The organism is Streptomyces sp. BE20 (assembly GCF_036322525.1).
GTDB lineage: Bacteria > Actinomycetota > Actinomycetes > Streptomycetales > Streptomycetaceae > Kitasatospora.
Window position 1 is genome coordinate 1 of sequence record NZ_JAQYWW010000508.1, and the last position, 50,291, is coordinate 50,291.

At 73.8% G+C, this 50,291-nt stretch carries 44 protein-coding genes, 1 pseudogene and 1 riboswitch; of the genes and pseudogenes, 22 read left to right on the plus strand and 23 right to left on the minus strand.

The annotated features are described in order from the left end of the window. The coding region (locus PUR61_RS07790; RefSeq protein WP_329877069.1) for an ABC transporter permease at positions 1-330 on the plus strand (330 nt) is incomplete at its 5' end. 232 nt (positions 331-562) lie between these two features. On the opposite strand, the gene PUR61_RS07795 is transcribed toward PUR61_RS07790, so the two are convergent. Beyond that, a complete protein-coding gene (locus PUR61_RS07795; protein WP_329877071.1) occupies positions 563-2,023 on the minus strand; it encodes an NCS2 family permease in 1,461 nt (486 codons plus the stop codon). A 246-nt stretch (positions 2,024-2,269) separates the two neighbouring features. Here PUR61_RS07795 and PUR61_RS07800 point away from each other — a divergent pair, with 246 nt between their 5' ends. Genes PUR61_RS07800 through PUR61_RS07810 form a run of 3 tightly spaced genes read left to right on the plus strand, consistent with a single transcriptional unit; the run spans position 2,270 to position 5,450 of the window. Then, a complete protein-coding gene (locus PUR61_RS07800; RefSeq protein WP_329877073.1) occupies positions 2,270-2,572 on the plus strand; it encodes a DUF2530 domain-containing protein in 303 nt (100 codons plus the stop codon). 52 nt (positions 2,573-2,624) lie between these two features. Next, entirely contained in the window at positions 2,625-5,174 is a 2,550-nt protein-coding gene (locus PUR61_RS07805) for an HAD-IC family P-type ATPase (protein WP_329877075.1), read from the plus strand. Positions 5,175-5,213: 39 nt separating this feature from the next. Continuing rightward, a complete protein-coding gene (locus PUR61_RS07810) occupies positions 5,214-5,450 on the plus strand; it encodes a hypothetical protein (RefSeq protein WP_329877077.1) in 237 nt (78 codons plus the stop codon). Positions 5,451-5,549: 99 nt separating this feature from the next. Here the strand turns inward: PUR61_RS07810 and PUR61_RS07815 are convergent, their stop codons facing one another. Continuing rightward, positions 5,550-8,837, minus strand: a complete 3,288-nt coding sequence (locus tag PUR61_RS07815; RefSeq protein ID WP_329877079.1) for a sacsin N-terminal ATP-binding-like domain-containing protein — start codon at positions 8,835-8,837, stop codon at positions 5,550-5,552. A gap of 287 nt (positions 8,838-9,124) precedes the next feature. Further along, positions 9,125-10,006, minus strand: a complete 882-nt coding sequence (locus PUR61_RS07820; protein ID WP_329877171.1) for a DUF3027 domain-containing protein — start codon at positions 10,004-10,006, stop codon at positions 9,125-9,127. 710 nt (positions 10,007-10,716) lie between these two features. Here PUR61_RS07820 and PUR61_RS07825 point away from each other — a divergent pair. The 4 genes from PUR61_RS07825 (at position 10,717) to PUR61_RS07840 (ending at position 14,488) form a co-directional block, all read left to right on the plus strand. Continuing rightward, positions 10,717-12,093 carry an MFS transporter gene (locus PUR61_RS07825; RefSeq protein WP_329948976.1) on the plus strand — a complete coding sequence of 459 codons (1,377 nt, stop codon included), beginning with the start codon at positions 10,717-10,719 and terminating at the stop codon, positions 12,091-12,093. Positions 12,094-12,233: 140 nt separating this feature from the next. Beyond that, entirely contained in the window at positions 12,234-12,767 is a 534-nt protein-coding gene (locus tag PUR61_RS07830; RefSeq protein ID WP_329877081.1) for a hypothetical protein, read from the plus strand. Between the two features lie 10 nt (positions 12,768-12,777). Beyond that, positions 12,778-13,650, plus strand: coding sequence for a futalosine hydrolase (locus tag PUR61_RS07835; RefSeq protein WP_329877083.1), 873 nt, complete (start codon positions 12,778-12,780; stop codon positions 13,648-13,650). Beyond that, positions 13,643-14,488 (plus strand): 1,4-dihydroxy-6-naphthoate synthase, encoded by an 846-nt coding sequence (locus PUR61_RS07840; protein ID WP_329877085.1) that lies wholly within the window; start codon positions 13,643-13,645, stop codon positions 14,486-14,488. The genes PUR61_RS07835 and PUR61_RS07840 overlap by 8 nt, the downstream gene beginning before the upstream one ends. A gap of 100 nt (positions 14,489-14,588) precedes the next feature. On the opposite strand, the gene PUR61_RS07845 is transcribed toward PUR61_RS07840, so the two are convergent. Beyond that, complete coding sequence (locus tag PUR61_RS07845) at positions 14,589-14,972, minus strand: cold-shock protein (protein ID WP_030300727.1); 384 nt, start codon at positions 14,970-14,972, stop codon at positions 14,589-14,591. A gap of 470 nt (positions 14,973-15,442) precedes the next feature. Here PUR61_RS07845 and PUR61_RS07850 point away from each other — a divergent pair, with 470 nt between their 5' ends. After that, complete coding sequence (locus tag PUR61_RS07850; protein ID WP_329877088.1) at positions 15,443-15,679, plus strand: hypothetical protein; 237 nt, start codon at positions 15,443-15,445, stop codon at positions 15,677-15,679. A gap of 37 nt (positions 15,680-15,716) precedes the next feature. Here PUR61_RS07850 and PUR61_RS07855 read toward each other — a convergent pair whose 3' ends face one another. Beyond that, the gene (locus tag PUR61_RS07855) at positions 15,717-16,346 is read right to left on the minus strand and encodes an HAD family hydrolase (protein WP_329877090.1); all 630 of its coding nucleotides are present in this window, start codon (positions 16,344-16,346) and stop codon (positions 15,717-15,719) included. A gap of 114 nt (positions 16,347-16,460) precedes the next feature. Here PUR61_RS07855 and PUR61_RS07860 point away from each other — a divergent pair, with 114 nt between their 5' ends. From PUR61_RS07860 to PUR61_RS07875, 4 genes are all read left to right on the plus strand, one after another. After that, positions 16,461-17,489 (plus strand): FecCD family ABC transporter permease, encoded by a 1,029-nt coding sequence (locus PUR61_RS07860; RefSeq protein ID WP_329877092.1) that lies wholly within the window; start codon positions 16,461-16,463, stop codon positions 17,487-17,489. Beyond that, positions 17,486-18,532: a FecCD family ABC transporter permease gene (locus PUR61_RS07865; protein WP_329877094.1), complete on the plus strand. Its 1,047-nt coding sequence runs from the start codon at positions 17,486-17,488 to the stop codon at positions 18,530-18,532. The genes PUR61_RS07860 and PUR61_RS07865 overlap by 4 nt, the downstream gene beginning before the upstream one ends. Beyond that, the gene (locus PUR61_RS07870; RefSeq protein ID WP_329877096.1) at positions 18,532-19,413 is read left to right on the plus strand and encodes an ABC transporter ATP-binding protein; all 882 of its coding nucleotides are present in this window, start codon (positions 18,532-18,534) and stop codon (positions 19,411-19,413) included. Before PUR61_RS07865 ends, PUR61_RS07870 begins: the two co-directional genes overlap by 1 nt. Before the next feature lie 72 nt (positions 19,414-19,485). Further along, positions 19,486-20,472 (plus strand): iron-siderophore ABC transporter substrate-binding protein, encoded by a 987-nt coding sequence (locus PUR61_RS07875; protein WP_329877098.1) that lies wholly within the window; start codon positions 19,486-19,488, stop codon positions 20,470-20,472. Between the two features lie 106 nt (positions 20,473-20,578). Here PUR61_RS07875 and PUR61_RS07880 read toward each other — a convergent pair whose 3' ends face one another. Next, complete coding sequence (locus PUR61_RS07880) at positions 20,579-21,307, minus strand: hypothetical protein (RefSeq protein WP_329877100.1); 729 nt, start codon at positions 21,305-21,307, stop codon at positions 20,579-20,581. Positions 21,308-21,846: 539 nt separating this feature from the next. Between PUR61_RS07880 and PUR61_RS07885 the strand changes: the two genes are divergently transcribed. Beyond that, positions 21,847-24,351, plus strand: coding sequence for a helicase C-terminal domain-containing protein (locus tag PUR61_RS07885; RefSeq protein WP_329877103.1), 2,505 nt, complete (start codon positions 21,847-21,849; stop codon positions 24,349-24,351). A 138-nt stretch (positions 24,352-24,489) separates the two neighbouring features. Here PUR61_RS07885 and PUR61_RS07890 read toward each other — a convergent pair whose 3' ends face one another. After that, entirely contained in the window at positions 24,490-24,756 is a 267-nt protein-coding gene (locus PUR61_RS07890) for a hypothetical protein (RefSeq protein WP_329877105.1), read from the minus strand. 136 nt (positions 24,757-24,892) lie between these two features. Here PUR61_RS07890 and PUR61_RS07895 point away from each other — a divergent pair, with 136 nt between their 5' ends. Together PUR61_RS07895 and PUR61_RS07900 are read left to right on the plus strand one after the other, a co-directional pair. Further along, complete coding sequence (locus PUR61_RS07895) at positions 24,893-25,297, plus strand: hypothetical protein (RefSeq protein ID WP_329877107.1); 405 nt, start codon at positions 24,893-24,895, stop codon at positions 25,295-25,297. Positions 25,298-25,379: 82 nt separating this feature from the next. Continuing rightward, on the plus strand, positions 25,380-27,017 hold the full coding sequence (locus PUR61_RS07900; RefSeq protein WP_329877109.1) for a DNA repair helicase XPB: 1,638 nt from the start codon (positions 25,380-25,382) through the stop codon (positions 27,015-27,017). On the opposite strand, the gene PUR61_RS45205 is transcribed toward PUR61_RS07900, so the two are convergent. The 3 genes from PUR61_RS45205 to PUR61_RS07910 form a co-directional block, all read right to left on the minus strand. Next, entirely contained in the window at positions 26,984-27,505 is a 522-nt protein-coding gene (locus PUR61_RS45205; protein ID WP_443035134.1) for an RloB family protein, read from the minus strand. The two genes, PUR61_RS07900 and PUR61_RS45205, sit on opposite strands and share 34 nt — an antisense overlap. Continuing rightward, positions 27,453-28,817 carry an AAA family ATPase gene (locus PUR61_RS07905; protein ID WP_329877111.1) on the minus strand — a complete coding sequence of 455 codons (1,365 nt, stop codon included), beginning with the start codon at positions 28,815-28,817 and terminating at the stop codon, positions 27,453-27,455. Before PUR61_RS07905 ends, PUR61_RS45205 begins: the two co-directional genes overlap by 53 nt. A 97-nt stretch (positions 28,818-28,914) precedes the next feature. Further along, complete coding sequence (locus PUR61_RS07910) at positions 28,915-29,100, minus strand: hypothetical protein (RefSeq protein ID WP_329877113.1); 186 nt, start codon at positions 29,098-29,100, stop codon at positions 28,915-28,917. A 289-nt stretch (positions 29,101-29,389) separates the two neighbouring features. Between PUR61_RS07910 and PUR61_RS07915 the strand changes: the two genes are divergently transcribed. Continuing rightward, positions 29,390-31,441 carry a HelD family protein gene (locus tag PUR61_RS07915; protein WP_329877115.1) on the plus strand — a complete coding sequence of 684 codons (2,052 nt, stop codon included), beginning with the start codon at positions 29,390-29,392 and terminating at the stop codon, positions 31,439-31,441. A gap of 144 nt (positions 31,442-31,585) precedes the next feature. On the opposite strand, the gene PUR61_RS07920 is transcribed toward PUR61_RS07915, so the two are convergent. The 3 genes from PUR61_RS07920 to PUR61_RS07930 all read right to left on the minus strand — a co-directional run bounded on the left by PUR61_RS07920 (position 31,586) and on the right by PUR61_RS07930 (position 33,914). Continuing rightward, positions 31,586-32,272, minus strand: coding sequence for a copper homeostasis protein CutC (locus PUR61_RS07920; protein ID WP_329877117.1), 687 nt, complete (start codon positions 32,270-32,272; stop codon positions 31,586-31,588). A 287-nt stretch (positions 32,273-32,559) separates the two neighbouring features. Further along, positions 32,560-33,528 (minus strand): hypothetical protein, encoded by a 969-nt coding sequence (locus tag PUR61_RS07925; RefSeq protein WP_329877119.1) that lies wholly within the window; start codon positions 33,526-33,528, stop codon positions 32,560-32,562. Continuing rightward, positions 33,525-33,914, minus strand: a complete 390-nt coding sequence (locus tag PUR61_RS07930) for a PadR family transcriptional regulator (protein ID WP_329877121.1) — start codon at positions 33,912-33,914, stop codon at positions 33,525-33,527. The genes PUR61_RS07925 and PUR61_RS07930 overlap by 4 nt, the downstream gene beginning before the upstream one ends. Before the next feature lie 83 nt (positions 33,915-33,997). Between PUR61_RS07930 and PUR61_RS07935 the strand changes: the two genes are divergently transcribed. Then, complete coding sequence (locus tag PUR61_RS07935) at positions 33,998-34,642, plus strand: HD domain-containing protein (RefSeq protein WP_329877123.1); 645 nt, start codon at positions 33,998-34,000, stop codon at positions 34,640-34,642. Positions 34,643-34,793: 151 nt separating this feature from the next. On the opposite strand, the gene PUR61_RS07940 is transcribed toward PUR61_RS07935, so the two are convergent. The 7 genes from PUR61_RS07940 to thrC form a co-directional block, all read right to left on the minus strand. Continuing rightward, positions 34,794-37,535 carry an ABC transporter permease gene (locus tag PUR61_RS07940; protein ID WP_329877125.1) on the minus strand — a complete coding sequence of 914 codons (2,742 nt, stop codon included), beginning with the start codon at positions 37,533-37,535 and terminating at the stop codon, positions 34,794-34,796. Further along, entirely contained in the window at positions 37,532-38,284 is a 753-nt protein-coding gene (locus PUR61_RS07945; RefSeq protein WP_329877127.1) for an ABC transporter ATP-binding protein, read from the minus strand. Before PUR61_RS07945 ends, PUR61_RS07940 begins: the two co-directional genes overlap by 4 nt. Positions 38,285-38,595: 311 nt before the next feature. Then, on the minus strand, positions 38,596-38,955 hold the full coding sequence (locus PUR61_RS07950; protein ID WP_329877129.1) for a hypothetical protein: 360 nt from the start codon (positions 38,953-38,955) through the stop codon (positions 38,596-38,598). Positions 38,956-39,126: 171 nt separating this feature from the next. Beyond that, positions 39,127-40,746 (minus strand): chaperonin GroEL, encoded by a 1,620-nt coding sequence (gene groL / locus PUR61_RS07955; RefSeq protein WP_329877131.1) that lies wholly within the window; start codon positions 40,744-40,746, stop codon positions 39,127-39,129. A gap of 381 nt (positions 40,747-41,127) precedes the next feature. After that, a complete protein-coding gene (locus PUR61_RS07960; protein WP_030289665.1) occupies positions 41,128-41,331 on the minus strand; it encodes a cold-shock protein in 204 nt (67 codons plus the stop codon). A gap of 563 nt (positions 41,332-41,894) precedes the next feature. Continuing rightward, complete coding sequence (locus PUR61_RS07965) at positions 41,895-42,173, minus strand: ubiquitin-like small modifier protein 1 (RefSeq protein WP_329877155.1); 279 nt, start codon at positions 42,171-42,173, stop codon at positions 41,895-41,897. Between the two features lie 79 nt (positions 42,174-42,252). Further along, complete coding sequence (gene thrC, locus PUR61_RS07970; protein ID WP_329877157.1) at positions 42,253-43,533, minus strand: threonine synthase; 1,281 nt, start codon at positions 43,531-43,533, stop codon at positions 42,253-42,255. Positions 43,534-43,550: 17 nt separating this feature from the next. Next, positions 43,551-43,685, minus strand: a riboswitch (SAM riboswitch). Between the two features lie 149 nt (positions 43,686-43,834). Here thrC and PUR61_RS07975 point away from each other — a divergent pair. Together PUR61_RS07975 and PUR61_RS07980 are read left to right on the plus strand one after the other, a co-directional pair. Next, complete coding sequence (locus PUR61_RS07975) at positions 43,835-44,842, plus strand: glucosyl-3-phosphoglycerate synthase (protein ID WP_329877159.1); 1,008 nt, start codon at positions 43,835-43,837, stop codon at positions 44,840-44,842. 38 nt (positions 44,843-44,880) lie between these two features. Continuing rightward, positions 44,881-46,350, plus strand: coding sequence for an alpha,alpha-trehalose-phosphate synthase (UDP-forming) (locus PUR61_RS07980; protein ID WP_329877161.1), 1,470 nt, complete (start codon positions 44,881-44,883; stop codon positions 46,348-46,350). On the opposite strand, the gene otsB is transcribed toward PUR61_RS07980, so the two are convergent. From otsB to PUR61_RS07995, 3 genes are all read right to left on the minus strand, one after another. Continuing rightward, complete coding sequence (gene otsB, locus PUR61_RS07985) at positions 46,334-47,176, minus strand: trehalose-phosphatase (protein ID WP_329877163.1); 843 nt, start codon at positions 47,174-47,176, stop codon at positions 46,334-46,336. The two genes, PUR61_RS07980 and otsB, sit on opposite strands and share 17 nt — an antisense overlap. Positions 47,177-47,261: 85 nt before the next feature. After that, positions 47,262-47,495, minus strand: coding sequence for a DUF3263 domain-containing protein (locus PUR61_RS07990; RefSeq protein ID WP_327679814.1), 234 nt, complete (start codon positions 47,493-47,495; stop codon positions 47,262-47,264). 10 nt (positions 47,496-47,505) lie between these two features. Further along, complete coding sequence (locus tag PUR61_RS07995; RefSeq protein ID WP_329877167.1) at positions 47,506-48,747, minus strand: extracellular solute-binding protein; 1,242 nt, start codon at positions 48,745-48,747, stop codon at positions 47,506-47,508. 367 nt (positions 48,748-49,114) lie between these two features. On the opposite strand from PUR61_RS07995, the gene PUR61_RS08000 reads away from it, so the two are divergent. After that, positions 49,115-50,062 carry an ROK family protein gene (locus PUR61_RS08000; protein ID WP_329877169.1) on the plus strand — a complete coding sequence of 316 codons (948 nt, stop codon included), beginning with the start codon at positions 49,115-49,117 and terminating at the stop codon, positions 50,060-50,062. After that, a pseudogene (locus tag PUR61_RS08005) lies at positions 50,059-50,291 on the plus strand (N-acetylglucosamine-6-phosphate deacetylase); the annotation flags it as partial. The gene PUR61_RS08000 and the pseudogene PUR61_RS08005, both read left to right, overlap by 4 nt.

Below are 50,291 nucleotides of genomic sequence, written 5' to 3' on the forward strand. Positions count from 1 at the left end.
CTGCTCGTGCTCTTCGCCCTGGCGTTCACCTGGATCGCCGTCGGCATGGGTCTGATCAGCCCGAACGCCGAGGCCGCCAGCAACAACGCACTGCCGATGATCCTGCTGCCGCTCCTCTCCAGCGCCTTCGTCCCGATCCACTCCATGCCCGGCTGGTTCCAGCCGATCGCCGAGTACCAGCCCTTCACACCCGCCATCGAGACCCTGCGCGGACTGCTGCTCGGCAGCGAGATCGGCCACAACGGGTGGCTCGCCGTCGCCTGGTGCCTGGGCCTCGCGGCGCTCGGCTACCGCTGGTCGACCTCGACGTTCAACCGCGACCCGAAGTAGCCGCCATGGCGGCACCCACCACCACCCGCCACTCGCCCCGCCCCGGGGCGGCGTACCCCGACACCCCGTCGGCCTACGCCGCCCCGTCCGCGTTCCCGGCCGGACGGAGCGGGCAGCCACCGCCCCGCACGACGAATGCCGGCCTTCGAGACGAGTCCCGAAGGCCGGCATCGGAAGCCGGGGCCCGGAGGCCGCACGCCGCGCACGGTGTCCGCCGCAGCGTGCGGATCCGTCAGAGCAGGCCGAGGGCCGGCATCAGGTAGTAGAAGGCGAAGACGGCGGAGACCGCGTACATCGCGACCGGGACCTCGCGGCCACGCCCGGCGGCGAGGCGCAGGATGCAGAAGGTGATGAAGCCGAAGCCGATGCCGTTGGTGATGGAGTAGGTGAACGGCATCATCACGATGGTCAGGAACGCCGGGATCGCGATGGTGTAGTCGGCCCAGTCGATGTCCTTGATCGAGTTGGCCAGGATCAGGAAGCCGACGGCGACCAGGGCGGGGGTGGCGGCCTGGGCGGGGACCATGGTGGCGAGCGGGGTGAGGAACAGGGCCACCACGAAGAGGCCGCCCGTGACGATCGAGGCGAAGCCGGTGCGGGCGCCCTCGCCGACGCCGGCGGTCGACTCGACGAAGCAGGTGTTGGCCGAGGAGGAGGTCGCGCCGCCCGCGGCGGTGGCGATGCCGTCGATCATCAGGACCTTGTTGATGCCCGGCAGGTCGCCCTTCTCGTCCAGCAGGTGGGCCTCGTCGGCGACGCCGAGGATGGTGCCCATCGCGTCGAAGAAGCAGGACATCAGCACGGTGAAGACGAAGAGGACGCCGGTGAGGACGCCGACCTTCTCGAAGCCGCCGAAGAGGCTGACCTCACCGACCAGGCCGAAGTCGGGGGCGGCGACCGGGTTGCCGGGCCAGGCCGGGACGGTCAGGCCCCAGTTGAGGGCCGGGATGTCGGCGATCTTGTCGATGACGACCGCGAGGCCGGTCATGACCGCGATCGAGACCAGGATCGCGCCGGGCACCTTGCGGACGATCAGCACCAGGGTGAGCAGCAGACCGAGCACGAAGATCAGGACGGGCCAGCCGAGCAGGTGGCCGCCGGTGCCGAGCTGGAGCGGGACGGTGGTGTGGGCGGCGTCCGGGATGCGGCTGACGAAGCCGGAGTCGACCAGGCCGACAAGGCTGATGAAGAGGCCGATGCCGATCGCGATGGCCTTGCGGAGGCCGAGCGGGACGGCGTTCATCACGCGCTCGCGCAGGCCGGTGGCGACCAGCAGCATGATCGCGAAGCCGGCCAGCACCACCATGCCCATCGCGTCGGGCCAGGTCATCTTGGGTGCGAGCTGGAGGGCGACGATGGTGTTGACACCGAGGCCGGCGGCGAGGCCGATCGGGACGTTGCCGATGACGCCCATCAGCAGCGTGGTGAGGCCCGCGGTGAGCGCGGTGGCGGTGACCAGCTGGGCGCTGTCCAGGTGGGCGCCGTTCATGTCCGTGGCGCTGGCCAGGATGATCGGGTTGAGCACCAGGATGTACGCCATGGTGAAGAAGGTGGCGATGCCACCGCGGATCTCGCGCGGCAGGGTGGAGCCGCGCTCGCTGATCCGGAAGTAACGGTCCATCGCGCCGGACGGGGGCTTCGGCGCGTCGGAGGTGGGCTCGGGCGACTCGGCGGTCGGCTGGGCCACGGGCATGCTGCATCCTCTGGTGGGGGCTGAGGAGAGGGGGACCCACCCGGAGCGACGGTGGCCGGGCGGCCCGGTGGGACGGGCACGAAGCAAGGTGTTCTGAGCATGCCGCGGCCGACCGGGGACACAAGTATGAGTTCCCTGTTCGCTCGTACGCCATCTTCGCGCGTAGAACGAAGGGGTTTCCGGAAAGAAAGAGACAGCTGCGGCACGGAATCGGACAAGCGCCCGCCGCACCGTACCCTAGAGCCCATGCCGAAGACGCCGTTGCACCCCTCGCCCCCGTCGCTGGAGGCCAACGACGTCGCCATCGTCGGCGGCGGCACGGTGGTGTGGTTCGTCGCCTTCCTGGTGCTGCTGCCCTTCTGGGGCACCCTCTCCGACCACGGACACGGCAACTGGCCCTGGATCTGCCTGGCCGGCAGCGGCCTCGGCCTGATCGGCCTCTGGTACTGCCGCGCCCGCCGGGACGCCATCGCCCGCAGCCGGGCCGCCGAGGCCCGGGCGCAGGCCCCGAACGGGAACGGCACGGACCCGGCCACCCGGTCGGACTGAATAGTCCTTTAGTAGCACGCATCGGACATAAGGCACCCGTAGAGTCGGTGCCATGACGCAGCCTGCCCAGCCTGCCGAGGACCGGCCCACCGAGGAGAAGCCCGAAGGCGCGCACCCGCTCGGGCTGCTGCCCGGCAGGCGCGGCGGCCTGACCGCCGCCGAGGTGGCCGAGCGGGTCGCCCGCGGCGAGGTCAACGACGTCCCGGTCCGCTCCAGCCGCTCGGCCAAGGAGATCGTCCGGGCCAACGTCTTCACCCGGTTCAACGCGATCATCGGCGTGATGTTCGGGATCATCCTGATCGTCGGCCCCCTCCAGGACGGCCTCTTCGGCCTGGTCATCGTCGCCAACACGGCGATCGGCATCATCCAGGAGCTGCGTGCCAAGAAGACCCTGGACAGCCTCGCGCTGATCGGCGAGGCCAAACCCCAGGTCCGCCGGGACGGCACCGTCCAGCAGCTCGCGGTCGGCGAGATCGTGCTGGACGACACCGTGCTGCTCGGCATCGGCGACAAGGTGATCGTCGACGGCGAGGTCACCGAGGCGGACGGCCTGGAGATCGACGAGTCCCTGCTCACCGGCGAACCGGACCCGGTCCTCAAGCAGCCCGGCGACCAGGTGATGTCCGGCAGCTTCGTGGTGGCCGGTGCCGGCGCGTTCACCGCCACCAAGGTCGGCCGCGAGGCGTACGCCGCACAGCTGGCCGAGGAGGCGAGCCGGTTCACCCTGGTGAAGTCGGAGCTGCGCAGCGGCATCGACAGCATCCTGCGGTTCATCACCTGGCTGCTGGTGCCCACCGCGATCGGCCTGATCATCAGCCAGCTCGCGGTGGAGGGCCGGGACTGGAAGGAAGCGGTCCGCCGGATGGTCGCCGGGATCGTGCCGATGGTGCCCGAGGGACTGGTGCTGCTGACCTCGGTGGCCTTCGCGATCGGAGTGGTCCGGCTGGGCCGCAAGCAGTGCCTGGTGCAGGAGCTGCCGGCGATCGAGGGGCTGGCCCGGGTGGACACCGTCTGCCTGGACAAGACCGGCACCCTCACCGAGGGCGGCATGGACGTCGTCGACCTGCGCCTGATCGAGACCGGTCCCGACGGGAGCGACCCGGACCGGGAAGGCCGGGGCCCGGTCGGGCGGACCATCACGGGCACCGGGGACGGCCAGGACGGCCCCGAGGCCCGGGACGGTCTGGACGACCGCGGCACCGTCAAGGAGATCGTCAAGCAGGCGCTGGGCATGATGGCCGGCGCCGACGCCCGCCCCAACCCGTCGATGCGCGCCGTGATCGACGCCTACGGCGACGGCAGCGGCGAGCGGAGCGGCGGCTGGCGGGTCATCGAGGCGATGCCCTTCTCCTCCGCCCGCAAGTGGAGCGGCGTGCAGTTGCTGGAGCCGCAGGGCGGCGAGGCCACCTGGCTGCTCGGCGCACCGGACGTGCTGCTGCCGGCCGGCCACCCGACGCTCGCCGAGGTGGACGAGCTGGGCGCCCAGGGCCTGCGGGTGCTGCTGCTCGGGCGCACGCCCACCCCGCTCGACGCCCCCGACCCGGCCGCCGGCCTCCGGCCGCTCGCCCTGGTGGTGCTCCAGCAGCGGCTGCGCGACGACGCCGCCGACACCCTGCGCTACTTCGAGAGCCAGCGCGTCCAGGCCAAGGTGATCTCGGGCGACGCCGCCGTCTCGGTCGGCGCGGTCGCCGCCCACCTCGGGCTGCCCGGCGCCGACCACCCCTTGGACGCGCGCACCCTGCCCACCGACCCGGAGGCGTTCGCCGACGCCGCCGAGCGGACCACCGTCTTCGGCCGGGTCAGCCCGCAGCAGAAGCGCGAGCTGGTCGGCGCCCTGCAGTCGCGAGGCCACACCGTGGCGATGACCGGCGACGGTGTCAACGACGTGCTGGCGCTCAAGGACGCGGACATCGGCGTGGCGATGGGCACCGGCAGCGACGCCACCAAGGCGGTCGCGCAGATCGTGCTGCTCGACGACTCGTTCGCGACCATGCCCTCGGTGGTCGCCGAGGGCCGGCGGGTGATCGGGAACATCGAACGGGTCGCCGGGCTCTTCCTGGTGAAGACGGTCTACTCGGTGCTGCTCGCCCTGCTGGTGATCTTCACCCATTCGCCGTACCCGTTCCTGCCCAGGCACTCGACCGTGCTCTCCACGCTCACCATCGGCGTGCCGGCCTTCTTCCTGGCACTGGCGCCCAACAACGAGCGGGCCCGGACCGGCTTCGTCCGGCGGGTGCTCCGGCTGGCGATCCCCGGCGGCATCATCGCCGGTACAGCCACCTTCACCGCGTACGCACTGGCCCGTGCGGACCATGCGACCGACCTCGAATCGGACACCAGCGTCGCCACCCTGACGCTCTTCCTGGTCGCCATCTGGGTGCTGGCGATCGTGGCCCGGCCGTACAACTGGTGGCGACTGCTGCTGATCGGGACGATGGGCGGGGCGTTCGCCCTGGTCCTGACCGTGCCGTGGCTCTCCGACTTCTTCCAGCTCTCGCTGTCCGGCACCCGGGACCCGTGGATCGGCGTCGGGATCGCGCTGATCGCCGGAATTCTGCTGGAAGTGACCTGGCGCATCATGCGACGCAGGACGGATGATTGACCGCACTGGACGGATCGAGCCCGAACCGGGGGGTTCCGCATGGCGCGCAGGGGTGGGGAGTTGGAGGCGTTCACCGCCTTCCTGGGCGGCCTGCTGGCGACCGGTCTGCTGGCCCTGGCGCTGGTGGGGGCCGGCACGCTCGCCGGTGTCGACGCCGGACCGCGGCTGGTGAAGGTGGCGACGGCCCTGCTCGGCGCGGTCTGGGTGGTCGTGACGCTGGGGATCTACCTGCGACTGATCGCGCGCGGCCGGACCCGCTCCGGCACCCGCTCCTGAAACGCCTGAACGGGTGCGGGAACAGCTGCGGGACCGGACACCGGAACGGGCCCGGGCAGCGACCCGGGCGCCGGAGCAGGCCCGACCGGGCCGCCCCGCTCAGCCCTCGAAGTCCCGGGCCGCGGAGAGCTCGTAGGCCCGGTCAGGCTCGCTGAGCGCGGCCAGTACCTCGAACCGCCGGTGCCACTGGCCCACCGACCAGGCGAGCCCTGCGGCCAGCCCTTCCGGAGTGGCGGCGTGCAGCAGACCGGGCACCGGCGGGACCTCGAACTCGTCGTCCTCGTCGGCCTCTTCGGCCGACTCCGGGTCGTACGGCGCCTCGGGTGCGTCCGCCCCGGTGTCCCAGCGCCAGTCGACGGCGGCCTCGCCGCCGTCCGGGCCGACCACCAGCAGCTCCTCGTGCTCCTCGTAGGCGACCGGACAGCCGGGCAGCAACTCCCGCACCACGGCCGGCACCCGGTGCAGCGCACCCTCGGAGAGCACCCGCCCGCCGGCCACCTCGCTGGCCAGCGAGACGTGCAGCCGCTCGGCGAGGTCGGCCGCCAGCGCCGGAGCCACCGGCAACAACGCGTGGTCGTGCAGGAGTTGAACCAGGTCGGGGGCGTCCGCGACGACCGCGTCGGCAGCGTCCACGATCACCGTCCGCGACGGGCGGCGGCCGGTGGAGCGGTCCAGCGGCGGCAACGCCCGCACCACGTCGAGCGGTTCGATCCGCTCGACCGGCACGCGGGCCAACGCACTGTGGATGCCGTGCAGTTGGCGGTGCCCGACCTCGGCCTCCGGGTCGGCGAGCCGGTCCAGCACCTCGTCCGGCCCGTGCGGCTCGGCCAGCAGCGCCGTCAGCGTCGTGCGGACGCCCAGCGCGTGCAGGAACTGTTCGTCGAGCGCGGTCCGCGCCTCGTCGTAGAGGCCGCGGAGCAGCGGGTCGGCGCCTGCCGCGCGCAGCCCGGCCGGCTCCCGGCCGTCCAGCACCGGGTGGTCACGCAGCCACCAGGCGGTGTACGGCGGCAGGTCGGCGTACGAGCCGTCGGGCAGCAGGGTGCGGACGGGGGTGACCACGGCGTCCCGGTACGGCGGCCGGGCGAGCGCGGCCAGCGCCTGCGGCCACGCGTCGTCCTCCACCAGATCGAGGTCACGGACGGCCAGCAGCTCGGCGGCGACCGGTGGGAGGCCCGTCGGGTTGCCCGCGTCGGCGTTCAGGACCTCCAGCACGTCCTCGGCCCACTCGGCGAGGCCGTCCGGCGCCTCGTCGATCAGGCCGGTGGGGTGACCGCCGGCCGCGCGGTCGGCGGGCGCGGTCGGGTCGAGCCGCTCCAGGTCGTCCGGGTCGAGCACCACGTCCTCGGCGCGGACCAGCACGAAGTCGGCCAGCACACCGACGGCGGTGAGCACCTCGGGGCCCCAGCGCTCCAGCAGGTCGTCGTCCACCCAGCCGGCGTCGTCCTCCCGGGCCAGGGCGGCGAACGGGCTGTCCGGGAGCACGAGTTCGCCCGCACGGGCCGGCTCGCCCTCGTCGTCGAGCAGCGCGAGGCGGCCCAGCCAGGGGTGCTCGCCCACCGCCGGGGCGGCCGCCTTGACCAGAGCCAGGACGGCATCGGCGAGGTCCGCGGCGGCGTCCGGGTCGTCCTCGGCCACCTCGTAGGAACGCGCGACGGCCGCCCGCACCTCGGGGGTGTCCAGGACCCCGGCCGGGGTGGCGGCGCCGGCCCCGAGCTTGGCCAGCAGCGGGTGCGCGGCCTCGGAGTGGGCGAGCCGGAGGTCGAGCACGGCCAGCGCGCCGGCCAGCGACTCGGGATAGCCGGGGAACGCCGCCCAGTCGGCGTCGTCGGAGGGCAGCAGGACGCGGCGCGGGCCGGTGACGGTCCGTCCGTCGGCGAGCGGGACGGGCAGCGCGCCGAGCGCCTCCGGGTCGGCCCCGCCGAGCGCCGCGTAGAGGTTCCGCCACCAGGCCGGCTCGCGGTCCAGGCCGCCGAGCTGGTCGACCACCTCGGCGAGCGGCACCCGGCGCACGTTCAGCACCCGCAGTTCGGTCCGGCGCTCCAGGCCGGCCGGCAGCAGGCCGGGGAAGATCGGCGCCAGCGCCTCGACCACCGAGCCGTCCGCGCCTTCCAGCAGCGTCGCGTCGCGGGGGCGCAGCGCGGGCGTCCCCTGCGCGACCGGCGCCGGGTGGGGCAGGAACGGCGTGCCGGGCAGCCGGGAGAGAATCGCGGCGCGCAGCGCGTTGTCCAGCGCTCCCTGGCCGAGCGGCCCGGGGACGAGCCCGAGCGAGCCGAGGTCGCCGCCCCGGGAGCGCAGCAGGTCGGCGTAGCAGTCGGCGGCGCGCTCGGTGAGGAAGTCGGCGAGCGGGCCCGGGGCGACGTGCCGGCGGGTGGAGTCCAGCGGGTAGGAGGCGATCAGCAGCGCGGGCAGGCCGAGCGGCTCGTCGCTGGGCGTGGGCGCGTGCAGCACCGGGTCGACCCCGGGCGCCTGCGGGGTGCCCTCGGGGTCGACCGGAACGGCCCAGGTCACCGTCCAGTACGGGCGGGAGCGCTCCTCGGTGGGACGGTCGGCGAGCAGGGCCGCGTCCAGGGAGCCGGAGGCGCCGGCGGTCTGCCAGACGGTCCGTCGCAGCCTGCCGCCCGCGTCGTCGGTGACGGTCACCTCGGTGACGCCGTCCGGACGCGGCTCGGCGGCGCTGCGGGTGAGGACACGGGTGCTGTCCGGGGTCTCCACGACGATCTCGGAGAGGCCCGCGAGGGTCAGCAGCAGGGCGTCGTCGACGGCGGCCAGCAGACGACGGGTGAGGTCCTCGGCGGCCGCGTCGCGCAGCGGCAGGACGACCACCGTGTCGTAGCCGTCGGGCGCCGGGCCTTCGGCCGCGAACGGCAGCCGCAGCAAAGGCACATGACCGTCCCTCCGGCGCAGCTCCTCGGTGAGTGCGGGCTGGGCCTCGGCCAGCGAGCGGGCCTCGCCGAGCGACCAGCGCACTCCGCCGGCCGCGCCGAGCACGGCGGGTTCGTCGGTGACGGCGAGGACGGCGGCGAAGCCGACGCCGAACCGGCCGACGGTGGGCCGGCCCCCGGCCTCGGAGTCGCGCTTGGAGGAGGCACGCAGGGTGGAGAGCGACTCGACGGCGGCGGCGTCCAGCGGCGCGCCGGTGTTGGCGGCGGCCAGCACGCCGTCCGCCAGGGTGAGCCTCAGCCGGCCGGGGGCGCCGCCCGCGCGGGCCGCGGCGTCGGCGGCGTTCTGCGCCAACTCGACCACCAGCCGGTCGCGGTAGCCGCCGAGCGCGAGCTCCTCCTCGGCGTTGGCGTCCTCCCGGAACCGGGCCGGGGAGGCGGCCCAGGCGTCCAGCACACGGCGGCGCAGACCGGCGCTGCCGAAGTGGTCCGCGAGGTGCTCGTCCATTCCGCTGCCGATGATCCGAGGTTCCACTGGACCTGCCGCCTTCCGCCGCCCTGTACTTCGTACGGGGCATTGTCCCCCGCCCGGGGACCCCCGGCCGACCGGGGTGGGTGCGCACCGGTGCCGTGGCGCGGTCCGGGCCGATCAGGAGGGGTGCGACGGCGTCCGGCGGTGCGGGGCGGTCCGACGCCGGGAGCGTGTCCGCCGGCACGGAGGCGTCCGGACGGGCCCGTACGACGGCGTCCGGCCCCGCCCGGGTGGGCGGGGCCGGACGCGGAAAGCCGTCGGGCTCAGGAGTGGCCGAGCTCCTCGGCCGGGGCGTCGGGCTCCACGGAGCCGGAGGTGCGGTCGGGGTGCAACTGCATCGGCTCGACGACCAGCTCGTCCAGGATCAACTCGGACGGCGCCGGCGGGGCCGGGATGACCGCCGCCTCGGAGTGGCCGCCGCAGCCGTACGCGAAGGAGACGATCTGGCCGTCGGCCGGACCGAACTCGTTGCCGCAGGCGCCGAACGCCTGGCCGAGCGTGCCACCGATCGGGATCAGGAAGCCGCAGCTGACGCAGGAGGCCGGGGCCGACTGCGCCATCGGGGTCTGCGAGCCGTGCGCCTTCTCCCAGCGGTCGGCCGCCAGGTGCAGACCGAGCCGGGAGAGCACCCGGCTGCGGCCCAGGCCGAGCTCGTCGGCGACGGCGCCGATCTGGGCGCGGGCCGGGGCGGGCTCGACGTGCGGGTCGCTGACCACCACGTCCTCCTGGGCGACCTGGGCCACCACGGAGTTCGGCGCGGGCTCGTCCTCACCGGTCCAGCCCGGTTCGAGGCGCAGGTCGTCGGCGTCGGTGGGGAGCAGGTCGCCGGGTCCCATGTCACCCGGACGCAGCCGCTCGCTCCACGGCACCCACTGCGGGGCGAGGATCGCGTCGGAGCCGGGCAGCAGCACGACCTCGTCCAGCGTCACGTTCTTGGCCCGCGGGGCGCGCGCCACGGTGACCGCCCAGTGCCAGCCGCGGTAGGCCGCGTCGAGGCACTCGAAGGTGTGGGTGACGACACGGTCGGCCTCCGCCTGGACGCCGAGGTGCGCTCCCACGGTTTCCGTGCCGACCGCCTCTTCCGCAGCCTGGCGGGCGAGTTCGACGGCCTCGGCACAGAGCCGATCAGGGGTACGGCTTCGCATCGCAGCACTCACGGCGTCGATTCTCTCCCAGTTCTTCTGTCACCCACGGCGTGTTGCCTGTCCGTCGCGGCTCGGTGTCCCTCGTCCATTCTGCGCGACCGCGGCCCGCCTCGGATACCGGCCGCGCCGCTCGCCGGGTCCGACGGGCGCCGGCCGATCGCTCGGGCGGACCCTGGGCAGGCTACCCGTCGGTCGGCCACCCGGCACAGTCCGGGGCCGTCCCTGTGCCGGGACGGCGGTGCGCGAAAGCGCCGGAGAGCGGTACCCGCCGTGCTCACGGACCGTGCCCGGCCGCGCCGCGCGGAGCGGAATCTCGCGTTGCCTTCCCGATTCTGGGGCAGGATGGCCTTGTGGCGGACGAAAAACCGTCGCAGCACGTACTGCGCCCCTCGCAGGCCGGCAGCCCCGACGAGGCGAACGCCGTGCCGCGACAGCAACCCCCGGTCCACGGTGCGGGCGAACCGCAACCGGTGGACTCCTTCACGACGCCCGCTCCCGCGTCCGGCCCCGTCGCCTCGCCCGCCGACTCACACCCCGACGCCGCCGACGTACCCGGGGACCTCACGGACACCGGGACGTCCGGGGCGGCCGTGGATCTCCGGAAGACGGCCGGCACCCCCGAGGTCGAACAGCAGACCGGACAGGAGACCGGACAGGCCGGACCGGGAGAGGAACCGGACGGGGAGGACGGGGAGCGGCGCCGCAACTTCCTGGTCCGCACCGCCTCCGCCGCCGGCTCCCGCACCGGCAAGATGGTGCACGGCACCGGCCGCCGGATCCGTCGGGCCACCTCCGCCGAGGGCGCCGGCGAGTCGGGCCTGGCCAAACTGATCGAGCTGCACGCGCTGAACTCCTTCGGCGACATGCTGATCACCGTCGCGCTGGCCTCCACCATCTTCTTCTCCGTCCCGACCGGTGAGGCCCGCGGCCGGGTGGGGCTCTACCTGCTGATCACGATGGCCCCGTTCGCCCTGCTCGCCCCGGTGATCGGCCCGCTGCTGGACCGTCTGCCGCACGGCCGACGGGCTGCCATGGCGATGTCGATGCTGGCCCGGGCGGTGCTCGCCTGGACGATGGCCGGCGTGGTGACCGGCGGCGGACTGGCGCTCTACCCGGAGGCCCTGGGCGTGCTGGTCGCGTCCAAGGCGTACGGCGTGGTGCGCAGCGTGGTGGTGCCCCGGCTGCTGCCGAGCCGGCTGTCGCTGGTGAAGGCGAACTCCCGGGTCACCCTGGCCGGGCTGCTGGCCACCATGGTGGCGGCGGGGGTGGGCGGCCTGCTGCACCTGATCGGGCCGGGCTGGCCGCTGCGCGGGGCGTTCCTGGTGTTCGTGGCGGGCACCCTGATGGCCTTCCACCTGCCGCACAAGGTGGACTCGGCCAAGGGCGAGCAGCGGGCCGTCCTGCACGCCGAGGAGCACGGGCCGGGGCACCACGGCGTGCTGCACGGCAAGGCGGACGAGCCGGCGCCCGCCGACCAGCGGCCCAAGGCGTCGCTGCGCACCGTCGGACCGTCGGTGATCCTGGCGCTGCGCGCGATGTCGGCGCTGCGCTGGCTGGTGGGGTTCCTGGTGATGTTCCTGGCGTTCCTGCTCCGCGAGGAGCCGATCGGCAGTCTCCAGCCGACCCTGGCGCTCGGGATCGTGGCGCTGGCCGCCGGAACGGGCAACGCGCTGGGTTCGGTGCTCGGCGCCATGCTGCGCACCCGCGGCCCGGAGGTGACGGTCACCGCGATGCTGCTGCTGGCCGGCTGCGCCACGGCGGCGGCCGCGCTCTGGTACGGCGCGGTGACGGTGGTGCTGGTCGCCGGGGCCTCCGGGGTGGCGGCGTCGCTGGGCAAGCTGTCGCTGGACGCCCTGATCCAGCGGGACGTCCCCGAGTCGGTGCGGACCTCCGCCTTCGCCCGGTCGGAGACGCTGCTGCAGATGTCCTGGGTGGTCGGCGGCGCGGTCGGCATCCTGCTGCCGCTGAACGGGGCGCTGGGGCTCTCGGTGGCGGCGGCGGTGGTCGGCGCGGTGCTGCTCTGGACGGTCCGCTCGCTCTTCCGGGTGGGGTTGCGACACCGCTCGACCGCGCCCCGGGTGGCGTGAGGCACCCCGGCGCGCCCCGGGGTGACGCGGCACACGCGGGCCCCTCGGGTGCCGTGGGCGCCCCCGCACCGGCCGAGGCACAACACGCGGTTGCCGACCCCCGCGTAGCGTGATCGGGAAAGCCCGGTAGCCTCTGACGCATGAGCCTCAGCACCCGTGTCATCGCCGCCCTCGGCGCCGTCGTCGTGATCGGCGCCGGCACGGTCGGCGGGTCCATCGCGTTCGCGTCCGGCCAGCACGAGATCAGCGACCACCGCGTGACCCTGACGGTCGGCAACTCCTCGTTCGCGGCGGACCCGTTCTGCTTCAACGACGGCAGCCCGCTGACCGACCTGCAGCAGGAGGAGTGCCAGGACAAGGCCGCCAAGGCCCTGGAGAGCGGCACGCTTCCCAAGTCGGACGTGGTCGTCAGCGACCGGATCGGCGTCGGTGTGAGCCCGGAGGTGGCCGACCGCGGCTGGTGGGCCAACACCAACGGCGGCCAGCAGGGCTCCGGCGGCCGGTTCATCCTGGCCTCGGCGGCCAAGGACACCACCTACTCGGGCTCGGTCCCCGCCAGCAAGGCGCTCAACGCCTCGGGCAAGACCCTGATCACCGTGGTGGAGACCGACCCGGACCAGCCCGAATCGATCTACGGCGTCTGGTACTTCCAGCTGAACACCCAGGACAGCTGACGGCCGTCCGGTGACGGCACGACTTCCCGACGAGCAGTCGGGCCCCGCGCGGGCCCGGCTGCTCGTCGTCGTCGCGGTGGCCCCCGAAGCCGAGGCCGTGCTGCGCGGTCTGACCGCGGCCGGCGCCTGCGCGGCCCCCTCCGCTCCCGCGACGGCTCAAGCGACCGCTCACGCGACCGCTCACGCATCCGCGGGTCCGGCGGCTCCCGCAGCCCCCGACGTGCGGTGGCCCGGCGGCGCGCCGGACCGGGTCGAGCACCCGTCGGGCGTGACGGTCGACGTGCTGGCCGGCGGGGTCGGCCCCGCCGCCGCCGCCGCGGCCGCGGCCACCGCCCTCACCGCCGCCCGTTACGACCTGGTGGTCTCCGCCGGGATCGCCGGCGGTTTCGCCCCGCAGGCGCCGGTCGGTGCGACCGTGATCGCCGAGCACATCGTCGCCGCCGACCTGGGCGCGGAGACCCCCGAGGGCTTCGCCGACGTCACCGAGCTGGGCTTCGGAACCGTCCGGCACACCCCCGCCCCGGCCGCCGTGGCACTCGCGGCCGAGGCGCTGACCGCCGTCGTCGGCCCCGTCCTCACCGGCACCGTGCTGACCGTGTCCACGGTGACCGGCAGCGCCGGGCGGGCCGCCGAGCTGGCCGCCCGCCACCCGCGGGTGGCGGCCGAGGCGATGGAGGGGTTCGGGGTCGCCGAGGCGGCGGCCCGGCACGGGGTGCCGGTGTTCGAGCTGCGCACCGTCTCCAACCCCGTGGGCCCCCGCGACCGGGCGGCCTGGCGGATCGGCGACGCGCTGGCCGCGCTGGAGCGCGCCTTCGCCGCGCTCCCCTACCCCGAACTGCTGACATCCTGCCGGAACGCGTCGAAGGAGGCCGGCCGTGGCTGAACGGCTGAGCATCGCCTACTCGCCCTGCCCCAACGACACCTTCGTCTTCCACGCCTGGGCGCACGGCCGCGTCCCGGGCGCGGACGTCCCCGAGGTCACCTTCGCGGACATCGACGTCACCAACGGCCTGGCCGAACGCGGCGAACTGGACGTCCTCAAGGTCAGCTACGCGGCGCTGCCCTGGGTGCTGGACGAGTACACGCTGCTGCCCTGCGGCGGCGCGCTCGGGCGCGGCTGCGGCCCGCTGGTGCTGACCCGCCCGGACAGCGGCGACGACCTGAGCGGGAAGACGGTCGCGGTGCCCTCCGAGCGGTCCACCGCCTACCTGCTGTTCCGGCTCTGGGCCGCCACGGCGGTGCCGGGCGGCCTGGGCGAGGTCGTCGTCCTGCCGTTCCACGAGATCATGCCCGCCGTCCGGGACGGCCGGGTGGACGCCGGGCTGGTCATCCACGAGGCCCGGTTCACGTACCGGGACTACGGCCTGCACTGCCTCGCCGACATGGGCGAGGCCTGGGAGCGGGAGACCGGCCTGCCGATCCCGCTCGGCGCGATCATCGCCAGGCGTTCGCTGGGCTCCGAGCGGCTGCGGGCGCTCACCGAGGCGATCCGCGCCTCCGTCCGGCAGGCCTGGGACGACCCGGCCGCCAGCCGGGAGTACGTGCTGGCGCACGCCCAGGAGATGGACCCGGCCGTCGCCGACCAGCACATCGCGCTGTACGTGAACGAGTTCACCGCGGAGCTGGGCGAGGAGGGTCACGCCGCCGTGCGCGCGCTGCTCACCCGGGCCGCAGCCGAAGGGCTGGTGCCCCCGCTCGGCCCGGGTGCGCTGGACTTCTAGGGCGACGCCCGGAGCTCCCCCGACACTCCGCACGGCCGGGCCCCGCACTCCCCGGGGCCCGCGTTCTCCGGGCCCCGGGGAGTCCGGGGCCCGGGACGCCCTACACGTCGAACTGTTCCGCCACCCCGCGCAGCAGCACCGCCAGCTTCTGCCCGGCCGGCTTGGCCGGGTAGCGGCCGTGCTGGAGACCGGGCAGCACCGCGTCCATCATCGTGATGAGGTCCTGGACGAGCGCCGCCATGTCGTCGGGGCTCTTCCGCTGGGCGGCGGCCACCGACGGCAGCGCGTCCAGCAGCTGGACCTGCATCGCCTGGTCGCCGCGGTGACCGGCGACCACGCCGAACTCGACCCGCTGGCCCGGCTTCAGCGACGTGATACCGGCGGGCAGCGCCTTGGTGTGGACGAAGACGTCGCCGCCGTCGTCGCGCGACAGGAAGCCGAAGCCCTTCGTCTCGTTGAACCACTTGACCTGGCCGGTGGGCATCTCGAACAGTCCTCGATATGGGTGTGAGGGATCCTCGGCCCTGGCCGGGGATCACGGGGTGGTGGGTGGGCGGACCGACCTTGGGGGGACGCGCCGACGAGGCGCGTACGGTCAGCACGCTGTAGAGAGCAGACTAACGGTCCGTCACTGTCTCATCCGCGTTCCGCGAAAGATCCGTACGGAGCTCCGGCGACCGCGGGCGACCGGGTACCGGCATGGCCGGGGCGCGGCTCGGCGCTTTCCACAGGCTCACACCCCCGGTCCAAGAGAGCGGGGCGCACGGGTGCGCCCCTCGGCACAGCCTGCATACCCCCGCCCAACAGGGATCAAAACTCCCAGCGCCCGGAAAACTGCGCAACGTGACGGGACCGCCGGTCCGCGGAACGACCCCGCAGGCCGGCGCCGGGGCGACGGCCTGCGGGCCTCTGCGAGACTGGGGCGACAGCCGACCCCGCAGAGGAGCAAGCCCAGTGAGCAGCCAGAGCGCCGACCGCGGCGATGCCTACGTCAAGGCCGGAGCGATCGTCTTCGGGCTCGGGGCGCTCGCCACCCTGGTGACCTTCGTCCCGCTCTTCCTCGATCTGACGCCGCTGCCGTCGGCCGCGTACTGGCTGAGCATGCTGATGCCGCTGGGTTTCCTGCTCGCCCTGAGCGGGCTGCTGCTCTCCGCGCGGGACCAGCGCCGGCGGGCGCGCGCCGGGGCCTGACGACCCCGGGCGGGCGCGCCCCGGCGGTGGTCCGCCGTCAGCGCCCCGCGAGGTGCCCGGCCAGCCACGCCGGGAACTCGGTGAGGTCGGCCAGCACCACGTCCGCGCCCGCCGCCAGCAGCTCCGCCGCGCTGTACGGACCGGTGGCCACGCCGACCGCGACCGCGTCCGCGTGCCGGGCGCCCCGGATGTCGCCGAGGTGGTCGCCGACGTAGACGCCGGCGCCGTGCTCGCGCAGCGCGTCGCCCTTGGTCTCCGCCCAGAGGTCCCCGACCAGCGCGTCCGCGTGCAGACCGGCGTGGTCGAGGTGGAGCCGGGCGTTCGGCTCGTACTTGCCGGTGATCACGGCGACCCGGCCGCCGTACGAGCGGACCGCGTCGACGGCGGCGTGTGCGCCGGGCAGCGCGACGGTCGGGGCGAAGGCGTGGTCCCGGTAGAGCGTGCGGTACCGGTCCGCGACCGCGTCCAGGCCCTCCTCCGGGAACCAGTTGCGGAGCTCGTCCAGGAGCGGCGGCCCGAGCCGGGTGACCACCAGGTCGGCGTCGATGTAGGTGTCGGTCTCGGCGGAGAGCGCCAGGTAGGTGGCCCGGATGCCGGGCCGGGTGTCCAGCAGCGTCATATCGAGGTCGAAACCGACGGTGAGCGGGGCGTCCGGGGTCGCAGGCATGCCGCCAGGCTATCCAACCCTCCGGAGCGGGCCCTGAGAGCCGTCGGACCGGACGATTTGCCCCGGCTTCTCCGTGGAACTTAGGTTTGCCTGAGCTATCGGCGAGAGAGAGCCATGACCGACACCACCGCGCCCGGCAAGCAGCGACTGCTGCGCCGCCGAATACTCTGGCTCGCCGCCGCACTGACCGTGCTGGTCGCCGCGGCGCTGCTGAGCCTCGCGGTCGGCAGCCGCACCATCCCCTTCGGCGAGACCGTCGACGCCCTGCTGCACGGCGGGGACACCACCAACGCCGTCGTCGTCCGCGAGCTGCGGGTGCCGCGGACGGTGGTCGGCCTCGCGGTCGGCGCGGCGCTCGGTCTGGCCGGCGCCGTCATGCAGGGCATCACCCGCAACCCCATCGCCGACCCGGGCATCCTCGGCGTCAGCCAGGGCGCGGCGGCCGGTGTCGTGGTGGCGATCTCGGCGTTCGGGATCTCCACGCTCACCGGGTACGTCTGGTTCGGCTTCGCCGGCGCGGTGGTCGCCACCGTCCTCGTGTACGGGCTGGCGGGCCGCGGCCGGGGCGGGGCGACCCCGATCAAGCTGGCGCTGGCCGGCTCCGCGATGTCCGCGTTCATCGCCTCGCTCAACACGCTCGTCCTCACCACCGACGCGGCCGCGATGGACCAGTTCCGGTTCTGGCACGTCGGCTCGCTGTCCGGCCGCACCTCCGACGTGGCCTGGCAGCTGCTGCCGTTCCTGCTGGTCGGCACGGTGCTGGTGTTCTCGGTGGCGCGCGGGCTGGACGCGCTGGCGCTCGGCGACGACACCGCCAAGGGGCTCGGCGCCAGGACCGGGACGGTCCGGGCCGTCGGCGCGCTCGGCGCGACCGTGCTGACCGGTTCGGCGGTCGCCGCGGCCGGCCCGATCGCCTTCGTCGGCCTGGCCGTGCCGCACGCCGCCCGGGCGGTCGCCGGCGCCGACCACCGCTGGGTGCTCACCTTCTCCGCCGTGCTCGGCCCGGCGCTGCTGCTGCTCGCCGACGCGTTCGGCCGGGTCCTCTTCCCGCCGTCCGAGGTGCCGGCCGGGGTGATGACCGCGCTGGTCGGGGTGCCGGTGCTGGTCGTGCTGGTCCGGCGGCGGAAGGTGGTCGCGGCATGAGCGCCGTCTCCCTGCCCGGCTACACCGTGCTGCGCGCCGGGCGGGCCTCGTTCCTCCTGCACCGGCGCTCGGCCGCCGCCGTCCTGGGCCTGCTGCTGGTGCTGGCCGCCACCGTCGTCGCCTCGCTCTGCCTGGGCGAGTCCACCGTCGCGCCGGGCGAGGTGGTGAAGGTGGTGCTGGGGCGGCCCAGCCCGCACGAGCTGGTGGTCGGCGAGTTCCGGCTGCCCCGGGTGGTGGTGGGCCTGCTGGTCGGCACTGCCCTCGGCCTGGCCGGCGCGCTCGTCCAGACCGTCGCCCGCAACCCGCTGGCCAGCCCCGACGTGGTCGGCGTCTCCTGGGGCGCGACGGCGACGGTGGTCGGCCTGATGGCGTACGGCGTGGTCGGCTCCGCCGGCGAGGTGCCGTACGCGGCGGTGGGCGGCGGACTGGCCGCCGGCCTGCTGGTGTACCTGCTGGCCTGGCGGCGGGGGCTGCACGCGCAGCGTTTCGTCCTGATCGGCATCGGCATCTCGGTCGCGCTCTCCTCCCTCACCTCCGTCTTCCTCACCAAGGGCGACGGCTTCCAGGCGCAGGCCGCCAAGGTGTGGATGACCGGCAGCCTCAACGGCTCCGGCTACGACCAGGCGGGCCCGCTCGGCTGGGTGCTGCTCGCCGCCCTGCCGGCGGCGCTCTGGGCGGCACGGGCGCAGCGGTCGATCTCCTTCGACGACGCCACCGCCGTCGGGCTGGGCCTGCGGCTGGACCGGATCCGGCTCGGCATGGCGCTGCTCGGCATCGTGCTCGCCTCCTGCGCGGCGGGAGCGGCCGGCCCGGTGGACTTCGTCGCGCTGATGGCCCCGCAGATCGCGCTGCGGCTGGCCCGCTCGGCGCAGATCCCGCTGTTCTGCTCGGCGCTGACCGGTGCGCTGGTCGTCGTGCTGGCCGACCTGGTGGCGCGGCGGTTGCTGGCGCCCACCGAACTGCCGGTCGGCGTGGTGACCGGGCTGGTCGGCGCGCCGTACCTGATGTGGTTGCTGATCCGTTCCCGTCGTGGAGGTTCCTGATGTCCGCTGACGCGGTGTCCGCCGAGCCCGGCTCCGGTCCGTCCGGCTCCTGCCCGTCCGGCTCCGACCTGCCGGAGTCGTTCCACCGGCTCGAAGCGCGGGGCCTGACCCTCGCCTACGAGACCCGCACCGTCGCCGAGGGGCTCGACCTGCGGATCCCGGACGGGAAGGTCACGGTGATCGTCGGACCGAACGCCTGCGGCAAGTCCACCCTGCTGCGCGCGCTCGGCCGGCTGCTGAAGCCGACCCGCGGCGCGGTGCTGCTGGACGGCGAGGAGCTGGCGCGCGTCCCCACCAAGAGGATCGCCCGGCGGATCGGGCTGCTCCCGCAGTCGCCGACCGCACCCGAGGGCATCGCCGTGGCCGACCTGGTCTCGCGCGGTCGCCAGCCGCACCAGAGCTGGTGGCAGCAGTGGTCGGCGGAGGACGAGACCGCCGTCACCGAGGCACTGGAGCGGACCTCCACCGCCGACCTGTCCGAGCGCGGCGTGGACGAGCTGTCGGGCGGGCAGCGCCAGCGGGTCTGGATCGCGATGGCCCTCGCCCAGGGCACCGACATCCTGCTGCTGGACGAGCCGACCACCTTCCTGGACATCGCGCACCAGGTGGAGGTGCTGGACCTGGTCCGCCGGCTGAACGTGGAGCGTGGGCGGACGGTCGTCGCCGTACTGCACGACCTCAACCAGGCCGCCCGGTACGCGGACCACCTGGTCGCCATGCGGGACGGGCGGATCGTCGCCCAGGGACCGCCGGCGGAGGTGGTGACGGCGGAGCTGGTGCGCGAGGTGTTCGGGCTGGACTCCGTCGTCGTGCCGGACCCCGTGACGGGGACCCCGCTGGTGGTGCCGGGCGCGCCGTGGACGGCCACGAAGGACGCATAGCGCTGGTTTACCATCCAATTCGGACATAATCGACGGGTTGCCGCCCCGTCCCGATCCGTCCGAGGACCGCCGATGCCTCCGATCACTCGCCGCGCCCTGCTCACCGCACTCGGCGGGCTCGGTGGCGCCGCCCTCTGCGGCTGCACCACGCGGCACCCCTCGCCGCCACCCGTCGACGGCACCGCCATCGCCGAGTCGGCCACTCCCGCGCCGGTGCCGGACGTCGTCGTGACCACCGCCACGGGGCCGGTGACCGTGCCGGGCGCACCACTGCGGGTCGTCACCCTGGACACCGCCGAGCTGGACTCCGCGCTCACCCTCGGCATCACCCCGGTCGGCTCGGCCCGGCCCGCGGCGGACCCGTCCTTCCCCGACTACTGGCCCGCGTCCCGGCTCGCCCCGATCGCCGCCGTCGGCGCCACCGGCGACCCTGACCTCGCCGCGATCCGAGCGCTGCGGCCGGACCTCATCCTCTCCAACCAGAGCCGGGACGGCGGCCGGTACGAAGCGCTGCGGGCGATCGCCCCGACCGTCCTCACCCAGACCACCGGTGCGCCCTGGAAGGCCAACGTCCAGACCCACGCCCAGGCGCTGAGCCGGCAGGACGCGGCCGCGGCGTTCGCGGCCTCCTACCAGCGGCACGTCAACCAGGTGGTGACGGCACTGGGGAACGCCAGGACGGGCGGCCGGAAGGTCAGCCTGGTCCGCTTCGTCGAGGGCGGGGGCATCCGGCTGTACGGGAAGCAGAGCTTCCCCGGGTCGGTCCTGACCGACGCCCAGGTGGGGCGGCCGGACGCGCAGAACGTCGACCAGGGCGACATGGAGATCCCGGCGGACCAACTCGCCAAGGCCGACGGCGACCTGCTGCTGTACGCGACCTACGGCGACCCGGACCGTGCCGGGACGACGGCCGCGCTGGCGAGCCCGGCCTGGCAGGCGCTCGGCGCGGTCCGGGCCCACCGCGCGTTCCCGGTCGACGACCAGCTCTGGTTCCAGGGCATCGGCTACACCGGCGCCAACTACGTCCTGACCGAGCTGCAGCACTTCCTGGGCGCCTGAGGCCGGGCGCCTGAGGCCGGGCGTCCGAGGGAGCGGCGAGCCGGAGCGGTCGGCCGCCCGGCCCCTCACCAGGCGCCCACGGCCGGTTGCCACGGCCGGGAGGGCCCTACTGGCCGGGTGCGGCCGTGCGGCGGCGCCGTACGGACATCGCCAGCAGGAAGACGGCGGACAGCACCGCCGCCAGCCGCAGCACGCCGGGGGCGGCGCTCCACACGGCGTCGGTGGCCTGCCGGCCCGGCTCCAGACCGGTGCCCCACCGCCCCTGGGCCCGGCCCCAGAACCAGAGGGAGCTGCCGCTGACCGTCATCAGCGGGATGCCGAAGACGGCCAGCTTGCGGGCGAAGTCGCCCAACTGGCGGGACAGGTAGCCGAGCGCCCAGCCCACCAGCATGGCGATCAGCTGACCGGTGACGGCGCCACCCACCAGGACGGCGGCGGCGAGCAGCAGCAGCGGTGCGGGACGGCGGCCGGCCGTCGCACCGGCCTTCGGCGGCGGCGCCGGGTCCCCGGCGGCGGGCACGGGCTCGCGGCCCTTCGCCTTGCCCTTCCGCGCCTTGCCGGCCTTCCCCTTGCCCTTCTCCGCCCCGGCCTTCCCGGGTCCGGGGTCAACCGGCGGCCCGGTCCCCCCGCCCGCGGGGGCGGCGTCCGGGGCGTCCGCCGCGGCGTCGTCCTGCGCGGTCCGCTGTTCGGGGATCGGCTTGTCGGACGCCGCCGGACCCGCCGGCCCCTCCCCGAAGTCGATCGACACGTAGTCCCAGTCGCCCGTGCTCATCGCCCGGTACGGGGCAGGGAGCGCGTCGGGGTCGCCGGGCGCCCCCTCCACCTGCTTCGCCACCCACGGCGAGTCCCCACCGAAGGAGGACGGGGACGGGGCCGGAACCGACGGCCGCGCGGCGGACGGGCTGGGCGGGGTGGGCGGACCGGAAGCCGCGGACGGCGCGGACGGAGGCGCGGAAGGCGGGGCGGCGGGGCGGGGCGGCGTCGAGGGGCGCGGAGGCGCGTCGGGCGCCGCCTCCTGGGCGTACACGCTGTCGCCGTCCCCACCTCCGGCCGGGCCCGCCGTACCCCCCGAGCCCGGCGGCTCGCTCCAGGGCCCCTGCTTGCGCCACCACTCGCCGTCCGACATCCCCACCACACCCCGCCTTGCCCGAACCCGTACCGGAACCCGTCCCCGTCCCCGTTGCCCGTGACGGTACCCACCCGCCGTCCCACCACGCGAGCCGGACCGCACGTCCTCCCGCGCCGGACCGCGCCGGACCGCGCGGCACGACACCGAACCACCCGCGTCCGCACCCGAACGGCACCGGAACCGGCCCCCACCACCCGCTCTCCGCCCATCCCCCACCCAGCCCCGGCGCGACTAACCTAGGTCGAATGACCACACAGCAGGGCTCCCAACGCCAGGCCAAGTCCGCCGCCGGCCCCCGCACCCTCGCGGAGGAACTCCGTACCCGGCCCGACGACGACCTCGCCACCCTGCTCCGGTCCCGCCCCGACCTGCTCAACCCCGTGCCCGGCGACCTCACCCAGCTCGCCGCCCGGCTCTCCTCCCGCGCCTCCGCCCTGCGCGCCCTGGAGCGGCTGGACCGGTTCACCCTGCAAGTCGCCGAGGCCCTCGCCGCCCTCCCGGACGGCGCCACCCCGACCGCCGTCCGCACCCTGCTCGCCGGACCGGCGAAGGTGAAGCCGCACCCCGGCGCCACCCCGCTGACCGCCGGCGACCGCTCGGCCGTCGCCGCCGAGCTGCCCCGCGCGCTCGCCACCCTGCGCGACCGCGCCCTGCTCTGGGGCCCGGACAACGGCCTGCGCCTGGTCATCGCCGCCCGTGAGGCGCTCGCGCCGACCGCCGCCAACCCGGGGCGCACCGGCCTCGGTCCGACCTTCGCCGAGGCGAGCACCGGCATGTCCCCGGCCAGGCTCCAGCAGCTGCTCGCCTCCGCCGGACAGCCCGCGACGGCCGACCCGGTCTCCGCCGTCGCCGGGTTCACCGCGCTGCTCACCGACCGCACCCGCTGCGACGACCTGCTCGCCACCGCCCCCGAACCGGCGCTGCGGCTGCTGGAACGACTGGTCTGGGGCCCGCCCACCGGCACCGTCCCGGACGCCACCCGCCCGGTCACCGCCGCGGACGCGCAGAGCCCGGTGGAGTGGCTGCTCGCCCGCGGCCTGCTGCTTCCCACCAGCCCGGGCAGCGTCGTCCTGCCCCGCGAACTCGCCCTCCACCTGCGCGGCGGCCGCTCGCACCGCACCGTCGAACCGCTCCAGCCCGAACCGTCACCCGCCGCTCCACCCCGCGATCCACAGGCTGTGGACAACGCCGCCGCCGGACAGGCCCACACCGCCGTCCGGACCGTCGAGGAACTGCTCGACCACTGGGGCCTCACCCCGCCGCCGACCCTGCGGGCCGGCGGCCTCGGCGTCCGCGACCTCAAGCGCACCGCGCAGACCCTGGAGACCACCGAGCAGCTCGCCTCCTTCTGGATCGAACTCGCCCACACCGCCGGGCTGCTGGCCCCGGACGGCGAGGCCGACGAGCGCTGGGCACCCACCCCCGCCTACGACGACTGGCTCCACCTCGGCACCGCCGCACGCTGGACCGTCCTCGCCCGGGCCTGGCTCACCGCCACCCGCGTCCCCGCCCTCGCCGGCACCGCCGACAGCAAGGGCAAGCCGCGCGCCGCCCTCGGACCGGAGCTGGACCGCGCCCTCGCCCCGTCCGTCCGCCGCGCCGCCCTCGCCCTGCTCGCCGAACTGCCGCCCGGCACCCCGGCCACCGCCGACGAGCTGCTGCCCACCCTGCGGTGGCAGCGCCCGCTGCGCGGCGGACCGACCGCCCCCGACGGCCGCGACCTGCGCGACGACCTCGCCACCTGGACCCTCGCCGAGGCCGAACTCCTCGGCATCACCGGCCGTGGCGCCCTCGCCGCCCCCGCCCGTGCGCTGCTCACCGCCGAGGCCGACCCCGCCGGGGTGCTGGCCCCGCTTCTGCCCCGGCCGCTGGACCACGTCATCCTCCAGCCCGACCTCACCGCGGTCGCCCCCGGGCCGCTGCTCACCCCGCTCGCCCACGCGCTCGCGCTCTGCGCCGACATCGAGTCCAAGGGCGGCGCCACCGTCTACCGCTTCACCCCCACGTCGGTCCGCCGCGCGCTCGACGCCGGTCGCAGCGCCGCCGACCTGCGGGCCTTCCTGGAGCAGCACTCCCGGACACCCGTCCCGCAGCCGCTCGGCTACCTGATCGACGACGTCGCCCGCCGGCACGGCATCCTGCGGGTCGGCGCCGCCTCCTCGTACCTGCGCTGCGACGACCCCGCGCTGCTCAACGAGGTGCTCGCCGACCGCCGCTCCGTCGACCTGCGCCTGCGGCTGCTCGCCCCCACCGTGCTGGCCTCGCAGGCGCCGCCCGACGCCCTCCTCGCCGCGCTGCGCACCATGGGCTACGCGCCGGCCGCCGAGTCCGCCGAGGGCGACGTGCTGATCACCCGCCCCGACAGCCACCGCACCCCGCCCCGGACGGCTCCCGTGCCCGTCCCGGACGGCCCGCCCACACCGGACGACACGCTGCTCGCCGCCGCGATCAAGGCGATCCGGGCCGGCGACCGCGCCGCGACCGCCGCCCGCCGCGAACCGGCCGCCACCGACGGCCGCCAACTCCCGCGCACGGCCGCGGCCGAGACGCTCGCCTCGCTCCAGACGGCGGTCCTGCTCGGCGAACGGATGTGGATCGGCTACCTCAACGCCGAGGGCCTCGCCAGCCAGCGGATCATCGACCCGGTCAAGGTCGAAGGCGGCTTCGTCACCGCCTTCGACCACCACGACGGCGAGCTGCGCACCTTCGCGCTGCACCGGATCACCGGCGTGGCCGAACTCGACGAGTAGCCACCGGCCCGGCGGCGAGCCGGTGCCGGTCCGGACCGCACCCGGCCCGGACCACCTGCACCCGGCTCGGACCGGAGGAAGGACGGCCGGCGGAGGGACGGCCGGAGGAAGGACGGCCGGCAGAAGGACGGTGCGCGGTCAGTGCGCCTGCTGCTGCGCCGCCTGCTCTCCCTGCTTCTCCTTCATCGCCTTGTCCGCCATGGCGGCGAGGTCACCCTGCCCGATCGGCATCACGGAGTTGGCACCGGCCAGGTCCGCGAGCAGGAACGCGGGCGCCGCGAGCGGACCGCCCGGCCCCTCGCCGATGCCCGCCAGGGCGTGCGCGGAGGTGGCCGAGGAGGCGGTGGCGGCGAAGGCCGTACCGGCCAGGGCGAGAGCGGTGAGGACGCGCTTCGACGTGTTCATACCCGAATCAACGAGCCGCCCCGGCCCGGGTCACCCCCGGCCCCGCTCCCGCTCCTCCCCCGCCCCGCCGCGCCGCATTTGACGCGCACCGTCCGGCGGCGTAGTCCGGAGGAGGGGGACGACGGAAGGAGCCATCATGCTCGGCGATCCGATCGGCGAAACGAAGGGCCAGGACATCGGTCGACGCGTCCTCGCCGCCGAGGAAGGACACGTCGTCGTCGAGGTCTCGTTCGAGGGCAGCGGCGACTACTACGGCACTCCGGTCAAGGGGTTCGGCACCTACGAGTCCGAGCTGCGCGCCGACGGCACGCTCCGCGGCGAGGGCCAGGGGGTCGACATGACCTCCGACGGCCAGACGATCAGCTGGCACGGCATCGGCATCGGCCACTTCACCGAGGGCGGCGGCACCAGCTGGCGCGGATCGCTCTTCTTCTCCACCGCGTCACCGCAGTTCGAGCGCCTCAACGGCATCGTGGGGCTCTTCGAGTACGAGGTCGCCCCGGACGGGAAGTCCACCGGCACGTACCACGAATGGAAGTAGCCTCCCGACCACGCGGCCGGATGAGCGACACTGGAGGGTCTGCGTCCCTGCAGACCTGTCAGCCAGTGGAGGGCTTCCCCGCGTGAACGACGGACCACTCATCGTCCAGAGCGACAAAACTCTTCTCCTGGAGATCGACCACCCGAAGGCCGCCGACTGCCGGCGCGCCGTCGCGCCGTTCGCCGAGCTGGAGCGTGCGCCCGAGCACGTGCACACCTACCGCATCACCCCGCTCGGGCTGTGGAACGCGCGTGCCGCCGGCCACGACGCCGAACAGGTGGTCGACGCCCTGGTCAAGTACTCCCGCTACCCGGTGCCGCACGCGCTGCTGGTCGACGTGGCCGACACCATGGCCCGGTACGGGCGGCTCCGGCTCAGCAAGCACCCCACCCACGGCCTGGTGCTCACCAGCACCGACCGCCCGGTGCTGGAGGAGGTGCTGCGTTCCAAGAAGATCGCCCCGCTGGTCGGTGCCCGGGTCGACCCCGACACCGTCGTCGTCCACCCCTCCGAGCGCGGCCAGATCAAGCAGATGCTGCTCAAGCTCGGCTGGCCCGCCGAGGACCACGCCGGCTACGTCGACGGGGAGGCCCACCCCATCGAGCTGGACGAGAACGGCTGGCAGCTGCGCCCCTACCAGGCCCAGGCCGTCGAGGGCTTCTGGCACGGCGGATCGGGCGTCGTCGTGCTGCCCTGCGGCGCCGGGAAGACCCTGGTCGGCGCCGCGGCGATGGCGTACGCCAAGTCGACCACGCTGATCCTGGTCACCAACACCGTCTCGGCCCGCCAGTGGAAGCACGAACTGGTCAAGCGGACCTCGCTCACCGAGGACGAGATCGGAGAGTACAGCGGCACCAGGAAGGAGATCCGCCCGGTCACCATCGCCACCTACCAGGTGATGACCACCAAGCGGAAGGGCGTCTACGCCCACCTCGAACTCTTCGACGCCCGCAACTGGGGCCTGGTCGTCTACGACGAGGTCCACCTGCTGCCGGCGCCGGTCTTCAAGTTCACCGCCGACCTCCAGGCCCGCCGCAGGCTCGGCCTGACCGCCACCCTGGTCCGCGAGGACGGCCGCGAGGGCGACGTCTTCTCGCTCATCGGGCCCAAGCGCTTCGACGCACCGTGGAAGGAGATCGAGGCGCAGGGCTACATCGCGCCGGCCGACTGCTGCGAGGTCCGGGTCACCCTGACCGACTCCGAGCGGCTCGCCTACGCCACCGCCGAACCCGAGGAGCGCTACCGCTTCTGCGCGACCACCGCGACCAAGCGCCGCGTGGTGGAGGCGCTGGTCAAGAAGCACGAGAAGGACCAGACGCTGATCATCGGGCAGTACATCGACCAGCTCGACGAGCTCGGCGAGACCCTGGACGCCCCCGTGATCAAGGGCGAGACCAGCAACGCCCAGCGCGAGAAGCTGTTCGACGCGTTCCGCAACAAGGAGATCAGCGTCCTGGTCGTCTCCAAGGTCGCCAACTTCTCCATCGACCTGCCCGAGGCGACCGTCGCCATCCAGGTGTCCGGCACGTTCGGCTCCCGCCAGGAGGAGGCCCAGCGCCTCGGCCGCGTCCTGCGGCCGAAGGCCGACGGCCACTCGGCCCACTTCTACTCCGTGGTCGCCCGCGACACCGTCGACCAGGACTTCGCGGCCCACCGCCAGCGGTTCCTGGCCGAGCAGGGCTACGCCTACCGCATCATCGACGCGGACGACGTGCTGTGACCGGTCATGGCCGGTAGTCCAGGGCGTCCAGCAGACCACCCACCGAGGTGCACGGATTGCTGACGCACCAGCACTCGATCTGCCCGTCCGGCTGCTCGTGCCGGGCGTGCAGATCGAGTGCCGCGGCGCGGGCCTTGACGGTCAGGCCCCTGACGTCGTCGAAGGCGAACTCCTTCCTCTTGGGGTCGTACCCCTTGAGGACCTTCGCCAGTTCCCTGGCTGCCTGGTGGCTCTAGTGCGCACCACACCTCGTCGAACGACTCGTCCGCACGGGCGGCGTGGGCGATCGCGGAGTTGACGAGCGACCACGGCTCACCGTGCGTGTTGCCGATCTTCAACGAGATCGGCTTGCTCCGAAGGTCCTTGACGAGGCCGCGGAGGTAGATCTTCTCCGTGACCTCCCCCTCGCAGTAGACCAGGAAACGGCGCTCCTGCTCACGCGTGTTCGCGTTCTGCTTCTTCGTCCCGAGCGGCTTGCCCCGCCTCATCGACCCCACGCTTCGCCCCGATCCCCACCAGAAGCTCTTCGTCGAAGAAAGGTAGCGCACCGTAACGACCTGCGAGGTAGCGCTTCTCAAGATTCTCGACGCCGTCCCTGACCCTGAAGTCGACCAGTGCGGTCAGCTCCGTGGCCCCCGTACGGGCGTCCTTGGTCGCCAGGTAGACCTGGTCCCGGTGCAGATTCGCCTCGCTGTGCGGGGCGAGCAGTGTCGCGTCATGCGTGTTGAAGAGGAGTTGGGCACCGCCTGTGTTCAACTCCCGGTTCTGGAAGAGCGCCACCAGGCGGGCAGCGAGATGCGGATGCAGCCGTGCGTCCAACTCGTCGACGACGAGGAGTGATCCGTCCTGCAGCGCGCCGACCACCGGTCCGAGCAGTCCGGCCCAGGTGCGCGTGCCGTTCGACTCGTCGTGGAGATCGAGAGTCACGGGCCCGCCCTCCGCCGCGTGGACGAAGCCGATCTGGGGGGCCGGCTTCACGTCGAACGCCTCGTCCTCCGGAATCTCGGGAACCAGGACGCGCATGGCCGACCTCACCTGACGCACACGTTCGTCGTCCCACTCCTCCTCGGTGATCGAAAGATCGGTGATACCGAGGTCCGCGAACTGGAGCAGGCCCCTGAGCCTGTCGCGATATTCCTCCGATTTGTCCCACAACCTGCGCGTCTCCTGGATCCTCGCGCCGAAGTTCGCGTCGAGTGCAACCCTGAGCCCGCGGTGAAACCAGCGGTGGATTCGCCGCAGAATGTCATGGTTGTTTCCCGCCCCCGCCGACAGGTAGAGGCTGTTCGGCCGCACGACGTCCTCGATCAGCCGCCTGCGCCCCCGGAAGCTCGGCCCGTACGCGTAGCTCGACGTCCCGTCGTCGGCCACCGAACGCTCGAAGAGACGGCGCGGTCGCCCCTCCGGAAAGCTCCTGAGCCACTCCTCGCGCACCTGCCGGTCGTCCAGCTCGAAGCCGTACTCGAAGTGGACGCCGTCGAGCACGATGTCCACGGCGAACGCGGACGGCGCCGCCCGGCCCCCTGCGGTGAGCAGGAACGGGACACGCGACGTGCCACCGTCCGGCAGCCACCGGGCGTGCGATTCGAGGACCGCATGACGCATGTAGACGAGCGCCCGCAGCGCATTGGACTTGCCTGACGCGTTGGCCCCGAGAATGGCGAGCGCCGGGAGCACGCGGACACCCGCCGAAGACGCCTCGGTCACCGCGATGTCGTCATGCTCGTCGGTGGCGACCAGGCTCAGCTCCTGCTCCTCCAGGAGCGACGCGTGGTTGGCCACCCGGAACCGCATCAGCATCGTTGGCCCTCCTCATCCATTCGATGGGGAGACTACCCAAATCAAACTGCCGAAATCTGCAAAGTTCCGCGAATTCAGGCTTCTGATTGCACTCTGATCAGTACTTGACGCCGTCGCGCCCGAGGAGGACCACGCGCGCGGCGGTGTCGAGGGCGATGCCGACGTTGCGGACGGCGGTGGTCAGGGGGCTGCGGCGGCGGCCGGGGGTGCCGGTCGCGGTGGCGCCGGCGGGGGCGGACTGCTGGGACGGCACTCGGGGCGCCGTGATGTGTACGGTGCTCATGGTTCAACGGTAGGTTCCGGACACGCCGGGCACATCACCCCAAAGGCCGTATCCGGCAGGACGGAGGTCGTCCTCCGGGAGTACGGAGGCCCCGAGGGATCCAGGAGCTGGAACCCGGAGGCGGACCGGACTAGGATCGTCCGTCTGCCCCCTCCCGAACCGTGGTACCTGCTGTAGTCGCGCAGGCAGCCGGGGGAGGCGCCGTCCGTTCGGCAACCGGTCGGCCGTACTCACCGTGAGCTCCTACGATCCGCTGCGCCCGCCCGCGGGGCAGCCGGAAAGGTTCGCTGTGCCCGCCACCCCCACCACCGACCCCCTGCAGCGCGAACGCGACCACCTGGCGTCCTCCCGCGCCGCGCTGCGCGCGATGCGCGAGGACGTCGAGTCGCTGGACATCAGCGACGTGACCGGCACCTGGGTCACCGCCGTCGTGCTCCGGAACCAGATCGAGGCCCGGATCGCCTCCCTGGCCGACCTCTCGCACACCCCGCTCTTCTTCGGCCGCCTCGACTACCTCCACGCGATCAGCGAGGAGCTGTCCGAGGGCTCCGGCGGCGAGAGCTTCTACATCGGCCGCCGGCACGTGCACGACGCCGGCGGCGACCCCATGGTGATCGACTGGCGCGCGCCGGTCTCCCAGCCGTTCTACCGGGCCAGCCGGACCGACCCGCTGGACGTCGAGCGGCGCCGCCGGTTCGGCTACACCGGCGGCGAACTGACCGCGTACGAGGACGAGCACCTCACCGACCCGGCGGAGCACGACACCTCCTCCGCGCTGCTGGCCGCCGAGATCGAGAAGCCCCGCGTCGGCCCGATGCGCGACATCGTGGCCACCATCCAGCCGGAGCAGGACGAGATCGTCCGCGCCGACGTCTCCGGCACCCTCTGCGTCCAGGGCGCGCCCGGCACCGGGAAGACCGCCGTCGGCCTGCACCGGGTGGCGTACCTGCTGTACGCGCACCGCGAGCGGCTCGCGCGGACCGGCACGCTGGTGATCGGTCCGAACAACGCCTTCCTCTCCTACATCGAGCAGGTGCTGCCCGCGCTCGGCGAGGTGGACGTCGCCCAGGCGACCGTGCAGCAGCTGGTCGGACACGTCGAGGTACGGGGCGAGGACTCCGCCGAGGCGGCCCGGCTGAAGGGCGACGCCCGGATGGCCGAGGTGCTGCGCCGGGCGGTCCGGGCCGGCATCACCCTGCCCACCGAGCCCTGCGTGGTGGTCCGCGGCTCCCGTCGCTGGCGCGTCCCGGCGTACGAACTGATCGAGATCATCGAGGAGTTGAAGAGCCGCGACATCCGGTACGGCGCCGCCCGGGATGCCCTGCCGCAGCGGATCTCGCACGCCGTGCTGCTGAAGATGGAGCAGGGCGGCGAGGCCCCGGACGACCGGGTGCAGGACGCGGTGGCCCGCAACGCGGCGGTGAAGTCGGTGGTCAAGGAGTGCTGGCCACTGGTGGAACCGGCCAAGCTGGTGCTGCGCCTGCTCTCCGAGCCGGAGTTCCTCGCCGCGTGCGCGGACGGCCTGCTGACCGCCGAGGAGCAGGCGGCCGTGCTGTGGCCGAAGCCGGGCCGCTCGGTGAGGACGGCCCGCTGGACGGCCGCCGACGCCGTCCTCGTCGACGAGGCGACCGACCTGGTGCAGCGCACGCCCTCGCTCGGCCACGTGGTCCTCGACGAGGCGCAGGACCTCTCGCCGATGCAGTACCGCGCGGTCGGCCGCCGCTGCTCCACCGGCTCGGCGACCGTGCTCGGCGACCTCGCCCAGGGCACCACCCCCTGGGCGACGGCGAGCTGGCCGGAGGCCCTGCACCACCTCGGCAAGCCGGGCGCCCACATCGAGGAGCTGACCAAGGGCTTCCGGGTGCCGGAGGAGGTCATCTCCTACGCGTCCCGGCTGCTGCCGGCGATCGCGCCCGGACTGGCCCCGGCCGGCTCGGTCCGCGACGCCCCGGGGTCGCTGATCGTCCGTCACGTCGACGGTGCGGAGCGGGTGGAGGCGGTGGTCGAAGCCTGCCGCCGGGCGCTGCTCAACGAGGGGTCGACCGGCCTGATCGCGGCGGACGCGCACGTCCCGCTGCTCGCGGAGGCCCTGGCGGCGGCCGGCCTGCCGCACCTCGCCCCGGGCACCGAGACCAGCGCGGAGGCCCGGCTGACGCTCGTCCCCGCCTCGCTGGCCAAGGGTCTGGAGTACGACTACGTGGTGCTCGACGAGCCGGCCGCGGTGATCGCCGGCGAGCCGGACGAGCGGACGGGCCTGCGGCGGCTGTACGTGTCGCTGACCCGTGCGGTCTCCGGCCTGGAGGTCCTGTACTCGGAGCCGCTGCCCGAGCAGCTGCGCTGACGGACGCGACGCCGGAGGACGGGGCACGGGGCACGGGGCACGGGGCGCCGGGCACCGGGCACCGACGGACCGCGCGACGGCGGACGGTGGCGCCACGACGGAGGGGCCGGCCCGTGGAGGGCCGGCCCCGGGCTCCGACGTGGTTCAGCCGCCGATCAGCGCCCGCCACTCGGCCACCTTGGCGGCGTCCACCGGCGACTGCCACCCGTCGACCCGCACCGCGCCGCCGACGTGGAAGGCGTCGAAGCCGGCCGCCAGCAGCCCGGCCAGGTGCTCGGCGCGCAGGCCGCCGCCGATCAGGATCCGCTGGGTGTAGCCGGGCTCGCCGGCGCGGGCCAGCTCGGCCAGCAGGACGTCCCGGCCCGCGTCCACGCCGCCGGCCGCGCCGGAGGTGAGGAAGGTGTCGAGTCCGGGCAGCGCGCCGACGGCCGCGCGCACGGCGGCCCGGTCGGCGCTGTGGTCGACCGCCCGGTGGAAGGTCCACCGGCAGCCGGCCACCGCGTCGGCGACGGCCTCGGTGGCGGCGAGGTCGACGCCGCCGTCGGCGTCGAGGAAGCCGAAGACGAACTCGTCGGCGCCCTCGGCCCGGAGGGCGGCGGCGCGGGCGCACAGCTCGTCCAGGTCTCCGGGCGCGAAGCCGTCGCGCAGGCGCAGCATGACGCGCAGCGGCAGCTCCACGGCGTCACGGATCTTGGCGAAGTCCTCGACCGAGGGGGTCAGCCCGTCGGCGGCCATGTCCGTGACCAGTTCGAGCCGGTCGGCGCCGCCCGACTCGGCGGCCTGGGCGTCCTGGGGCGTCAGCGCGATGACTTCGAAAATTGGTCTAGACATATCAGACAGCCTGCCACATCGGGCAGCGCCCGGCGAGCCCCGTGCAGCCACCCGGAGCACCGAATCCACCCGCCCCTTCCGGCAACTGCGTCGACCGCACCCGCCCGGCGACGGCGCGACCGGCCCCGGCCCCGGCCCCGGCCCCGGACAGACCGAACGGCCGGACGACCGGTCCCACATCCGGTCGTCCGGCCGTTCAGGGGCGGCGAAGCCCCGGCCGTCCCCGCTCCGGCGGGGTTCACGCGAACCCCTCCGGGCCCGCGGATCCCCGACGGATCCGAGTGCACTCAGGCGAGGCTCCGGCCACCTCCCGCCCCGGCTCCACTCCGGCCGAGGATCCGGCCGAGGGTCAGCAGCACCACCAGCGCGACGCCCATCAGCGGCAGCAGCCGCCACGCCCCGCCGACCACCTGCCAGGCCCGGAAGAGACTGAACCCCGCGCTCAGCGCGAGCACCGTCAGCCCCATCGCCGCCGGCGCCAGCCGCCCCCGGGCCACCCCGAGCAGCGACACCAGCGGGACGATCAGCAGCAGCGCCGCCGTCCGCCCGTCCATCAGCACGAAGGAGCTGTAGAACTCCTCGGCCAGCAGGACCAGCCCGCCCCCGACCATCGAGGCCACCACCACGGCACGGCTCCGCCAGGTCGGACGTTCCAGCAGTTCCTGCGGCGCGAGCGCGAAGAGCAGGCCGGACACCAGCTGCGGTGTCGCCTCGCAGCTCCCCAGGAAGAACTGCCACCCGTCGTGCGAGACCCCGATCACCTCGACCATCCGGAACGCCCCGGCGAGGACCACGACCAGCGCCGTCACCCGGGCGGCCTGCCAGCGGCCCGCCAGCACGAAGGAGACGAGCAGCAGCGGGACGAACATCTCCCCGACGGAGGCGATGAACCCGGGCACGTGCGTGATGTGGTCCGGCGTCATCAGCAGCCTGGGCCGGTAGGAGCCGACCGCGCTCCCCAGCGCCTGCGCCACCCCCAGCCCCGCGATCGCCCCGGCGATCAGCGGCGCGGCGGCCGCGAGCAGCTGCCCCAGGCGGGACGAGGCGGTCAGCCCGGCGCGCATGCGCAGGCCGTAGGCCCCGAGGTCGACCGCCTCCCGGGCGGTCGCCAGCTTGCCGGCCTCGGCCGTGCTGTCGGCGAAGACGGCGGACAGTTCGTCCCCGCGCTCCCGGCGGTAGCGGGCCGGGTAGAGCCGGAGCGCGGCGCGGAACGCCACCGGCTCCGCCAGGAATCCCGGAAAGGTCTGATGAGTCATGCGAAGGCCCCCCTGACCCTCAGGAACGCGGGCCGCGCCGTTCCGGTCGGACGGACGGCGGCGGGCCGGACGGCCGCCAGCCTGCGCTGCGCCTCCTCGGCGACGGCGGCCAGCCGTTCGGCCTCGGTGCCCAGCGCGCCCCGTCCGTCCTCGGTGAGCGCGTAGGTGCGGCGGGCCCTGCCGTCGACGACCTCCTCGGCAGCGACCTCGATCAGGCCCTGCTGGAGCAGCCGGTCGAGCGCGCCGTACAGCGTGCCGGTGCGCATCGTGACCCGGCCGCCGGAAATCGCGGCGACTTCCTGGATGAGCGCGTAGCCGTGCCGGGGGGCATCGGCGAGCGCGGTGAGCAGGAGCAGCGTCGGCTCCTGCATGGCCCGTTCTGTCATGGAACTACATATACCGTCCACCGACATATCCAGTCCAGCGGAATCCGTCACCGATCCGGGTGACGGCCGGACAGAATGACCCCATGCCCGACGCACCCGACCCCGGTCTCCTCGCCGCCTGGACCGCCCTGCTCCGCCGCTGCGGCACCGGGGCCGACCCCGAGCCGGCCGGACGGGAGCTGCTGCGGCGCTGGGCCGAACCGCAGCGGCGGTACCACACCACCGAGCACCTGCGCGCGGTCCTGGCCCACGTCGACGCGCTCGCCGGGCACGCCGCCGACCCGGACGCCGTCCGGCTGGCCGCCTGGTTCCACGACGCCGTCTACCGCCCGGACCGCTCGGAGAACGAGGAGCGCAGCGCCGTCCTCGCCGTCCGCGCGCTCACCGAGGCGGGGCTCGCCGCCGCACGGGTCGACGAGGTCGCCCGGCTGGTCCGGCTCACCGTCACCCACCACCCCCACCCCGGTGACCGCGACGGCGAGGTGCTCTGCGACGCCGACCTCGCCGTCCTCGGCGGTCCGCCGGACGCCTACGCGGCGTACGCGGCAGCCGTGCGGGAGGAGTACGCCTTCGTCCCCGAGCCGGACTTCCGCGCCGGGCGCGCGACGGTGCTCAGGCAGCTGCTCGCGCTCCCCGCGCTCTACCGCACGCCCACCGCGCACGAGCGGTTCGACGCCCCCGCACGCGCCAACCTGGCCGCCGAGCTCGCCGGACTCACCCGCGCGTAGGCCCTCCGGTGCCCGGCGGGCCCGCCACCCGGGCCCCAAGTCACCCGGGCCCCGTTGCGATGCCTCCCGGACAGGGGCGGGCCCGGCCGCCGAAGCAGCCGGGCCCGTCGAAGCACGGCCCACCGGAGCGGGCACGGAAGGCACGGCCCCGTCAGCCGGCCCGCCGCGCCAGCGGCAGCCCCCCTCGGGTGAACGCGGCCGCTCCCAGCCCGGCCACCACCGGCAGCACCACCGTGACCAGCAGGATCACCCCCCACGGTGCGGCGAACGGCGCCGCCGAGCTCCCGGCACTGTGCGCCCGGAGCAGCCCCATCGCCGGTACGAACCCGCTGATCGTGCCGAGCACCGCCCCGATCGCCGCGATCAGCGCACACTGCAGACCGGCCTGCACCCGCCGGATCCGCGGCGGCGCGCCGACCGCGGCCAGCGTGGCCTGGTCGTTGCGCGAGTCCGCGGCGGCGAGCCCGGTGGCCACGGCCGCGGCGCCCAGCACCACGACGGCCGCGAACCCGGTGAGCGCCACGGTGTTCAGGTTGCTCTTCGGGTCGTAGCCCCGCTCCACCCGGAGCTGGGCGAACGGGACGATCCGTGCCACGGTCGCCTCGGCCCGCTGCTGCTCCTTCGGGGTGGGCACCGTCTCCGGCAGCCAGACCGACCCCGCCGGCCGGGCTTCGAGACCGGCCTTCCGCACCGCGTCGAGGCTCATCAGGACCGGCCCGAACCGGGCGGCTTCCGGGTTCTCCACCAGGACCGCCTCGACGCCGACCTCGCGGTTCTCCGTCTGCGGCGCCTGGCCGGGCTGGACCGGTCCACCGGCGCCGCCCTGCATCGTCAGCACCGCCCGGCCGTCGCGCAGGAAGGCTCGGTCGAAGACGACCGTCTTGCCGGCCGCCAGTGCCTCCTCGGCGGTCCGGTCGTGCAGGCCGAACAGGTTGTGCAGGACGGTCGCGTCCCCGGCCGGCGTCCGGACCGCGGACCTGCCCCGTTCGACCGGGCCCGTCCCCTGGATCCGCACGCTGGAGGAGCACTCCGGGCAGAACACGTAGACGACCTCGTGGACGTCGGCGCGGGTGCCGAGCCCGGGCAGGTCCTGCTCGACGGAGGTGCGCAGCCGCGTCAGCTGCGGGCTGTCCGGCTTGAGGGCGGCGTCGACCACGACGGCGCCGGGCGGGGCCTCCGGACGGTAGGCGGCGCGTTCCTGCGCGTCGGTACCGGTGGTGTAGACGCCGACGGCGACGGCTCCGGCGACGGCGGCCAGCACGGCGGCCACGGCCGGCGCGGTCCGGCCGCGGTGGCGGGCCGAGTCGCGCAGGGCGAGCCGGGGGCCGAGCGGGAGCCGGCGGGCCAGCCTGCCGAACAGGGCGATCAGCATCGGGGTGAACAGCAGCAGGCCCATTTCGGCGGTGGCCGCTCCGGCCAGTACCGAGAGGGTCCGGGCAGTGAAGCTCCCGACCACCGGCATGCCGGCACTGGAGTACGTGCCGACCCCGTAGACCGCCACGGCCGCGCCGGCGCCGACCAGCAGCAGACCCACGACCGGGGCCCAGCGGCTGGGGGCGGTGACGGTGTCGCGGCCGGTGAGGCCGGCCACCACGTCACGGCGGGCTGCCTGCACGGCGGGCAGCACGGCGGCCAGCAGTGCGGTGAGGACGCCGACGCCGGCGATCGCCAGCAGGTCGACCGGGGCGAGCGCGAAGTGTCCGAAGCGGCTGCCGCCCGCCTCCTCGGCCCAGGGCCGGACGGCGGCGACCAGTCCGGTGCCGAGTCCGACACCGAGCGCGGCACCGGCCAGCCCGAGCACCAGCCCGGCGCCGAGGACCACGGCGCGGACGTGGCCGCGGTGGCCTCCGGCCGCCCCGATCAGGGCGAGCTGGCGGCGCGAGCGGCGGGCGCCCACGGCGAACGCGGGGCCGGCCAGCAGCGCGACCTCCAGCAGCGCCATCCCGACGACGGTGACGAGCACGACGGTCCGGTTGTCCGTGGCGGCCGCGAGGTCCACCGGCCGGTCCTGCTGGTAGGGGACGGCGGACCGGGCGGGCGGGTCGAGGGTGACGGCCCGGGAGGTGACGGTGAAGCCGTACCTGTTGAACTCCTGGACCTTGGCCCAGTCGAGCCGTTCACCGGCGGGCAGCCGCACCAGCCACTGCTCCGGCGGGGCGCCCTCGTCGGCGACCGGGGCGGTGATCCCGGCGGTCTTCGGCGCCATCGCCGCCGTGAGCGGGGCGACCACCTCGCCGGGGCGGCCGACCAGCTCCACCTTGTCCAGGTCCCCGGGGTGCTCGACCACGCCGGTCAGGGTGAACGGGGCCGCCAGGCCCTTGAGCGTGGTGGCGTCGCCGATCCGCAGCCCGGCCTCGTCGAGGAAGGCCCGGGTGACGGCGGCCTCGTGCGGCGCGGAGGGGGCCCGGCCCTCGACCAGGTCGAGACGGCCGGACCAGTCCTTCGCGGTCAGGTCGGCCTCACCGGTCGAGGTGGTGAACAGGCCCTCCCGGGTCGAGGCGCTGACCTCGGGTCCGGGGGTGGCCGGCAGGAGCACGGCCCCGGACGGCAGCAACCCGGCGACCAGGGCGGCCGGGGCCGTCGCGGCGGCGCGCTGCTGCTCGGCGGTGGGCGTCTCCCCCGCCACCAGCACCCGGACGCCGTCCTCGGCGACCGGGGCCTGTTCGACCGCGCGGCCCGGCCGGTAGGCGGTGACCAGCGCGTCGGTGCCGCCCATGAGCCGCTCGACCCGCTCGCCGGGGGTGAGCTGGCCGCTGCGGTAGACGACGTCGGCGCCGGTGACACCGAGGACGGGCAGGGCGATCATGGCGACGACGAGGGCGCTGCGGCCCTTGGCGCGCAGGGCGTCGCGGCGGGCGATGCGCAGCGCGACACGCAGGGCGGAGAGCCTCATCGACCGGCTCCGTTCCGGCTGGAGAGCAGCAGCAGGGTCTCGGCGTCCCGGCCGATGCTCTCGTCGACGATCCGGCCGTCGCGAAGGAAGACCACGCGGTCGGCCCAGACGGCGTGCCGGGGTTCGTGCGTGACCATCATGGCGGCGGCGCCGGCGTCGCAGCGGGCCCGCAGCACCGCGAGCACGGCCTCCCCGGTGGCGGAGTCGAGGGCGCCGGTGGGTTCGTCGGCGAGGACGAGGCGGCGGTCGCCGACGAGCGCGCGGGCGATGGCGACGCGCTGCTGCTGACCGCCGGACATCTCCTCGGGGAAGCGGTCGGCCAGCTCGGCGATGCCCAGTTCGGTGAGTGCGGCCAGCGCCTCGCGGCGGGCGATCCGCCCGGAGGTGCCGTCCAGCTCCCGGGGCAGCGCGATGTTCTCGGCGGCGGTGAGGGCCGGAATCAGGTTGTAGTCCTGGAAGACGTAGCCGACCGAGCGACGGCGGACGGCGGCGAGCCCGGTCCGGCTCAGTCCGCCGAGCTCGACGCCCTCGACCAGCACCTCCCCGCCGGAGGGCCGGTCGAGACCGCCGGCCAGCGTCAGCAGGGTGGACTTGCCGGAGCCGGACGGGCCCATCACGGCAACGAACTCCCCGGGGTGAACGGCCAGGTCGACGCCGCGCAGCGCGTGCACCTCGGACGGGCCCTGCCCGTGCACCCGGGTGACGTTCCGCAGCTGCAGGACGGGCCGGGCCAAATCTGACTGGGACATGCTTCTCCCCCTCGTTTCGCGTGGGCGGACGGCCTCGCGGCCGGCGGCGCCCTACATACCGAGTATGTATACCCCCACCCGAGGGGGTGACTCAAGTGCCCGACATAAGTCGGTAGACTGCATATGCAGGTTACGCGAGTCGGGGCCGCGAAAAAAGCCGCCGTACCCGGAGGCACGACGGCGGCGGACGAGGAGAAGCGGGGGAAGCGGCAGGCGGAGGGCGGAGAAGCGGCAGGGGCGGCAAGGAGCGCGGCGGCCGAGGGGACGGCGGAGACGACCGGGCAGCGGGCGGCGCCGGAACGGCAGGGGCGTCAGGCGAGCTGCCCGACGGGCGCCACCGCGGCGCCCTGCTTGCCGCAGACCCAGTGCGGCTCGGGGCCCAGTTCCGGCTCCACGCCGAGCGCGTGCGGATCCCCGTCCGCCGCGCACTCGGCGCAGAGCGGCCAGCGGCCGTAGTTCTCCAGCAGCGCGTCCTGGACGTCCTGGGCGACCAGCCCGAGCACGTACCCGGTGCCGTCCGGCCACTGCTCCAGCCACCAGCGCCGGTGCGTCACGGCCTGCTCGACCAGCGACACCACGGCGGCGTCCGCCACGTCCCGTGCGGTGAGGTCGGCCAGAATCAGCGCCCGTGCGGTGTGCAGCGCCGTCTCGATGTCGTCAGGGGAAGCCATCGGCCCATTCTCCCAAACCCGCCGCCGCCCCGGACGCCCTCCGCACGAGGCCCCGCCGAACCGCCCGGTGCCGCGCCCCCGCAAACGCCCCCGCTCCCCCGCAAACGCCGCACGGGCGGCCCCCCGAAGGGGACCGCCCGTGCGGACGAGGAACCGTCCGATCCCGAAGGATCAGAAGTCCATGTCACCGCCCGGCATGCCGCCGCCGGCGGCCGAAGCCTTCTCCGGCTTGTCGGCGATGACGGCCTCGGTGGTGAGGAAGAGCGCCGCGATGGAGGCGGCGTTCTGCAGCGCGGAGCGGGTGACCTTCGCCGGGTCGATGATGCCCGCGGCGATGAGGTCGACGTACTCGTTGGTCGCGGCGTTCAGGCCGTGGCCGGCGGGAAGGTTGCGCACCTTCTCCACCACGACGCCACCCTCGAGACCGGCGTTGGTCGCGATCTGCTTGATCGGGGCCTCCAGCGCGATCTTGACGATGTTGGCACCGGTGGCCTCGTCGCCCTCCAGCTCCAGCTTGTCGAACGCGACGGCGGCCTGCAGCAGGGCGACGCCACCACCGGCGACGATGCCCTCCTCGACGGCGGCCTTGGCGTTGCGCACCGCGTCCTCGATGCGGTGCTTGCGCTCCTTGAGCTCCACCTCGGTGGCCGCGCCGGCCTTGATGACGGCCACGCCGCCGGCCAGCTTGGCGAGGCGCTCCTGGAGCTTCTCGCGGTCGTAGTCCGAGTCGCTGTTCTCGATCTCGACGCGGATCTGGCTCACGCGACCGGCGACCTGCTCGCCGTCGCCGCCACCGTCGACGATGGTCGTCTCGTCCTTGGTGATGACCACCTTGCGGGCGGTGCCCAGCAGGTCGAGGCCGGCGCTCTCCAGCTTCAGGCCCACCTCCTCGGCGATCACGGTGCCGCCGGTGAGGATGGCGATGTCCTGGAGCATGGCCTTGCGGCGGTCACCGAAGCCCGGGGCCTTGACGGCGACGGACTTGAAGGTGCCCTTGATCTTGTTCACGACCAGGGTCGACAGGGCCTCGGCCTCGACGTCCTCGGCGATGATGACGAGCGGCTTGCCGCTCTGCATGACCTTCTCCAGCAGCGGCAGGAGGTCCTTGACCGAGCCGATCTTGGAGTTGGCGATCAGGATGTACGGCTCGTCGAAGACGGCCTCCATGCGCTCCAGGTCGGTGGCGAAGTAGGCCGAGATGTAGCCCTTGTCGAAGCGCATGCCCTCGGTGAGCTCAAGCTCCAGACCGAAGGTGTTGCTCTCCTCGACGGTGATGACGCCTTCCTTGCCGACCTTGTCCATGGCCTCGGCGATGAGCTCGCCGATCTGGGTGTCGGCGGCCGAGATGGAGGCGGTGGAGGCGATCTGCTCCTTGGTCTCCACGTCCTTGGCCTGGGCCAGCAGCTGGTCGGAGACGGCGATGACGGCCTTCTCGATACCACGCTTCAGGGCCATCGGGTTGGCGCCGGCGGCGACGTTGCGCAGACCCTCGCGAACGAGCGCCTGGGCCAGCACGGTGGCGGTGGTGGTGCCGTCACCCGCGACGTCGTCGGTCTTCTTGGCGACCTCCTTGACGAGCTCCGCACCGATCTTCTCGTACGGGTCCTCGAGCTCGATCTCCTTGGCAATGGAGACACCGTCGTTGGTGATCGTGGGGGCGCCCCACTTCTTCTCCAGAACGACGTTGCGACCCTTGGGGCCGAGCGTGACCTTCACCGCGTCGGCGAGCTGGTTCATGCCACGCTCAAGGCCGCGGCGAGCTTCCTCATCAAAGGCGATGATCTTGGCCATCTGAAGTGGTCCTCCGGGACACGGTCGACTGCTCGGACCAAGGGGTGCCCGCGACGGACGGCCCTGGTATGCGGGGGTCCCTTCCCCTACCGCTCCCTGGGGCCTCACCGACCCGGTCCGCTTATCACTCTCAAGCTGTGAGTGCTAACGCCAATGATTAGCACTCTAGGTGGGCGAGTGCAAGCCCAATCGGCAATCCGCGAGCGCCTCCGGGGGCCTCCGCACGCCCCCCTCCGGGGCACCTCCGGCGGTCCCCGACCGCCTCCGGACGCACGCCCGGACAGGCCGGCGGGCCCGTACGACGTGTGTCGTACGGGCCCGCCGGGAAGCAAGAGGCGCACCAGCCGATGAGCCGAGCCGAACTCCCGGGTGTCGGAAAGGTCAGACCGCCGCGCGGACCATGTCCGCCTGCGGGCCCTTCTGCCCCTGAGAGATCTCGAACTCGACCCGCTGGCCCTCCTCAAGGGTGCGGTAGCCGTCCATCTGGATCGCGCTGTAGTGGACGAAGACGTCCGCACCACCGTCGACCGCGATGAAGCCGTAGCCCTTCTCCGCGTTGAACCACTTGACGGTGCCCTGAGCCATTCCGAACTCCCCTAGTGCTGTGCTGGCCCTTCACGTGCCCGCAGGTCTGCGGGCCCGGGTCTGGTTGGAGGCCGGCCCGGGGAACCCCCCCTGGGCGCAACCGCGCACGCCACAATCCCCCCGACGCCGCCGGACGGTATCCGGCGAACGGGCGATTGCGTCGACCGCGGCTGAATGTATCCGGATCGACGCCCTCTGCAACAGGGTCAACGGTTGGGAATTCCCCGGCATGATCAAGGGACAGCCCGGGAGTAATCGGGAGGAAGGCCGCCTTTCCTCCCGGACATAGCGGACGGAATGCCCGAAATCCGCTCCAGAATTCTGACACCGGCCTGACATGTTTCCCTACCGCGGGCCCGTCGCCGGTCTCAACGGCCGGACGGTCGGCGGCGGTACGGGTGCGAGTGGGCGCGATCGCCGGGAGGGCGGGGAGGGGCGGCGCTGTTCCCGGTACAGCGACACTTTACTCCGCCCGGGACGGAAAATATTCCCGCCAAAATACGACCGGCCGTTCGCGGCGCGGAATTCCGCGCCGCGAACGGCCGGGAACGGCGAAAAGGCGCTCAGCAGCCGCCCGCCACCGCCGGAATGATCGAGACGCTCGCGCCGTCCTTGATCTCCGTGGCCAGACCCTCGGCGAACCGCACGTCGTCGTCGTTCACGTAGACGTTCACGAAACGGCGCAGCTTGCCGGTGTCGTCGAGGATGCGCGCGGCGATCCCGGCGTGGTTCTTCTCCAGGTCGGCGATGACGTCACCCAGGGTGGCGCCCTCGGCGGACACCTCGCTGGCACCACCGGTGTAGGTACGCAGGATGGTCGGGATGCGGACGTTGGCGCTCATGGGGGTCTTCTCCTCGTTGCGGGGCGGGGGTGTACCGGGGAAGGACGGCGAGGGCCGGTGCCGGACGGGTCCGGGCCGGTCAGGCGGACGCCAGGCCGGCGTCGCGGAACGACGCCAGCGTCGGCCGGATCACAGCGGTCATGCCGGCCTCCGAGACGGCGTCCAGCGTCTTGAGGCCGTCTCCGGTGTTGATCGCGACGGTCTCCTTCGACGGGTCCAGCTGTCCCGTCTCGACCAGCTTCTTCAGCACGCCGACGGTCACCCCGCCCGCGGTCTCGGCGAAGACGCCCTCGGTCCGGGCCAGCAGCCGGATCGCCGCCACGACCTCCTCGTCCGTCACGTCCTCCACCGCGCCACCGGTACGCCGGGCGATGTCGAGCACGTACGGGCCGTCGGCCGGGTTGCCGATCGCCAGCGACTTGGCGATGGTGTCCGGCTTGACCGGCCGGATCACGTCGTGGCCGGCCTTGAACGCCGCCGACACCGGCGAGCAGCCCGCCGCCTGGGCGCCGAAGACCCGGTACGGCCGGTCCTCGACCAGGCCGAGCCTGATCAGCTCCTGCAGCCCCTTGTCGATCTTGGTCAGCTGCGAACCCGAGGCGATCGGGATCACGATCTGCTCCGGCAGCCGCCAGCCCAGCTGCTCGCAGATCTCGTACGCCAGCGTCTTGGAGCCCTCGCCGTAGTACGGCCGCAGGTTGACGTTGACGAAGCCCCAGCCCTCGCCGGCCGGGTCACCGATCAGCTCCGAGCAGAAGCGGTTCACGTCGTCGTAGTTGCCCTCGATGCCGACCAGCTCGCCGCCGTACACCCCGGCCATCACGACCTTGCCCTGCTCCAGGTCGTGCGGGATGAACACGCAGGACTTGAAGCCGGCCCGGGCCGCGGCCGCGCCCACCGCACCGGCCAGGTTGCCGGTCGACGAGCAGGACAGCGTGGTGTAGCCGAAGGCCCGCGCGGCCTCGATGGCACAGGCCACCACGCGGTCCTTGAAGGAGTGGGTCGGGTTGCCCGAGTCGTCCTTGATGTGCAGCTGGGCGGTGAACCCGAGCTCGCGGCCCAGGTTGTCGGCCTTCACCAGCGGGGTCCACCCCGGGTTCAGGTTCGGCTTGGAGGCGACGTCGGCCGGCACCGGCAGCAGCGGCGCGTACCGCCAGATCGACGCCGGACCGGCCTCGATGCGCTTGCGCAGTTCCTCCGCGCCCTCGCTGCCGAACTCGTAGGCGATCTCCAGCGGGCCGAAACACTCCACGCAGGCGAAGCTGGGGCCGAGCGGGAACCGGGTGCCGCACTCGCGACAGGACAGCGCGGCGGCGGGGCCGAGGTCAACGGTGACGGGTGCGGCGGTGTCGATAGCCATGATGGCGGAGGCCTCTCTCCTCATCTTCCCCGTGACGCGGGCGCGCCACAGGCCGGAATTGGCACCTGTCCCGCCGGCGCTGTTGACAACAGCCGCGCGAGAAGGTTGCCGGGACGTCAACGGGCCGTTCCCTCAGTCCCTCTGGATGAGCTCTGTGAAGTTGTGGTCATGCTCAGCGGAGACCCCGGCGTGCGAAGGTGCGACCGCTGTACGAAGACTGTATCCGAAGGCGTCAACCCCGAACGGGATCGTCCGCCACGCGAGATGACCCGTCCCATCCCACCTCGCCGAGGAGAGAACAGTGCCCGCCGAACCGATCCCCGCGCTCCTCCCCGAGACGGCGTCCTGGCTGCGCCGACGCTCGTGGAGCGCGGCCGACCGCCCGATGGACGTCCTGCTGGCGGCCAAGCGCGCACTGGGCCCGGCCGGCACGGTCAGCGTCGTCCTCCCCGCCCTGGACGAGGAGGCCACGGTCGGCGACATCGTCCGCACCATCCGCCGCGAGCTGGTGGAACGGCTGCCGCTGGTCGACGAACTGGTCGTCGTCGACTCCGGCTCGGCCGACGCCACCGCCGCGGTCGCCGCCGAGGCCGGTGCCACCGTCGTCCACCGCGACACGATCCTCCCGCGGCTGCCCGCCGCCCCCGGCAAGGGCGAGGTGCTCTGGCGATCGCTGCTGGTCACCCGCGGTGAGATCGTCTGCTTCGTCGACGCCGACCTGCGCGCGTTCGATCCCGCCCTGGTCTCCGGCATCGTCGGCCCGCTGCTCACCGACCCGGACATCCAGCTGGTCAAGGCCATGTACGACCGCCCGCTGGAGACCGACGGGGCGGTCGTCCCGGCCGGCGGCGGCCGGGTCACCGAACTGGTAGCCCGCCCCCTGCTCAACCTGCACTGGCCGGAACTCGCCGGTTTCGTCCAGCCGCTCGGCGGCGAGTACGCGGCCCGCCGTTCCCTGCTCGAACGTCTGCCCTTCCCGACCGGCTACGGCGTCGAACTCGGCCTGCTCGTCGACGCCCTGGAGACGGCCGGGCTGGACGCGCTCGCCCAGGTGGACGTCGGCGTCCGCCACCACCGGCACCAGGACGGCCAGGCGCTCGGCCGGATGGCCGCCACCATCTACCGCACCGCCCTGGAGCGGCTCGACCGCACCCACCGGCTCAAGGCCGCCGCCGACCTGGTCCACCCGCTGCTCACCCAGTTCACCCGCGACCCGGAAACCCGTGCCTTCACGGCCCACACCCACCCGGTCACCGCCACCGAGCGCCCGCCGATGCACACCGTCCCCGAATACGCCACCCGGCACTGAGGGGTTTGCGACCCGGGACCCCCGGCAACCAACCAACCATGGGCGATCTCACGACCGAACGTTCGAATTCGACCGGCACTGCCCCCGTCCTGGTGGCGTCCAACCGGGGACCGGTGTCCTTCGGCACCGCGGACGACGGCACGCTGACCCTCCGCAGAGGCGGCGGCGGCCTGGTCTCAGGGCTGTCCGCCATCGACGACCCGGACGCCGTCTGGGTCTGCGCCGCCCTCTCCGACGCCGACCGCAGGGCCTCCCGGGAGGCCCCCGACGGACGCCTCGACCGGGCCGGCCACGACGTCGGCGGGCAGGCCGTCCGGATGCTGGACATAGACCCGGAGACCTTCGCCCGGGCCTACAACGGCGTCGCCAACTCGACACTGTGGTTCATCCACCACCTGCTGTACGACACCCCGACCGCGCCCGCCTTCGACGCCGACTTCCGCACCGAGTGGCAGGCCTACACCGCGTACAACGCCGCCTTCGCCGGGGCCCTCGCCGCCGAGGCCGCACCCGGCGCCGCCGTCCTGGTCCAGGACTACCACCTCTCGCTGACCCCGGCGCTGCTCCGCGCCGCCCGCCCCGACCTGCGGATCGGCCACTTCTCGCACACCCCCTGGGCCCCGCCCGAGTACTTCCGGCTGCTGCCCGACGACATCGCCGAGACTGTCCTGACCGGCATCCTCGGCGCCGACCGGGCCGGGTTCCTCACCCGGCGCTGGGCGCTCGCGTTCGCCGACTGCTGCGAAGCCGTCCTCGGCGCCGCCGTCGACCGCGACGCCCTCACCGTCACCCACGAGGGCCGCACCACCCACCTCGGCGTGCACGGTCTCGGCGCCGACGCCGGCTTCCTGCGCGAGCGCGCCCACCGCCCGGACGTCGACGACCGCCTCGCCACCCTGCGCGCCGCCGTCGGCGACCGCCGGACCGTCGTCCGGGTCGACCGCACCGAGCTGAGCAAGAACATCGTCCGCGGCTTCCAGGCGTACCGGCACCTGCTGCGCACCCGTCCCGAGTGGCGCGACCGGGTGGTCCACATCGCCTTCGCCTACCCGTCCCGCACCGACCTCGCCGAGTACCGCGCCTACACGGCCCGGGTGCAGGCGCTGGCCGAGGAGATCAACGAGGAGTTCGCCACCCCCGGCTGGCAGCCGGTGATCCTGCACGTCGACGACGACTTCCCGCGCTCGCTGGCCGCGTACCGGATGGCCGACGTCGCCCTGGTCAACCCGATCCGGGACGGCATGAACCTGGTCGCCAAGGAGGTCCCGGTGGTCTCCGACGACGGCTGCGCCCTCGTCCTGTCCCGCGAGGCCGGTGCCCACGCCGAGCTCGGCGAGGACGCGCTCACCGTCAACCCGTACGACGTCGTCGCCACCGCCGAGGCCCTGCACGCCGGGCTCACCATGCCGGCCGGCGAGCGCGCCGACCGCACCAAGCGGCTCGTGGCCGCCGCGACCGCGCTCCCGCCCCAGCAGTGGTTCCTCGACCAGCTCAACGCCCTGCGCTGAGCTCCTCCCCCAGCGCCGCCAGCAGTTCCACCACGCCGGCCGGGCCCGGGACCACCAGGTCCGCCCGGTCGGCGAGTTCCCGCACCGGCGCGTCCCCCACCGCGCCGCTGCAGACCGTCACGCCGGCCAGGCCCTCCCCGCGCAGCTTCTCCACGGCCGCGAAGGCCGCGACGTCCCCCAGGTCGTCCCCCGCGTACAGCACAGACCGGGCGCCGCGCTCGCGCAGGAAGCCCTCCAGCGCCGCCCCCTTGTCCACCCCCGGCGGTCGCAGCTCAAGGACCAGCCGACCGGGCTCCACCACCAGGCCGTGCTCGGCCGCCAGTGCGCCGACCGGTTCCACCAGCCGCTCGAACGCGACGGCGGGCTCGGCCGTCCGCCGGGTGTGCACGGCCAGCGACCGGCCCTTGTCCTCCACCCACGTCCCGTCCGGCGCCCCGGCCGCCGCCAGGACGTCCGGCAGCGCCGCCCGGACCGCGGCCACCCCGGGGTGCACCGGCGGCGCGGTCAGCTCACCGGCCTCCCAGCGCTCCGCGCCGTAGTGCCCGAGGACCACCACCCCGCCGACCTCGGCGAAGCCCCCGTACTCCACCGCCAGCCCGGCCGGGCGCCCGGTCACCACCACGACCGCCCCGACGTGCGGCACCAGGCCGCGCAGGGCGTCCGCCGCGCCCGGGTGCGCCCGGGCACGACTCGGGTCGGACACGATCGGTGCCAGCGTGCCGTCGAAGTCCAGGGCGACCACCGCCGCCCGCGGCTCTTCGAGCAACGCCGCCAGGCCCGCCCGTCCGTCGTCCGTCAGCGGTCGCGCAATCTCAGCAAGGCCCATGACAGGGACCGTACCCAGGCCGGACGGGGGTCATCCGTCGACGCGGCGGTCGGGCTCCCGGGGCGGGCGCCGGGGCGGCGCCCGCCTACCGTGCCGCGCGCCGCGCGTCCCGGACCCGCCGGAGCCGGTTCACCAGCACCGGCGCGTGCGCCAGTGCCTCCGGTCGGTCGAGCAACGCGTTCAGCAGCTGGTAGTACCGGGTGCTGGAGAGTCCCAGCTCCTCCCGGACGGCCCGTTCCTTGGCGCCGGCCGTCCGCCACGACCGGCCCTCCAGCTCCAGCACCGCCCGGTCCCGCTCGTCCAGCTCACCCGCGCCCATGCCGGCCAGCCTACTTGCGGAGCCTCGCGGCCTCCTTGACGGCCGTCTGCTGGAGGTCCTCCAGGACCGGCTTGGGGTCGGCGGTCGCGGCCGCCCCGATCCCGGCCTTGATCCGGTTGGAGACCTCCACCCAGGCCGGGTCGCCGAACGGGTAGAAGCTCGCGTTGCCCAGCCCGGCCGCGAACTGCTTCAGGGCCTCGTGCTTGGGGTCCTTGCTGATCGCGTCGAAGGCGTCCTGGGTGACCGGCAGCAGGTTGTAGGTCTCGTCGAACTTGAGCTGGTTGTCCTTCGCGTAGACGAAGGAGAGGAACTTGCGGATCTCGTTGCGGTGCCCGTTGGCCTTGAAGGCCATCATCCAGTCGGCCACCCCGAGGCTGCCGGTCTTCGCCAGGCCGTCCTTCTTCGGGATCGCCGTCGTACCGAAGTCGATCTTCCCCTTGGCGGCCATCCGCAGCAGGGTCGGGTGCCCGTTCAGCATCGCGACCTTCCCGGCGGCGAAGTCGCTGAACACGGGGGTGCGGTTCATCTTGCCGGGTTCGGGGTAGGTCAGCCCGGTGGCGACCAGGTTGGTCCTGAGCCAGTTGAAGGTCGCCTGGTTCTGGGTGCTGTCGATGGTGTAGTTGCCGACGTCGTCGGAGAGGCTGCCGCCGCCGCTCAGCGTCCACAGCATCGACTCGGCCGGGGCCTCCTCCGGTCCGAGCGGGAGCCCGTACGGCGTCACGCCCGGCACCTTGGCCTTGATCTTCTCGGCGGCCTGCTTGAGCTCGTTCCAGGTGGTCGGCGGCTTGTCGACGCCGGCCTTCTGGAAGATCGCCTTGTTGTAGAAGAGCACCCGGGAGGAGGAGACGAACGGAATGCCGTACTGCGTGCCGAGCACCTGCCCGGCGTGCGAGAACGACTCCATGATGTTCGCCTGGGTCTCCAGCGAGAGCACGTCCGAGGCGGTGTAGAGCCGGTCGGCGCCGGCCTGGTCGGCGAAGCCGCCGGTCTGCAGCAGGTCGGGCGACTTCCCGCTCTTGACCAGGTCGTCGACCTTCTTGCCGATGTCGGTCCAGCTCTCCACCTGGACGTCCACCTTGATGCCCGGGTTGGCGGTCTCGAAGCGCCGGGCGAGGTCGTCCCAGTACAGCTTGGAACTGGTCTCCGCGCTCTCGCCGTAGTCGGCCGCGACCAGCCGGAGGGTGATCGGGCCGTCGTCCTTGCCGCCGCAGCCGGTGAGCACCAGTGCTCCGGCCAGTGCGATGCCGGACAACCGGGTGGGGACCTTGGCGCGCCTGTCCAACGCGGGTACCGCCTTCGAGGGGGAGTCTTGCGGGAGCGACGAACCGAATCGGGGGGATCCGGCCGGGGGGAGGCGGCAAGGGTGCCAAACAGGCCACTCAGTGGTCCACACCTGTGGCCGGTCCGCGCCGGGTAGTTATCGAAGTGCGGAGGTCGTTGCACGATGCGCAATGAAATTCGGCCGTCCGACCTGCCGGACCCGGCCTCAAGGGATCCGGTCCGGTTCGTGCAAAGCGCCGCACACCGCATACTTCTGCGACAAAGCTCACCCCGCTGGACCAGACCAATCCGACAACTGGACTAGACCTCTCCGACCCACCCAAGGGAAACTGTCCTCCGTGAAGCACGTCATCGCACTCGATGTAGGCGGCACCGGCATGAAAGCCGCGTTGCTCGCCCAGGACGGCTCCGTGCTGTTCGAAGCACGACGCCCGACCGGGCGGGAACACGGCACGGACGCCGTGGTCGCCGCCATCCTCGACTTCGCCGCCGACCTGGCGGACGAGGGCCGCAGCCGCTTCGGCGTCGCCCCCGTGGCGGCGGGAGTCGCCGTCCCCGGGACGATCGACGAGAAGAACGGCATCGCGGTCTTCTCCGCCAACCTCGGCTGGCGCGACCTTCCGCTGCGCAAGCTGCTGGGAGAACGCCTGGCCGCGGCGGACGGCGGCGCCATGCCGGTCGCCCTCGGCCACGACGTGCGCTCCGGGGGTCTCGCCGAGGGCCGGCTCGGCGCCGGCCGGGGCGTCGAACGCTTCCTCTTCATCGCCCTCGGCACCGGTATCGCCGGCGCCATCGGCATCCGGGGACGGATCGAGGCCGGAGCCCACGGCTACGGCGGCGAGATCGGCCACGTGGTGGTCCGGCCCGGCGGTCCCCAGTGCGGCTGCGGCGCCCGCGGCTGTCTGGAGACCCTCGCCTCCGCCTCCGCCGTCTCCCGCGCCTGGGCCGAGGCCGTGGGCGACCCCGACGCCGACGCGGCATCCTGCGCCGTCGCGGTGGACGCCGGGGACGCCCGCGCGGTCGCGGTCTGGCAGCGCGCCGTCGAGGCCCTGGCCGACGGCATCGTGCTGGCCCAGAGCCTGCTCGACCCGTCCACGGTGATCGTCGGCGGCGGGCTCGCCGAAGCCGGGGACACCCTCTTCACCCCGCTGCGTGCCGCGGTCACCGAGCGTCTGACCTTCCAGATGCCCCCCGAGGTCGTACCGGCCATGCTCAAAGACACCGCCGCGTCCCTGGGCGCGGGCCTGCTCGCCTGGGATCTGCTCTCGATGGAGGTGACCGCGTGACCGCGCGGAATCAATCTGCGGCCCTGCCGCGGCGAACCGCACTGGCCGGTGCCCGGCTGGTCCTGCCCGGCGGCATCGTCGAGGGCGACCGTCTCGCCGTCGAGGGCACCCGGATCGCCGGTCTCGGCGGCGCCACCACGGCCGGTGACCTCGACCTGACCGGGTACACCGTCGTCCCCGGCTTCGTCGACCTGCACGTCCACGGCGGCGGCGGCGCCTCCTACGCCTC

Coding starts and splice junctions, on each gene's coding strand:
- PUR61_RS07795 (WP_329877071.1), bottom strand. CDS start 2,023: ATGCCCGTGGCCCAGCCGACCGCCGAGTCGCCCGAGCCCACCTCCGAC.
- PUR61_RS07800 (WP_329877073.1), top strand. CDS start 2,270: ATGCCGAAGACGCCGTTGCACCCCTCGCCCCCGTCGCTGGAGGCCAAC.
- PUR61_RS07805 (WP_329877075.1), top strand. CDS start 2,625: ATGACGCAGCCTGCCCAGCCTGCCGAGGACCGGCCCACCGAGGAGAAG.
- PUR61_RS07810 (WP_329877077.1), top strand. CDS start 5,214: ATGGCGCGCAGGGGTGGGGAGTTGGAGGCGTTCACCGCCTTCCTGGGC.
- PUR61_RS07815 (WP_329877079.1), bottom strand. CDS start 8,837: ATGGACGAGCACCTCGCGGACCACTTCGGCAGCGCCGGTCTGCGCCGC.
- PUR61_RS07820 (WP_329877171.1), bottom strand. CDS start 10,006: ATGCGAAGCCGTACCCCTGATCGGCTCTGTGCCGAGGCCGTCGAACTC.
- PUR61_RS07830 (WP_329877081.1), top strand. CDS start 12,234: ATGAGCCTCAGCACCCGTGTCATCGCCGCCCTCGGCGCCGTCGTCGTG.
- PUR61_RS07845 (WP_030300727.1), bottom strand. CDS start 14,972: ATGCCCACCGGCCAGGTCAAGTGGTTCAACGAGACGAAGGGCTTCGGC.
- PUR61_RS07855 (WP_329877090.1), bottom strand. CDS start 16,346: ATGCCTGCGACCCCGGACGCCCCGCTCACCGTCGGTTTCGACCTCGAT.
- PUR61_RS07860 (WP_329877092.1), top strand. CDS start 16,461: ATGACCGACACCACCGCGCCCGGCAAGCAGCGACTGCTGCGCCGCCGA.
- PUR61_RS07865 (WP_329877094.1), top strand. CDS start 17,486: ATGAGCGCCGTCTCCCTGCCCGGCTACACCGTGCTGCGCGCCGGGCGG.
- PUR61_RS07870 (WP_329877096.1), top strand. CDS start 18,532: ATGTCCGCTGACGCGGTGTCCGCCGAGCCCGGCTCCGGTCCGTCCGGC.
- PUR61_RS07875 (WP_329877098.1), top strand. CDS start 19,486: ATGCCTCCGATCACTCGCCGCGCCCTGCTCACCGCACTCGGCGGGCTC.
- PUR61_RS07885 (WP_329877103.1), top strand. CDS start 21,847: ATGACCACACAGCAGGGCTCCCAACGCCAGGCCAAGTCCGCCGCCGGC.
- PUR61_RS07890 (WP_329877105.1), bottom strand. CDS start 24,756: ATGAACACGTCGAAGCGCGTCCTCACCGCTCTCGCCCTGGCCGGTACG.
- PUR61_RS07895 (WP_329877107.1), top strand. CDS start 24,893: ATGCTCGGCGATCCGATCGGCGAAACGAAGGGCCAGGACATCGGTCGA.
- PUR61_RS45205 (WP_443035134.1), bottom strand. CDS start 27,505: ATGAGGCGGGGCAAGCCGCTCGGGACGAAGAAGCAGAACGCGAACACG.
- PUR61_RS07905 (WP_329877111.1), bottom strand. CDS start 28,817: ATGCTGATGCGGTTCCGGGTGGCCAACCACGCGTCGCTCCTGGAGGAG.
- PUR61_RS07910 (WP_329877113.1), bottom strand. CDS start 29,100: ATGAGCACCGTACACATCACGGCGCCCCGAGTGCCGTCCCAGCAGTCC.
- PUR61_RS07920 (WP_329877117.1), bottom strand. CDS start 32,272: ATGTCTAGACCAATTTTCGAAGTCATCGCGCTGACGCCCCAGGACGCC.
- PUR61_RS07925 (WP_329877119.1), bottom strand. CDS start 33,528: ATGACTCATCAGACCTTTCCGGGATTCCTGGCGGAGCCGGTGGCGTTC.
- PUR61_RS07930 (WP_329877121.1), bottom strand. CDS start 33,914: ATGACAGAACGGGCCATGCAGGAGCCGACGCTGCTCCTGCTCACCGCG.
- PUR61_RS07935 (WP_329877123.1), top strand. CDS start 33,998: ATGCCCGACGCACCCGACCCCGGTCTCCTCGCCGCCTGGACCGCCCTG.
- PUR61_RS07940 (WP_329877125.1), bottom strand. CDS start 37,535: ATGAGGCTCTCCGCCCTGCGTGTCGCGCTGCGCATCGCCCGCCGCGAC.
- PUR61_RS07945 (WP_329877127.1), bottom strand. CDS start 38,284: ATGTCCCAGTCAGATTTGGCCCGGCCCGTCCTGCAGCTGCGGAACGTC.
- PUR61_RS07950 (WP_329877129.1), bottom strand. CDS start 38,955: ATGGCTTCCCCTGACGACATCGAGACGGCGCTGCACACCGCACGGGCG.
- groL (WP_329877131.1), bottom strand. CDS start 40,746: ATGGCCAAGATCATCGCCTTTGATGAGGAAGCTCGCCGCGGCCTTGAG.
- PUR61_RS07960 (WP_030289665.1), bottom strand. CDS start 41,331: ATGGCTCAGGGCACCGTCAAGTGGTTCAACGCGGAGAAGGGCTACGGC.
- PUR61_RS07965 (WP_329877155.1), bottom strand. CDS start 42,173: ATGAGCGCCAACGTCCGCATCCCGACCATCCTGCGTACCTACACCGGT.
- thrC (WP_329877157.1), bottom strand. CDS start 43,533: ATGGCTATCGACACCGCCGCACCCGTCACCGTTGACCTCGGCCCCGCC.
- PUR61_RS07980 (WP_329877161.1), top strand. CDS start 44,881: ATGGGCGATCTCACGACCGAACGTTCGAATTCGACCGGCACTGCCCCC.
- otsB (WP_329877163.1), bottom strand. CDS start 47,176: ATGGGCCTTGCTGAGATTGCGCGACCGCTGACGGACGACGGACGGGCG.
- PUR61_RS07990 (WP_327679814.1), bottom strand. CDS start 47,495: ATGGGCGCGGGTGAGCTGGACGAGCGGGACCGGGCGGTGCTGGAGCTG.